Source organism: Vibrio sp. 10N.286.45.E10 (assembly GCF_002874195.2).
Taxonomy (GTDB): Bacteria; Pseudomonadota; Gammaproteobacteria; order Enterobacterales; family Vibrionaceae; genus Vibrio; species Vibrio crassostreae.
Genome location: NZ_MCWD02000003.1, coordinates 403,512 through 461,182, shown reverse-complemented (window position 1 = coordinate 461,182; position 57,671 = coordinate 403,512). Strand labels below are relative to the sequence as shown.

The window sequence follows — 57,671 nt, the reverse complement described above, 5'->3', positions numbered from 1 at the left end:
TGGACGGGATTGTGGGCTTCTGGCAAACCCTTTGTGGAACTCATTCGGCCGAAGGGCAAAACACTTTTCTTTAAATGTAAAAAAGCCCTGCTATTTCTAGCAGGGCTTTTCTAATAAGTGGCGGAGTGGACGGGACTCGAACCCGCGACCCCCGGCGTGACAGGCCGGTATTCTAACCAACTGAACTACCACTCCGCAGTGGTCAACTCACTAAGTGAGCGTCCATATCTCCAGGTTGGTCAACCTAAAGATTTAATTTAAAGCCTGGCGATGTCCTACTCTCACATGGGGAAGCCCCACACTACCATCGGCGCTATTGTGTTTCACTTCTGAGTTCGGCATGGAATCAGGTGGGTCCACAATGCTATGGTCGCCAAGCAAATTTTGCTTTTACTTTCAGTTTTTTAAAAACTGAAGGCAAAATAATCTGGAAAACTGTATTTAAAAGTCTCTTCAAACTCATTCAAGTGTTTGGTATTTCTTTGAGTCCACAAAACCCCTTGGGTGTTGTATGGTTAAGCCTCACGGGCAATTAGTACAGGTTAGCTCAATGCCTCGCAGCACTTACACACCCTGCCTATCAACGTCGTAGTCTACGACAACCCTTTAGGACGCTTATAGCGTCAGGGAAAACTCATCTCAAGGCTCGCTTCCCGCTTAGATGCTTTCAGCGGTTATCGATTCCGAACTTAGCTACCGGGCAATGCCATTGGCATGACAACCCGAACACCAGAGGTTCGTCCACTCCGGTCCTCTCGTACTAGGAGCAGCCCCTTTCAATTTTCCAACGCCCACGGCAGATAGGGACCGAACTGTCTCACGACGTTCTAAACCCAGCTCGCGTACCACTTTAAATGGCGAACAGCCATACCCTTGGGACCGACTTCAGCCCCAGGATGTGATGAGCCGACATCGAGGTGCCAAACACCGCCGTCGATATGAACTCTTGGGCGGTATCAGCCTGTTATCCCCGGAGTACCTTTTATCCGTTGAGCGATGGCCCTTCCATTCAGAACCACCGGATCACTATGACCTGCTTTCGCACCTGCTCGAATTGTCATTCTCGCAGTCAAGCGGGCTTATGCCATTGCACTAACCACACGATGTCCAACCGTGTTTAGCCCACCTTCGTGCTCCTCCGTTACTCTTTGGGAGGAGACCGCCCCAGTCAAACTACCCACCAGGCACTGTCCGTAACCCCGATTCAGGGGCCAACGTTAGAACATCAAAACTACAAGGGTGGTATTTCAAGGACGACTCCACCACATCTAGCGACGCGGTTTCAAAGTCTCCCACCTATCCTACACATGTAGGTTCAATGTTCAGTGCCAAGCTGTAGTAAAGGTTCACGGGGTCTTTCCGTCTAGCCGCGGGTACACTGCATCTTCACAGCGATTTCAATTTCACTGAGTCTCGGGTGGAGACAGCGTGGCCATCATTACGCCATTCGTGCAGGTCGGAACTTACCCGACAAGGAATTTCGCTACCTTAGGACCGTTATAGTTACGGCCGCCGTTTACCGGGGCTTCGATCAAGAGCTTCGACCGAAGTCTAACCCCATCAATTAACCTTCCGGCACCGGGCAGGCGTCACACCGTATACGTCATCTTACGATTTTGCACAGTGCTGTGTTTTTAATAAACAGTTGCAGCCACCTGGTATCTGCGACTCTCGTCTGCTCCATCCGCAAGGGACTTCACTGATAAGAGCGTACCTTCTCCCGAAGTTACGGTACCATTTTGCCTAGTTCCTTCACCCGAGTTCTCTCAAGCGCCTTGGTATTCTCTACCCGACCACCTGTGTCGGTTTGGGGTACGATTCCTTACAATCTGAAGCTTAGAGGCTTTTCCTGGAAGCATGGCATCAATGACTTCACTACCGTAGTAGCTCGACATCGTATCTCAGCGTTAATAGCGGTCCGGATTTACCTAAACCACCCGCCTACGTACTTGAACCTGGACAACCGTCGCCAGGCCCACCTAGCCTTCTCCGTCCCCCCATCGCAATTGTAAGAAGTACAGGAATATTAACCTGTTTCCCATCGACTACGCCTTTCGGCCTCGCCTTAGGAGTCGACTTACCCTGCCCCGATTAACGTTGGACAGGAACCCTTGGTCTTCCGGCGAGGGAGTTTTTCACTCCCTTTATCGTTACTCATGTCAGCATTCGCACTTCTGATACCTCCAGCAGCCCTTACAGACCACCTTCAACGGCTTACAGAACGCTCCCCTACCCCACATACCCTAAGGTACGTAGCCGCAGCTTCGGTGTATAGCTTAGCCCCGTTACATCTTCCGCGCAGGCCGACTCGACCAGTGAGCTATTACGCTTTCTTTAAATGATGGCTGCTTCTAAGCCAACATCCTGGCTGTCTGAGCCTTCCCACATCGTTTCCCACTTAGCTATACTTTGGGACCTTAGCTGGCGGTCTGGGTTGTTTCCCTCTCCACGACGGACGTTAGCACCCGCCGTGTGTCTCCCGGATAGTACTTACTGGTATTCGGAGTTTGCAAAGGGTTGGTAAGTCGGGATGACCCCCTAGCCTTAACAGTGCTCTACCCCCAGTAGTATTCGTCCGAGGCGCTACCTAAATAGCTTTCGGGGAGAACCAGCTATCTCCAGGTTTGATTGGCCTTTCACCCCTAGCCACAAGTCATCCGCTAATTTTTCAACATTAGTCGGTTCGGTCCTCCAGTTGATGTTACTCAACCTTCAACCTGCCCATGGCTAGATCACCTGGTTTCGGGTCTAATCCTAGCAACTGTACGCCCAGTTAAGACTCGGTTTCCCTACGGCTCCCCTAAACGGTTAACCTTGCTACTAAAATTAAGTCGCTGACCCATTATACAAAAGGTACGCAGTCACACCACGAAGGTGCTCCTACTGCTTGTACGTACACGGTTTCAGGTTCTATTTCACTCCCCTCACAGGGGTTCTTTTCGCCTTTCCCTCACGGTACTGGTTCACTATCGGTCAGTCAGTAGTATTTAGCCTTGGAGGATGGTCCCCCCATATTCAGACAGGATATCACGTGTCCCGCCCTACTCGTTTTCACTGATTATGATGTGTCGGTTACGGGGCTATCACCCTTTACTGCGAGACTTTCCAGACTCTTCACCTGCATCATTAAAAGCTTAAGGGCTAATCCAATTTCGCTCGCCGCTACTTTCGGAATCTCGGTTGATTTCTCTTCCTCGGGGTACTTAGATGTTTCAGTTCCCCCGGTTTGCCTCCTGCTGCTATGTATTCACAACAGGATACTTACTTATGTAAGTGGGTTTCCCCATTCAGGAATCCCAGACTCAAAAGGTTATTACTACCTAATCTGGGCTTATCGCAAGTTATTACGCCTTTCATCGCCTCTGACTGCCAAGGCATCCACCGTGTACGCTTAGTCACTTAACCATACAACCCGAAAGGGTCTCTAGCTTTACTTTCACTTTTGAAAAGTGAAAACAAACTAGTATGGCAACTAACCAAGGTTTTTGGTTGTCATTAAGAAGGGTTAATTCTCAATGACTGTTTGCCGGACTCAATGTGATTCAAACAAGTTTGAATCGAATACAAGACACTTGAATGTGTTTGTTGTGTTTATCTAATGAAAGATAAACATTGAGAACTTTTAAATTTGATTGGATTACTCGTAAGTAATCAATCAGTCAGCTTTCCAAATTGTTAAAGAGCTTGATTTCTTTCGAAACCATTTTTAAAGATTCTTAGGAGAAAAACCCTTAAAGATGGTGGAGCTATGCGGGATCGAACCGCAGACCTCCTGCGTGCAAGGCAGGCGCTCTCCCAGCTGAGCTATAGCCCCATCTAGGTCGATATTGGTGGGTCTGAGTGGACTTGAACCACCGACCTCCCGCTTATCAGGCGAGCGCTCTAACCAGCTGAGCTACAGACCCAATATCGTCTCTTAACTTTTCTAAACCTAATCAATCTGTGTGGACACTTATCGTGAGTATCTTCGTATAAGGAGGTGATCCAGCCCCAGGTTCCCCTAGGGCTACCTTGTTACGACTTCACCCCAGTCATGAACCACAAAGTGGTGAGCGTCCTCCCCGAAAGGTTAAACTACCCACTTCTTTTGCAGCCCACTCCCATGGTGTGACGGGCGGTGTGTACAAGGCCCGGGAACGTATTCACCGTAGCATTCTGATCTACGATTACTAGCGATTCCGACTTCATGGAGTCGAGTTGCAGACTCCAATCCGGACTACGACGCACTTTTTGGGATTCGCTCACTATCGCTAGCTTGCTGCCCTCTGTATGCGCCATTGTAGCACGTGTGTAGCCCTACTCGTAAGGGCCATGATGACTTGACGTCGTCCCCACCTTCCTCCGGTTTATCACCGGCAGTCTCCCTGGAGTTCCCGACATTACTCGCTGGCAAACAAGGATAAGGGTTGCGCTCGTTGCGGGACTTAACCCAACATTTCACAACACGAGCTGACGACAGCCATGCAGCACCTGTCTCAGAGCTCCCGAAGGCACACCTGCGTCTCCGCTGGCTTCTCTGGATGTCAAGAGTAGGTAAGGTTCTTCGCGTTGCATCGAATTAAACCACATGCTCCACCGCTTGTGCGGGCCCCCGTCAATTCATTTGAGTTTTAATCTTGCGACCGTACTCCCCAGGCGGTCTACTTAACGCGTTAGCTCCGAAAGCCACGGCTCAAGGCCACAACCTCCAAGTAGACATCGTTTACGGCGTGGACTACCAGGGTATCTAATCCTGTTTGCTCCCCACGCTTTCGCATCTGAGTGTCAGTATCTGTCCAGGGGGCCGCCTTCGCCACTGGTATTCCTTCAGATCTCTACGCATTTCACCGCTACACCTGAAATTCTACCCCCCTCTACAGTACTCTAGTTCACCAGTTTCAAATGCAGTTCCGAGGTTGAGCCCCGGGCTTTCACATCTGACTTAATGAACCACCTGCATGCGCTTTACGCCCAGTAATTCCGATTAACGCTCGCACCCTCCGTATTACCGCGGCTGCTGGCACGGAGTTAGCCGGTGCTTCTTCTGTTGCTAACGTCAAGAGATGCAGCTATTAACTACACCCCCTTCCTCACAACTGAAAGTACTTTACAACCCGAAGGCCTTCTTCATACACGCGGCATGGCTGCATCAGGCTTTCGCCCATTGTGCAATATTCCCCACTGCTGCCTCCCGTAGGAGTCTGGACCGTGTCTCAGTTCCAGTGTGGCTGATCATCCTCTCAGACCAGCTAGGGATCGTCGCCTTGGTGAGCCATTACCTCACCAACTAGCTAATCCCACCTAGGCATATCTTGACGCGAGAGGCCCGAAGGTCCCCCTCTTTGGCCCGTAGGCATTATGCGGTATTAGCCATCGTTTCCAATGGTTATCCCCCACATCAAGGCAATTTCCTAGGCATTACTCACCCGTCCGCCGCTCGACGCCCATTAACGCACCCGAAGGATTGTTAGTGTCGTTTCCGCTCGACTTGCATGTGTTAGGCCTGCCGCCAGCGTTCAATCTGAGCCATGATCAAACTCTTCAATTTAAGATTTTGTGACTCAACGAATACTGACTTCAAAACTAATATTTATTCGCTCTTTTCGAAAAAGGAACGTGAACATGTAATTTTAAAGCTATTACCATTCCAACAGAATGATAATGAATTGACTGTGCCGAATAACTACAAGTAGTTAAACGTATTGGTCACTCAGTTCATTGAAATCAATTTTGTTACCGAAGTAACTGCTATTACCTAAGTAATAACGTTTTGATATTCATCAACGAGTGCCCACACAGATTGATAGGTTTAAATTGTTAAAGAGCTTTGCTTTCAGTGCCTTAGCACTTAAGCAGGACGCGTATAATACGCTTTCTACTTTGAAAGTCAACATAAAATACTAAGAAAACTTAGAACTCTATGGTGACTTGTCTACTTTGTAGACAAAGTCGAATTTAAAGCCTGGCGATGTCCTACTCTCACATGGGGAAGCCCCACACTACCATCGGCGCTATTGTGTTTCACTTCTGAGTTCGGCATGGAATCAGGTGGGTCCACAATGCTATGGTCGCCAAGCAAATTTTGCTTTTACTTTCAGTTTTTTAAAAACTGAAGGCAAAATAATCTGGAAAACTGATTTAAAAGTCTCTTCAAACTCATTCAAGTGTTTGGTATTTCTTTGAGTCCACAAAACCCCTTGGGTGTTGTATGGTTAAGCCTCACGGGCAATTAGTACAGGTTAGCTCAATGCCTCGCAGCACTTACACACCCTGCCTATCAACGTCGTAGTCTACGACAACCCTTTAGGACGCTTATAGCGTCAGGGAAAACTCATCTCAAGGCTCGCTTCCCGCTTAGATGCTTTCAGCGGTTATCGATTCCGAACTTAGCTACCGGGCAATGCCATTGGCATGACAACCCGAACACCAGAGGTTCGTCCACTCCGGTCCTCTCGTACTAGGAGCAGCCCCTTTCAATTTTCCAACGCCCACGGCAGATAGGGACCGAACTGTCTCACGACGTTCTAAACCCAGCTCGCGTACCACTTTAAATGGCGAACAGCCATACCCTTGGGACCGACTTCAGCCCCAGGATGTGATGAGCCGACATCGAGGTGCCAAACACCGCCGTCGATATGAACTCTTGGGCGGTATCAGCCTGTTATCCCCGGAGTACCTTTTATCCGTTGAGCGATGGCCCTTCCATTCAGAACCACCGGATCACTATGACCTGCTTTCGCACCTGCTCGAATTGTCATTCTCGCAGTCAAGCGGGCTTATGCCATTGCACTAACCACACGATGTCCAACCGTGTTTAGCCCACCTTCGTGCTCCTCCGTTACTCTTTGGGAGGAGACCGCCCCAGTCAAACTACCCACCAGGCACTGTCCGTAATCCCGATTCAGGGACCAACGTTAGAACATCAAAACTACAAGGGTGGTATTTCAAGGACGACTCCACCACATCTAGCGACGCGGTTTCAAAGTCTCCCACCTATCCTACACATGTAGGTTCAATGTTCAGTGCCAAGCTGTAGTAAAGGTTCACGGGGTCTTTCCGTCTAGCCGCGGGTACACTGCATCTTCACAGCGATTTCAATTTCACTGAGTCTCGGGTGGAGACAGCGTGGCCATCATTACGCCATTCGTGCAGGTCGGAACTTACCCGACAAGGAATTTCGCTACCTTAGGACCGTTATAGTTACGGCCGCCGTTTACCGGGGCTTCGATCAAGAGCTTCGACCGAAGTCTAACCCCATCAATTAACCTTCCGGCACCGGGCAGGCGTCACACCGTATACGTCATCTTACGATTTTGCACAGTGCTGTGTTTTTAATAAACAGTTGCAGCCACCTGGTATCTGCGACTCTCGTCTGCTCCATCCGCAAGGGACTTCACTGATAAGAGCGTACCTTCTCCCGAAGTTACGGTACCATTTTGCCTAGTTCCTTCACCCGAGTTCTCTCAAGCGCCTTGGTATTCTCTACCCGACCACCTGTGTCGGTTTGGGGTACGATTCCTTACAATCTGAAGCTTAGAGGCTTTTCCTGGAAGCATGGCATCAATGACTTCACTACCGTAGTAGCTCGACATCGTATCTCAGCGTTAGTAGCGGTCCGGATTTACCTAAACCACCCGCCTACGTACTTGAACCTGGACAACCGTCGCCAGGCCCACCTAGCCTTCTCCGTCCCCCCATCGCAATTGTAAGAAGTACAGGAATATTAACCTGTTTCCCATCGACTACGCCTTTCGGCCTCGCCTTAGGAGTCGACTTACCCTGCCCCGATTAACGTTGGACAGGAACCCTTGGTCTTCCGGCGAGGGAGTTTTTCACTCCCTTTATCGTTACTCATGTCAGCATTCGCACTTCTGATACCTCCAGCAGCCCTTACAGACCACCTTCAACGGCTTACAGAACGCTCCCCTACCCCACATACCCTAAGGTACGTAGCCGCAGCTTCGGTGTATAGCTTAGCCCCGTTACATCTTCCGCGCAGGCCGACTCGACCAGTGAGCTATTACGCTTTCTTTAAATGATGGCTGCTTCTAAGCCAACATCCTGGTTGTCTGAGCCTTCCCACATCGTTTCCCACTTAGCTATACTTTGGGACCTTAGCTGGCGGTCTGGGTTGTTTCCCTCTCCACGACGGACGTTAGCACCCGCCGTGTGTCTCCCGGATAGTACTTACTGGTATTCGGAGTTTGCAAAGGGTTGGTAAGTCGGGATGACCCCCTAGCCTTAACAGTGCTCTACCCCCAGTAGTATTCGTCCGAGGCGCTACCTAAATAGCTTTCGGGGAGAACCAGCTATCTCCAGGTTTGATTGGCCTTTCACCCCTAGCCACAAGTCATCCGCTAATTTTTCAACATTAGTCGGTTCGGTCCTCCAGTTGATGTTACTCAACCTTCAACCTGCCCATGGCTAGATCACCTGGTTTCGGGTCTAATCCTAGCAACTGTACGCCCAGTTAAGACTCGGTTTCCCTACGGCTCCCCTAAACGGTTAACCTTGCTACTAAAATTAAGTCGCTGACCCATTATACAAAAGGTACGCAGTCACACCACGAAGGTGCTCCTACTGCTTGTACGTACACGGTTTCAGGTTCTATTTCACTCCCCTCACAGGGGTTCTTTTCGCCTTTCCCTCACGGTACTGGTTCACTATCGGTCAGTCAGTAGTATTTAGCCTTGGAGGATGGTCCCCCCATATTCAGACAGGATATCACGTGTCCCGCCCTACTCGTTTTCACTGATTATGATGTGTCGGTTACGGGGCTATCACCCTTTATTGCGAGACTTTCCAGACTCTTCACCTGCATCATTAAAAGCTTAAGGGCTAATCCAATTTCGCTCGCCGCTACTTTCGGAATCTCGGTTGATTTCTCTTCCTCGGGGTACTTAGATGTTTCAGTTCCCCCGGTTTGCCTCCTGTTGCTATGTATTCACAACAGGATACTTACTTATGTAAGTGGGTTTCCCCATTCAGGAATCCCAGACTCAAAAGGTTATTACTACCTAATCTGGGCTTATCGCAAGTTATTACGCCTTTCATCGCCTCTGACTGCCAAGGCATCCACCGTGTACGCTTAGTCACTTAACCATACAACCCGAAAGGGTTTCTATTTGCTTTCACTTTAAAAAGTGAAGACAAATAAGCGTATGGCAACTAACCAAGGTTTTTGGTTGTCATTAAGAAGGGTTAATTCTCAATGACTGTTTGCCGGACTCAATGTGATTCAAACAAGTTTGAATCGAATACAAGACACTTGAATGTGTTTGTTGTGTTTACCATAAAGGTAAACATTGAGAACTTTTAAATTTGATTGGATTACTCGTAAGTAATCAATCAGTCAGCTTTCCAAATTGTTAAAGAGCATAAAGCAAAAAGCTTTAATCAATAACTTACGTTATTAATTAAAGCTCTGGCTTTAACTAAATCTAAACCATCAATCTGTGTGGACACTTATCGTGAATATCTTCGTATAAGGAGGTGATCCAGCCCCAGGTTCCCCTAGGGCTACCTTGTTACGACTTCACCCCAGTCATGAACCACAAAGTGGTGAGCGTCCTCCCCGAAAGGTTAAACTACCCACTTCTTTTGCAGCCCACTCCCATGGTGTGACGGGCGGTGTGTACAAGGCCCGGGAACGTATTCACCGTAGCATTCTGATCTACGATTACTAGCGATTCCGACTTCATGGAGTCGAGTTGCAGACTCCAATCCGGACTACGACGCACTTTTTGGGATTCGCTCACTATCGCTAGCTTGCTGCCCTCTGTATGCGCCATTGTAGCACGTGTGTAGCCCTACTCGTAAGGGCCATGATGACTTGACGTCGTCCCCACCTTCCTCCGGTTTATCACCGGCAGTCTCCCTGGAGTTCCCGACATTACTCGCTGGCAAACAAGGATAAGGGTTGCGCTCGTTGCGGGACTTAACCCAACATTTCACAACACGAGCTGACGACAGCCATGCAGCACCTGTCTCAGAGCTCCCGAAGGCACACCTGCGTCTCCGCTGGCTTCTCTGGATGTCAAGAGTAGGTAAGGTTCTTCGCGTTGCATCGAATTAAACCACATGCTCCACCGCTTGTGCGGGCCCCCGTCAATTCATTTGAGTTTTAATCTTGCGACCGTACTCCCCAGGCGGTCTACTTAACGCGTTAGCTCCGAAAGCCACGGCTCAAGGCCACAACCTCCAAGTAGACATCGTTTACGGCGTGGACTACCAGGGTATCTAATCCTGTTTGCTCCCCACGCTTTCGCATCTGAGTGTCAGTATCTGTCCAGGGGGCCGCCTTCGCCACTGATATTCCTTCAGATCTCTACGCATTTCACCGCTACACCTGAAATTCTACCCCCCTCTACAGTACTCTAGTTCACCAGTTTCAAATGCAGTTCCGAGGTTGAGCCCCGGGCTTTCACATCTGACTTAATGAACCACCTGCATGCGCTTTACGCCCAGTAATTCCGATTAACGCTCGCACCCTCCGTATTACCGCGGCTGCTGGCACGGAGTTAGCCGGTGCTTCTTCTGTTGCTAACGTCAAGAGATGCAGCTATTAACTACACCCCCTTCCTCACAACTGAAAGTACTTTACAACCCGAAGGCCTTCTTCATACACGCGGCATGGCTGCATCAGGCTTTCGCCCATTGTGCAATATTCCCCACTGCTGCCTCCCGTAGGAGTCTGGACCGTGTCTCAGTTCCAGTGTGGCTGATCATCCTCTCAGACCAGCTAGGGATCGTCGCCTTGGTGAGCCATTACCTCACCAACTAGCTAATCCCACCTAGGCATATCTTGACGCGAGAGGCCCGAAGGTCCCCCTCTTTGGCCCGTAGGCATTATGCGGTATTAGCCATCGTTTCCAATGGTTATCCCCCACATCAAGGCAATTTCCTAGGCATTACTCACCCGTCCGCCGCTCGACGCCCATTAACGCACCCGAAGGATTGTTAGTGTCGTTTCCGCTCGACTTGCATGTGTTAGGCCTGCCGCCAGCGTTCAATCTGAGCCATGATCAAACTCTTCAATTTAAGATTTTGTGACTCAACGAATACTGACTTCAAAACTACTATGTAATTTTAAAGCTATTACCATTCCAACAGGATGATAATGAATTGACTGTGCCAAATAACCGAGGTTATTTGTATTGGTCACTCAGTTCATTGAAATCAATGTTGTTACCGAAGTAACTGTTACTACCTAAGTAATAACGTTTTGATATTCATCAACGAGTGCCCACACAGATTGATAGGTTTAAATTGTTAAAGAGCTTAACTTCTTAAGCGTTCCTTTTAAGTAAGGAGCCTCTCGAAGTGGACGGCCATTCTAGCGAATTAACATTCAGTGTCAAACACTTTTTGAAAATTAATTTTTTGTCGCTTTCCGTCTTACTGATTCTTGCTGAAGCCTTGTGGCGTCTGCCGTCTCAGTGGTGTCGCATTATAGGGAACCCTCTCAGCTTAGCAACTACTTTTTCATAAAAAATGAATAAATAGGGGTTAACTGCCTAATAGTTCACCTAAACGTAAAAAAGAGAGCATTTCTGCTCTCTTTTTACTCAAAATCTAAAGGTATTGTTAGATAAATGCGTAAGCATCAGCGTACATATGAGCACGCTTTGCTTCTTTATTCTGAGTAAATAGGTCTCTTGCAGCACCCGCCATTTCAAAACGACCTGCAATATAGATATCAAAATCAGCTAATGATTCGAAACTTTGCGTGATAGCCTCAAGCACATTACCTGTTTGACCGTGCCACACTTCCGGTGCTTCTTCTACTACTGGTACAAAATGTACGTTGCTATGCTTTTCTGCAATGCCAACCAGCTCTTCTTTCGCATATAACTGGCACTCATCTTTCGCGCCCCAATATAGGTAGATCTCTTTCGAGCTATTTTGCGCGATGCAATGATCCAGAATAGAACGCACGTAACTGAAACCAGTACCACCAGCAATCAATAATAGAGGGCGATCGCTTTCTTCTTTAATCCAAGCATCTCCGTGTGGAGCATCAATAGCAATATCGCCATTTTCAGCTTGTGCCTTCTTCATCGCTTCAACCACTTCTAGTGCGTAAGCATTGTGCTCAGCAGCGCCTATGTGTAGTTCAAGTTCACCTTCGTGACGGCAAGGGCTACTTGCGATAGAGAATGGGCGCTTATCTTTCTCGCCCATTTCAACCATCAGATACTGACCCGCTTTAAAAGCGACGGGTGTTTCTGGGTGAAGTAGGATTTGGTAAGTATTACAAGCCAAAGGCTCGATAGACTTCACTTTACATTTAATAGTCATGTTCTTCCTCTTACTAACCCTTAATCGGCAAAGGTTAGAACTAAATTACTTTCTGCAAATGCTTGGCAAGCAAAAATCCAGCCTTGTTGCTGCTCTTTCTCTGTGAGCATGGGTTCAAGGTGGTAACTCACTTGCCCTTCTAATTTTTTGCACATACACATTGCGCATGCGCCAACTTGGCAACGGTTTGGGAAATAGATATCGCTGTTGAGCGCAGCATCCAAGACCGTTTGCCCTTTTTCTACGGTGAAACTGATGTTTTCTGGGTATAAGACTACTTGGTAGCTCATGAAATTCCTAGCTGTTCCCAGATGCTATCAATCTTTTTGACGACATCAGGATCTTTTGTGATTGGTACACCCCACTCACGAAGGCATTCACCTTCCCACTTATTGGTCGCATCGAGACCCATTTTGGAGTGTCCATTTTCATTCTGTAGGAATAACGTATCTCTCTCCGGATCCATTCTTGTCGTTACCGCCCAAATAATGTCATTCCAATCACTCACGTTGACATCGCCGTCACACACGATAACAAACTTGTTTTCATCAAATTGAGACCAAACTGCTTCCATGATTTTCTTACCATTACCTGTAGCTTGCTTATCAATAGACACCACAACCATACTGGCGTTGTCGTTCTGTAGGTGAATATCAATAATTTCAGGGTGAGCCTTAGTTAACTCAGCCAAGCTACCCTCTATATGTTCACTATTTGTAGGTGCTGATTGAATATCTGGATATAGCGCTAACTCTGCATCCCACTTCTTAGTGATATCTAGGCCCATCTTAGAACCTAACCCAACCACGGGCGATGCGAAATCCAATGAATCGATCGGCGTGTTCTCTATCATCAAGCTATCGCGTGACGGATCCATATGTTCGCACATCGCTGCGGTTACTTGAGACCAATCGCGTGCATTGACATCTTCATCGCACACCAATACAAATTTGGTGTACATGAATTGGCGTAAGAAAGACCATACACCCATCATCACTCGCTTGGCGTGACCTGGGTATTGCTTCTTCATGGTCACGACTGCCATTCGGTACGAACAACCTTCAGGCGGTAGATAAAAATCTTCAATCTCTGGGAACTGCTTTTGAAGAATAGGCACAAACACTTCATTTAGTGCAACACCCAATACCGCAGGCTCATCAGGTGGACGGCCAGTATAGGTGCTGTGATAGATAGGGTTTTCGCGCATAGTTACATGAGTAATAGTAAACACATGGTGCTTTTCTTTCTCGTTGTAGTAACCAGTATGGTCTCCGTAAGGCCCTTCATCCGCAAATTCATTCGGGTCGATGTAACCTTCCATCACGATTTCCGCACTTGCAGGAACCTCTAAGTCGTTGCTGATTGATTTAACGACCTCAGTTTTACTACCACGTAGTAAGCCTGCAAACGCGTACTCAGATAAAGTATCCGGCACTGGCGTAACCGCACCAAGAATGGTGGCAGGGTCGGCACCAAATGCTACCGATACCGGAAATGGTTTACCTGGGTTGGTTTCTATCCAATCGCGTAGATCCAGCGCGCCACCACGGTGGGCTAACCAACGCATGATGATTTTGTTCTTACCGATCTTCTGCTGACGATAGATACCTAAGTTTTGGCGTTTCTTGTTCGGACCACGAGTAACCGTTAATCCCCACGTTAGCAATGGCGCGACATCGTCAGCCCAACAGCTCATCACGGGGATTTTATCTAAGTCGACGTCATCGCGTTGCCATACCACTTGTTGGCAAGCCGCTTTGCGAAGGCGTTTAGCTGGCATGTTTAAGACTTGCTTAAACACAGGCAGTTTATCAAGAGCGTCTTTAAAGCCTTTTGGTGGCTCTGGTTCTTTTAGGTAAGCAAGCAACTTACCCACTTCGCGCAGTTCTTTGACTTCCTGACGCCCCATACCAATAGCAACCCGATTAGGTGTACCAAATAGATTAGTCAAAACAGGCATGTCATAGCCTACTGGATTTTCAAACAAAAGAGCCGGGCCACCAGCACGTAGAGTACGGTCGCTAATCTCGGTCATTTCATAGTCTGGATCGACTGGGTGAGAAATGCGTTTCAACTGACCAATACTTTCAAGATGGTCGATAAAATCACGTAAATCTTTAAAACTCATAGGACTTCTACATGCTGATTATTCTGCGCTCAGTATATCAAAAAGGGTGACACTGAGATCCCCCTTTTTAGTGTGGTTATTGAGAGGCAAAATCCACTTTACGGTAATGCTTGCTCGATCAAAGAGCTCTTCACCTGAGGGTTATCATTGACGAGATCTTGCAACCATCGCGTATGACCTTGTTTGGCGAGTTCACGCGCGACTAATGGGGCTTCATCGGCAATCGCCATCCTAGAGACAAGAAACTGCTTCACCTCTTCTGATAACGGGTTAACCTTAGTGAGCAAGGTAATCGCTTCATCTTTCAAACGCGGATTTTTAGTCGCAGCCATTACTTGTTCTAACGCGAACGCTTGTTTGGTGTCAGCAAGGCGAACTAGCTCAGCTTGGCTATGATAATCGGCCTTCATTCGCCATAAAATCTTATAGGCCTCTGGATCTTCGCTCACTTGCGCTAATCGAACCACCACCTCAGTGGAAGGTAACCAGCTAACAATAGAAGATGCGGTGAGTTGCTTAGTTAGATAACCAACCGCTTCAGGAGACAAACTATCTAGCTCTCTAATGAGCAGCGCTTCTCGCGTTTGAACTTGATGTTCAGATCCAGATAACCACTCTTTTAAGTCGAGGTCCTGCTTCTCTGCATCTAGCACAAACACCAGTGTCTTCTGATCTTGACGCCACTGCTTGATGAGACGATTAGCAATTGAAGGATAATTAAAGGCAGGTACCGTAAACTCGTAACCATCTCCACGCTCTAATACTTGATAAGTGGGCGTGATAGCGAGTTGCTGCTCGATGAAGATAGACATCTTGGGTGTGAGTACGATTTTTTGCTGTTCAAGCTTCTTCAAGAGTTGGTAACGAGCCACCTCTTGCTGGGGAAATGTCAGGCGCTCAAGCGCAAAGCGTAGTGAATTGACTTCGTCACGTACGACAAGCTCGATTAGTTCAGCAGTTTTCAGTTTTACTTGATCATTCTCAAGCCAAGACTCTACTGTAAGTGGAGACATCTCGGTGGCATAACTCATACCAACCGGTGAAAATAACAGTGAAGTAGACAAGAGTAATGATGACAACAGTCCATGTTGCATTTTAACTTCCTTGTAACACTTTTGCTCATTCTGCAAGCTACCGCTACAAAATGCAAATAAAAAGCGCCACCCGAGGGCAGCGCTTATTAAATAACGATCAGCTAATCAATATTACTGACGACGCATTGCGTCAAAGAACTCATCGTTCGTTTTGGTCATTGCTAGCTTGTCGATAAGGAATTCCATTGCATCGATTTCGCCCATTGGGTGAACAATCTTACGCAGGATCCACATCTTCTGTAGTTCATCGTTCTTGGTAAGAAGCTCTTCACGACGAGTACCAGAACGATTGAAGTCGATAGCTGGGAATACGCGCTTTTCAGCAATCTTACGGTTAAGGTGCAGTTCCATGTTACCTGTACCTTTGAATTCTTCGTAGATAACTTCATCCATCTTAGAACCAGTATCAACCAGTGCTGTTGCGATGATCGTTAAGCTACCGCCTTCTTCTACGTTACGTGCCGCACCGAAGAAACGCTTTGGACGATGTAGAGCATTCGCGTCAACACCACCAGTAAGAACTTTACCTGATGAAGGGATCACAGTGTTGTAAGCACGAGCTAGACGAGTAATAGAATCCAGTAGGATAACTACGTCTTTCTTGTGTTCAACAAGGCGTTTCGCTTTCTCGATAACCATTTCTGCAACTTGTACGTGGCGAGATGCTGGCTCATCGAATGTTGAAGCAACTACTTCGCCTTTAACTAGACGCTGCATTTCCGTTACTTCTTCTGGACGCTCATCGATAAGCAGAACCATTAGTTCACACTCAGGGTGGTTACGAGCAATGCTTTGAGCAATGTTTTGCAGAAGCATTGTCTTACCCGCTTTAGGCGGAGCAACAATCAGACCACGCTGACCTTTACCAATCGGAGATGCAAGGTCAAGAATACGAGCCGTAATATCTTCAGTTGCGCCATTACCCGCTTCCATCACCATACGTTCGTTGGCGTGAAGAGGAGTAAGGTTTTCGAAAAGAATCTTGTTACGAGCGTTGTCTGGCTTGTCGTAGTTAACCGTGTTTACTTTAAGCAGTGCAAAGTAACGTTCGCCATCTTTAGGTGGACGGATTTTACCGCCAATAGAGTCACCTGTGCGAAGGTTAAAACGACGAATTTGGCTTGGAGATACGTAGATATCATCTGGGCCAGCCAGGTATGAACTGTCGGCGCTACGTAGGAAACCAAAACCGTCTTGAAGAATTTCTAGAACACCATCACCAAAGATGTCTTCACCACTTTTTGCATGCGCTTTAAGGATGGAGAAGATAATGTCTTGTTTTCTTAGGCGAGCTTGATTTTCAAGACCTAAGCTTTCGCTAAGTTTAACAAGCTCAGACACAGGTCTGTTCTTCAGTTCAGTAAGATTCATAGTGGTGGAAGTTTGTTTAGTCAAAATAGGATCTGTTTTCTTAAGTTAAGAAGGATTTGGTCACAGGATCGACCAAGAAGAGAAATTCGTTCAATTAACGTGCGATAAATTAGCACTAAAACTAAGACTAGTCCATAGCTTAGAAAAAACAAAACCGCGCATTTGTTAACTGCACGGTTTCTTTTCAAATGCTGACCTGATTAAAGGTTAGCGTCTAAGAACTCTTTAAGTTGAGTTTTAGATAATGCACCAACTTTAGTCGCTGCTACGCCGCCATCTTTGAAAAGAAGTAGCGTTGGAATGCCGCGAATACCAAATTTTGGTGGAGTACCAGCATTTTGGTCGATATTTAATTTACCGATTGTGAGCTTGCCTTCGTACTCGTCTGCGATTTCGTCAAGAATCGGCGCAATCATTTTACATGGACCACACCATTCTGCCCAAAAATCAACAAGAACAGGGCCTGCAGCGTTGATTACATCGTTATCAAAACCGTCATCAGTTAGCTGCAAAATCTTATCACTCATCTTCCACTCCAATGTGTTTTTTAGAACTGGTTGGATGATAACCAGTAAATAGATGCCCTATTGGAATGTATTTACTTTCGTATTGCAAGCTTAAGCTGATATTCTATAGCAATGAAAAAGACGCATATCACAGAGCAAAAGTTCGCCGACTTGGATTTACTTCCGCAAGTCATTGAAGGATTGGAGAAAAAAGGGTTCGATTATTGTACCCCTATCCAAGCCTTGGCGCTCCCGGTACTGCTCACCGGCCAAGACATTGCAGGCCAGGCCCAAACGGGTACTGGTAAAACGCTTGCGTTTCTTACTGCTACTTTTAACCACCTGCTAAAAACACCTGAGCATGAAGGGCGTAAGCCTAACCAGCCACGTGCGATTATTATGGCACCAACGCGTGAACTCGCGATTCAGATCTACAACGATGCTGACTCTCTGGTTGAAAGCACAGGTATCAAGGCAGCACTTGCTTACGGTGGCGAAAGCTACGACAAGCAACTAGGTAAGATCGAAGAAGGCGCAGATATCTTAATTGGTACGACTGGCCGCATCATCGATTTCTACAAGCAAAAGGTATTTAACCTTAACCACATTCAAGCTGTTGTGCTTGACGAAGCCGATCGCATGTTCGATCTTGGTTTCATCAAAGACATCCGCTTCTTGTTCCGCCGTATGCCTGAGCCAAAAGATCGCCTGAACATGCTGTTCTCTGCGACATTGTCTTACCGCGTACAAGAACTAGCGTTCGAACACATGCACAACCCAGAGCATGTTGTTGTTGAGCCAGAGCGTAAAACAGGTCACCGTATTCAGGAAGAGCTATTCTACCCATCAAACGAACACAAAATGGCACTGCTACAGACGCTAGTTGAAGAAGAATGGCCAGAGCGCGCTATCATCTTCGCTAACACTAAACACAAGTGTGAGTCTGTTTGGGGTCACCTAGCTGCAGATGGTCACCGCGTTGGCCTGCTAACTGGCGATGTTCCTCAAAAGAAACGTGAAAAGATTCTTGAGCAATTCACTAAAGGTGATGTTGACCTGCTTGTCGCAACCGACGTTGCAGCACGTGGCCTACACATTCCTCAAGTAACACACGTATTCAACTTCGACCTACCAGACGACTGTGAAGATTACGTTCACCGTATCGGCCGTACAGGTCGTGCTGGCGCAAGTGGTCACTCGATCAGCTTTGCTTGTGAAGATTACGCAATCAACTTGCCACCAATCGAAGAATACATTGAGCACGCTATCCCTGTGTCTGACTACGACTCTTCTGCACTACTAGAAGATCTACCAGCACCATTGCGCTTACGCACACGTAACCCGCAACAGCGCCGTTCAAACAACAATGGCCCACGCAACGGTAACCGTAAGCCAAACCAAAACCGTCGCCCACGCCAACCGCGTCATAACAAGGAAGCTTAGTCGCTTATGAGTCAAACAGTGTCACCCCCGCTTTACGCTGCAATCGACCTCGGGTCGAACAGTTTTCATATGCTCGTTGTGCGTCATATCGATGGCAGCGTACAAACCATGGCTAAAATTAAGCGCAAAGTGCGTTTAGCTGCAGGCTTAGATGAAAATAATGCGCTTAGTACTGAAGCCATGCAGCGCGGTTGGGACTGTTTGAGTCTCTTTGCAGAGCGACTGCAAGATATTCCGAAAGAAAATATCCGCATTGTCGGTACAGCGACCCTACGTACCGCTATCAATGTGGATATCTTTCTAAAGAAAGCGAACCAGATCCTTGGTTACGACATCAATGTTATCTCTGGTGAAGAAGAAGCTGCGACTATCTATAAAGGCGTAGCGCACACTTCTGGTGGCAGCGGCCGCCGACTGGTTGTTGATATTGGTGGCGCAAGCACCGAGATGATCATTGGTGAAGGCTTCTCAGCGAAAGCACTAACCAGCCTAAAGATGGGCTGTGTTACTTGGCTTGAGCGCCACTTTAAAGATCGCCAATTAACCGCAACTAACTTTAACAACGCCATTGAAGCGGCGAAGTCGACGTTAGCTCCTATCCTCGATAGCTACACTGATATCGGATGGGATGTGTGTGTGGGTGCCAGTGGTACTGTTCAGGCACTGCAAGAAATCATGTTGGCTCAAGGCATGGATGAAGTAATTACTCATGCCAAACTTAAGCGCCTACAAAAACAAGCCATGATTACTGAGCGCTTGGAAGAGCTAGAAATCGAAGGACTGACTCTTGAACGCGCATTAGTGTTCCCGAGTGGCCTTTCTATTCTTATTGCTATTTTTGAGTTGCTTGAAATAGATTCAATGACACTCGCAGGCGGTGCACTCCGTGAAGGCCTAGCCTACGAGATGGTTGATGAGCTGCGCCAAGAAGACATCCGTGCACGTACCATCAAGAGTGTTCAATCGCGCTATCAAATGGACGTAAGCTACGGTGAACAAGTTGCTGTAGTTGCACAAACGCTGTTAGATCAAGCGGGCGCCGAAGCGTGGGTTTCAGAACCTCAAGCTGGTGTCCTACTGCAAACTGCAGCTAAGCTTCATGAGATTGGTTTAACCATCGATTTCAAAAAAGGCGGCGAGCACAGCGCTTACCTACTGCAGAACTTAGACCTACCAGGCTTTACTCGAGCGCAAAAGCACTACTTGGGTGAGTTAACTCGTCGCTACCGCGAGCAGTTAACCTCATTGCCAGAGCAGCACGCAATCTCAGGAACGAGTAGCAAACGTATCTTACGTATTCTGCGTTTGGCTATTTTGTTGACTCACCGTCGTAATCCAGCGCTAGAACCTGAGTTCAAGCTGACGACGGATGATAACAATCTAACTTTAACGCTTTCTAAGCAATGGTTAGCAGATAACCCGCTTACTGCTGCAGAACTAGATATCGAGTCGAATAGACAAACCGATATTGGCTGGCCACTGAATATTGAATGCCTCTGATATTAATATCTGACGCTAGACATTAAAAAAGCCCAAGTTAGTAGACTAACTTGGGCTTTTTCTTATCTTGGCATTAATGCGTTTCTAACCTGAATCCTTAAACGTTCACGCCTGTCGCTTTAAAGTCTGGGTTTACCGCCGTCAGCTTTTTAACGATGTAGTTCAAAAGCACGCCGTACATCGGAACGAATAAACCTAAGCTGATGATAAGTTTGAAGCCGTAATCAACCAGTGCAATCTCAGTCCAGTGTTCAGCCATGAATGGATCTGGGCTTTGGTAGAAAGCAATCGCAAAGAAAGCGATGGTATCAATCGCATTACCGAACAACGTTGAACACGTTGGGGCAACCCACCACTGTTTAAGCTGACGTAAGCGGTTGAAAACATGCACATCCAAAATCTGACCAAGCAGGTAAGCCATGAAGCTCGCCGCGGCGATACGTGCAACAAACAGGTTGAACTCGCCTAGTTGGTTAAACCCTTGGAATGAACCTTCAAAGAACACCACTGACAAAAAGTAAGAAACTGCCAGTGCAGGTAGCATCACTAAGAAAATGATTTTACGAGCAAGCTGCGCACCAAAAATGCGTACAGTCAGATCAGTCGCTAGGAAGATAAACGGGAAAGTGAAAGCACCCCAAGTGGTGTGCATACCGAAAACGGTAAAAGGTAGCTGAACCAGATAGTTGCTTGACGCAATGATGACTAAATGGAACAAAACTAATAGTGCTAGGGCTTTGCGCTGTTGCGCAGGGGTAAAGTTACTCATGCTGTACCTTTTTAGTTTGGTTTGGGGGTGAGGGAACCCAAATCGAGTCATTTCTTCGAATAAACTAAGAAAGCTCTTACCAATAATGTGAATTTAAAATGTTTCTAAAATTTGCTCTATCGAGCGGCGGGCGATTATACATTAATCAATATTGGCTGCAATGGTGAGAACAGACGCAAACGTTTATTCTCACTTTTATTGGTGAGCGAAGTTAAAAACCGCGTTTGAAAAGCGTCGCGAGATAATCAAACTCTTCTCTGCTTTCTTCAGCGTTTAGCGACTCAAACCAGATTGATTCACTGTAATGCTCAGACTTTAAGAACATCCGACAATCTTCAAAATCAATCAACCAAGAGTGCATGTCAGCGTCCCATTGTTTTTCAACCACAGAAGCAGATAACAATGCCACTAGCTTTTCACCTAATACTTCATAAGAATCAAAATCAAAACTTGGAGACGTAATCAATAAACGTCCTTCCTCGGCCAAATACTCTCTTAAGCCAAATTCTGTTGGTGTCGTCATGTCCCTATCAACCTTATTCTTGTTCTATGATCCAATCGTTTTTATAAACTATGACTTATCTGAAAACGATCCTGAAAATTAGCCGTGTGTCGTGATGTGTTCTTGAATCAAATCTAAGAATGGGTCTGCGTACTTATCGAGTTTACGCTGACCAACACCGTTAACCGCCAGCATCTCACCGTATGAGGTAGGCAGTACTTCAGCCATATCAATCAAGGTCGCATCACTGAATACCACATAAGGTGGCAAACCATCTTCATCAGCAATCGACTTACGCAGCTTACGCAGTTTGGCAAACAACTTCTTATCGTAATTCTTGCTGCTGAGTTTATCGGACTTAGCATTACGCACCGCCGTATCCAAACGAGGCACCGCCAATTCCAAAGACATCTCACCACGCAGTAGCGGACGCGCTTCTTCTGTTAACTGTAAAGTCGAATTACGGGTGATGTTCTGGAACAACAAACCTTTATGGATTAACTGACGGAAGATACTGATCCAGTAATCATGGCTGTGGTCGCGGCCAATGCCATAGGTAGAGAGCTTGTCATGACCATTATCGCGGACACGGATGTTCTGCATACCGCGCATCACTTCAACCACATAGCCCATACCGAACGACTGATTCACACGGTACACACAAGACAATGCCTTCTGCGCTTCTTGGGTCGCATCAAAATGCTTGGGTGGATCGAGGCAGATATCGCAGTTGCCACATTGCTTCTCACGATATTCACCAAAGTAGTTAAGCAGAACCTGACGACGACAGGTTTGTGCTTCAGCAAAGGCACTCATCGCGTTTAGCTTGTGCATCTCAACTTGTTTTTGTGGGCCTTCTTCCTTCTCATCCAGCATACGACGTAGCCAACCCATATCAGCCGGATCAAACAACATCATAGCTTCAGCAGGCAAGCCATCACGACCCGCACGGCCTGTCTCTTGATAGTAAGATTCAATGTTGCGCGGGATATCAAAGTGCACCACAAAGCGCACATTGGGTTTGTTGATACCCATACCGAAAGCTACAGTCGCGACAACGATCTGAATATCATCACGTTGGAAGGCTTCTTGAACGTAAGCACGCTCATCGGTGTCCATACCAGCGTGATAACCCGCGGCGCGAATACCGTTGTTGCACAGCTTCTCAGTCACCATCTCCACTTTCTTACGGCTACCACAATAGATAATGCCGCAATTGCCTTTCTGTGTTTCTAAGTAGCGAACCACCTGTGACACGGGCTTATGCTTCTCGACGAGGTTGTAGCGAATGTTAGGACGGTCGAAGCTGCCCAAGTAGGTATGTGGATCCACCAGCTGCAGACGCGAAATAATGTCTTTACGTGTTGCATCATCAGCGGTTGCCGTCAGCGCCATATAAGGCACATGCGGGAAATATTGCTTAAGTTGACCTAATGATGCGTATTCCGGGCGGAAGTCATGTCCCCATTGAGAGATACAGTGCGCCTCGTCTACCGCAATCATCGAAAGCGGTAAACCTTGCAGACGCTCGATAAAGTCACGCATCAACACACGCTCTGGTGATACGTAAACCATCTTCAATTGGCCTGAATTCATACGATTGAACACATTCAGCAACTGGTCACGGGGCATGGAAGAGTTAATACACTCAGCTGCAACACCATTGGCCTTCAGTTGGTCGACTTGGTCTTTCATCAGCGAGATCAGCGGTGAGATAACCAGAGTCAGACCTTCACGAACCAAGGCGGGGATTTGGTAACACAGTGATTTACCACCACCGGTTGGCATTATCACCAAGCTGTCTTTGCCTTCAACGGCCAGGTCAATGACCTCTTGCTGACCATCGCGAAAGCTTTGATAGCCAAACACATCTTGTAAGATGGTTTGCGCATCATTCGCGGGAGTTGGTATTTGCTCAGCAATCAGAGTGGCGGTCATTGTGGTTCCTAATCGAGGTATGAAATCAGCAAGCATCTTCGGCAAGCAAGTCGCACATTGTAGAGGGGAACGCTGGTGAATTAAACCGCAAATTGTTAGGTGAAAAGGGTTATCGCTCCTATACTGACCAACTCTCTTATAAATCTTATTAATAAGCACTCTGTGCTAGAGAAAGATGCATGACTCCAGAAGAACAACAACGTACGCGCCAAGGTATTTTGCTTGCTGTCGGTGCTTACACCATGTGGGGTATCGCCCCTATATATTTCAAATCTTTAAGTGACGTTTCCCCGTTAGAGATCCTTAGCCACCGTGTAGTATGGTCTTTTTTCCTACTCGCTTTTTTACTACACATTGGCCGCAGCTGGCGTAAAGTTCGCGACACCTTGACATCAAAACCAAAAATGCTCTATTTGGTGGCGACCTCTACTTTAGTGGGTGCCAACTGGCTGATCTTTATCTGGGCGGTCAACTCCAATCACATGCTTGATGCCAGTTTAGGGTATTACATCAACCCGCTGATTAACGTGTTGCTCGGTATGCTCTTCCTAGGCGAACGCTTGCGTAAACTACAATGGTTTGCGGTTGCTCTGGCTGCCATTGGTGTATTAGTCCAACTGATTGCATTTGGCTCAGTGCCGATCGTCGCCATTGCCCTAGCCTTCAGCTTTGGTTTTTATGGCTTGCTACGTAAGAAAGTCAGCTTAGAAGCGCAAACAGGATTGTTCATTGAAACTCTGGTGATGCTACCTCTCGCAGCTACCTACTTACTGTTTATTGCTGATAGCCCAACTTCAGACTTATCGATGAACCCGATGCAACTCAACCTATTACTGATTGCTGCAGGTGTTATTACAACCATTCCACTACTGTGTTTTACTGGCGCTGCAACTCGCTTGAAGCTATCAACACTCGGTTTCTTTCAGTACATAGGCCCAAGCTTGATGCTACTGCTGGCCGTGCTGATTTATGGAGAAGCATTCACCCAAGATAAAGTAGTCACCTTCGCCTTTATCTGGGGCGCGCTGCTTGTCTTTACCTTTGATGCGTATCGAGCGAATAAAAAGAGCAAAAAGCAACTCTAACCTCAAGCGTATAATCAACCTAAACATCAAATCAGAGCTTGGTAATCACACCAAGCTCGCCCCCCTTTAGCTATAAGCCCTGCTACAGCCCACTCACAACAAATGACTCAAAGTAACTCTAAGTGACATTCACCGAATTGATCTATCCAGTAAATTCATACACATAGATAGCATTCCACTTCAACATTTTAATATGAAACACCGAGCATTTCATTGGGGTTTTCACACAGGTTCACACTCTCGGGAAACCCTCAACTTCTGACTAGATTCACCTCCTTCTAGCAACTAATCCTTAATACACCAGAAATATAACTGGAAACCAGCTATTCATTTTCTGGGGATCACTATTTGGCTAGAGGAAATCATATGGATAACTTAACTCACCAACAGGCTTCTCGATTCTTAGACTTGGCAACCATGGGGGTTCGTCAATCGGAGTTAAATGCGTTTAAAGAACAAGACGATCGTTCTTATTGGATAGATCAACAAATTGCTAAACCATACATGCGCCATCTTGAGCGAACTTATCATCAAGCGAACCGAAGGAATCTCACCAACCCAAATCAGGAGTGTCGTGTAGGGGCATGGTTTGACACTGCGTTATGGGACGAAGCACAACTACGTCAACGGATCGCGTTCGCGCTAAGTCAAATATTTGTAGTCAGTGAAAAAGATGCCAACCTTGCTACCGATCCAGAAGCGTTAGCAAATTACTATGATTTGCTTGCCGACAATGCCTTTGAATCATTTGCTACGCTACTTAAGCACATCACTCTCTCTCCTGCTATGGGACAGTATCTCACCATGAATGGTAATAAACCGGAAAGCGTGACCGGACAAGCGCCCGATCAGAATTACGCCAGAGAAGTCATGCAACTCTTTACCATTGGGCTTTATGAGTTAAACCAAGATGGAACTCAAGCCACTTACCCAGATGGTAGCGTTATCGAGACGTATGATGATGTCGATGTAGAAGGTGCTGCAAGAGTCTTTACCGGTTGGGATATCACCAATAACAACACGCTTGAACCCATGACTGCAGACAACTCACTGCATGACATGGATGAAAAATGGGTACTTGGTCAGTATTACCCTCCCGGCCAAACTGCTGAAGAAGATCTTGACCAATTCATTGCCCAAATCACCACCCATACCAATGTCGCGCCTTTTATTTCAATAATGCTGATTAAACAGTTAACGACCTCCAACCCAACTCAAGCGTACGTTTCTCGCGTATCCGCTGAATTTATTAATTCAGGTGGAAATTTAGGCTCGGTGATCAAAGCAATTTTAACCGACTCAGAGTTACTCAAAACTAGTGATATCAATGTCACCAAAGTCAGAGAGCCTATCCTAGCGATGACCTATCTCTATAGAGCAATGGAAGCGTACGTAGGTGGCAGCGGAGATATTGTTTATGACCCAATGAACTATAAAGAAAGCTTTAATCAGTACCCACTTGGGTCTAATTCGGTATTTAATTTTTATCAGCCGAGTCACAGCCCACAAGGCGCGCTTGCAGATGCAGGCCTAACAGCACCCGAGTTAGAGATTATTGACTGGAATCAACTTATCGACATGAACAACATTTTTTACAGAACACTCAAAGACTTTGGGCAGAACCGTGGAAATAGCAACAACAATAAAGAGCTCTATATTGCTCCTTCTGATTTAGAAGATTTAGCGAGGGCAGAAAATGAAACTGAGCTTATTCAAGCGATTAATTTACGCATTCTCAATGGACAAGCATCCCAGGAAATTACTGACCTACTATCCACTATCTATCACGGTCATGGGAACAAATATTACGCAGTACCCAAGATGCTGTTCATGGCGTTCATTTCACCCGATTTCATGGTTCAGGAGTAGATTATGTCAATTACACGCAGAAGTTTTCTCAAAGGTGCCTCAGGTACAGCCGTATCTGGGATGGTCCCACTCTCTTTATCCATCCCAGTCAGCAGCGCCTTTGCTAATGAACAAGGTGGATATAAAGCGTTAATCTGTCTTTTCTTACATGGCGGAAATGACTCGTTCAATATGATCGTGCCTACCGACGCTAACAACCAAAGTAACTACCAAACCGCGAGACCAAACATCCAACTCGCCAGCTCTGAAATCTTAGCTATTCCAAGCACAGAATCTGGGCAAGCGCTTGGCATCAACGCCAGCATGTCTAACCTTGCCAGCATGATGAGTTCAGGCCAAGCCGCAGCCATAGTTAACGTAGGACCATTAGTAGAGCCAACCAACAAATCCAACCTTTACGATGTCAGGAAGCCATCGAATCTTGGGGCCCACAATAAACAACAAGCCGCTTGGCAGTCGAGTTGGGGAGGTAATGGTTACCATAGCTACGGTTGGGCAGGAATGATGATGGATGTCCTTCGCAGTGAAACAGCGATCATTTCCGACTCCATTTCATTTGCTGGAAATGAACTATTAACTGGCGCAAATTCTAAAGATATCTCAATGTCTTCTGGTGGTGTAAGAGCTATGGATGCTCTTGGGCATTCAAGTGCAATAAACAATAACTTCATCAAATTGGTTAATGCACCTTACGGTTCACCGTTCAAACAAGAGTATACAAAACGGCTGAAAGGCATATTAGATTTCCAGCAGGAGATCCAACTCGTGCTCGATTCATACCCAGAAGACGGCTCCATTCCAAGTAGCTCACTAGGCTCACAGCTAAAAATGGTCAGACGAATGATCCAAGCATCATCCGATCTCGGTCATAGCCGTCAGGTCTTTTTTGTTAATATTGGTGGATTTGATAATCACAGTAACCAACGTGGACGCCATGATGGGCTTCTTTCTACCATCGACCAAGCCGTTAGCGCTTTCCATGCCTCTCTTGCTGAACTTGGCTTGGAAGACAGTGTTGTGACATCGACCATGTCAGATTTTGGGCGAACCATAGAAAACAACAGTAAATCAGGCACCGACCATGGTTGGGGAAGTAATCAACTAGTGGTCGGTAATGCCGTCAATGGAGGTAACAGCTATGGGCGATACCCCGAATTTATCAAAGATGGTCAAGATGCTTGGGGCAATAAATTTATCCCGAGCCAATCCTCAGAACAACTTGCTGCGACCTTATGTCGTTGGATGGGGTTGAGTGAACAAGGTGTGGATGTCATTTTCCCTTCGCTTTCGCCAGCCAACAGCAATCCATTTGCTAGTCGATATCTTGGCGTTCTGGGAGACTATCATCAGGAAGGACAGGAAAACGAACTATCCATTGCCAACGTCAGTGCCACTGAAACTCGCGTCGACCATACACCGCAAATGGCCGTAGACGGAGACAGTACAACCAAGTGGACGGCGAAAGGGCAAGGTATTCAATATCTAATTGAACTTAGCACGGCAGCGAACGTCACTAAGCTTCTCTACTCTCAAGCTAAAGGGGATGTTCGACAATACCTATTTGATCTCGAAGTGAGTAGCGATGGCATCAACTTCGGTCTGGTAACCAACGTCTTGACGCCTGGAACCACAACCAATTTGGTGGAACAAGCCGTTAATAGAGCATCGGTTAAGTTTATTCGCCTCACTTGTAACGGTAATAATGGCGATGTTTCAAGCTTAGTTCTATGGAATAACTTCCAAGAACTCAAAGTGGTCGGTTATTAGTATCACGACACTTCAATAATCAGAAAAAGCTTTTATTCTCTTTCTCTTTAAAGGATCGACCCTATAAAAACTCTGTCAGAAACCACTAGTACTGATCGTTTTTTACAAGACAATCGCTGAATACGAAGATAAGCTTGGTTGAATTGATGATAATTTAACCAAGCTTTTTTATGCCATGGATAAAGTCCACTACTATTCGACACCTAGCCAAGATATCAGCCTGATCCAAGCTCAATACCAAGAGTTTGCCTTTCAGCGCCACTATCATTTGGACTTTCACATCGGTTTGATTACCCAAGGGCAGCAAAAATTCGCCTATAAAGGGACGAGCCACCATGTTGGTGCTGGCCAAGTGGTGATGATGCCACCTGATGAACTGCACGATGGCCATTCAAAGCTAGAATCTGGCTACCAAGTGAGTGTGTTTGCTGTCTCGCCGCAATGGTTGGGCGATCTTGCCGATCACAGCGGAAATGGTCACGCTTTAGGCTTTTCGGAGTTGATCCTCTCCGATCAAGCGACTTTTTTACAATTGTGCAACCTTCATGGGCTACTTATCAATCCAAACATCAGCCAACTCGCTCAAGATTGCCTACCGTTCGAAGGATTCTCGACAATAGTTGATCGTTACGCTCAGTTTGGATCGAAAACTCAGGTGCAACTTGGTACTCAGTCGGTTAACACGCTAAAAGACTATTTGATGGCAAACCTCGACCAACCGGTACGCCTAGAGCAGCTGTCTGAATTGTGCGATCTCACCACCACACAGTTTCAACGCCACTTTAAAAACAAGATGGGCATTACCCCTTATGCTTGGCTAAGCCGTTTACGTATGGAACAAGGCATGCGACTGATTAAGTCTGGTGTTGGCGGCACCGAGGTCGCTCATCAAGTCGGTTTTTACGATCAAGCCCATTTCTCAAAGGCATTTAAGACTGCATTTGGCGTTTCTCCGTCGAAAATTAACTAAGTGTTGATAATTTACAATTGAGAGATTCGAAATCACGGTAAGCTGCGCTCAACAACTCTCAACAGAACAACCCAGTTATTGGAACAGATATGAATGAAGTCACCATATTAGTCACCCTCGCCTCTATCCACTTCATCGCTTTGATGAGCCCCGGCCCAGACTTTGCGTTAGTCGTGCAAAATGCGACGCGTCACGGGCGCCAGACAGGCTTGTACATTGCGCTTGGTTTATCTTGCGGAATCTTGCTGCATTCGTTACTGAGCTTGACGGGAATCAGTTACCTAGTCCACCAGCAACCAACCATATTTGCCATTATCCAATTGGCTGGCGGTAGCTACTTGCTGTACTTAGGCTACGGTGCACTTAAAGCAACCTGGCAAATCATTCAGAACCACGACGACGATGACGACGATACGGTCAATTCGAAAGATCTAATTCTAACCAACAAGCGCCAAGCATTTTCGAAAGGCTTTGCGACCAATATTCTCAACCCAAAAGCATTAGTGTTCTTTATCAGCTTGATGTCGAGCCTAGTACCTGCCGACATGTCTCTATCCGGTAAAGGCTTTGCTCTGCTTATCCTATTCGGCCTTTCGCTATTCTGGTTCTCGCTACTGGCTTGGATGCTTTCAACTAAAGCACTGCAGAAAAAGCTGAGCGAAGCAACGGTATACATTGATGGCTTATGTGGCGTGGTATTCAGCCTGATTGGCCTGAGTATTCTTTGGCAGTCGTTGTCTGGTTTAATCGCTTAAATTCGAATCAAGATTACAATTCGTTAACAACATACTGGCTATCTTATCTTTCCACTGCCAATCTAGCTCTGCATATTAAAAGGAGAAGATCATGCAGTGGAAAACAAAACTAACAACCCTCGCCACTTCTACCCTACTTTTTGCCTCTCACGTCAGTTGGGCAAATCAAGCTGCCGATTCCGTCGCTCCCGAACAAAGTAGTGGTTTAGAAACCAAACAACTCGTTAAAGCCAACGACTGGATGGTCACTGCGGCTAACCCACTGGCGACCCAAGCGGGAGCCGATGTACTTGCTCGTGGTGGTAACGCGATTGACGCCATGGTTGCTGTGCAGCTTATGCTTGGCTTAGTGGAACCTCAGTCATCAGGTATTGGTGGTGGCGCGTTCCTTGTTTATTTTGATGGCAAGGACAAGCAACTCAAAACCTACGATGGCCGTGAAACCGCACCACTTGATGCAACACCACGTCTGTTCCAAGACGAAAACGGTCAACCACTTAAGTTTTATGATGCCGTAGTTGGTGGTCGTTCTGTTGCTACACCGGGTACAGTCCAACTATTGTGGGACACTCACCAGAAATACGGAAAATTAGAATGGTCATCCCTAATCAAACCTATCGCTCAACTGGCTGAGAAAGGTTTTACCATCAGTCCACGTTTAGCCACCTTGATTGAAAATGACCAAGAAAGACTAAGCCGCTTTGCCACAACCAAAGCCTACTTCTTTAATGCCGATGGCAGCCCGAAAACCGCAGGTACGCTACTTAAGAACCCAGAATACGCGGCAACGTTAAACGCTATCTCAAAAGATGGTGCTAAGGCTTTCTATCAAGGCGAAATTTCCGCTGACATCATCAATACAGTTCAAACCGCCAAAGGTAATCCTGGCGTATTGGCACAGAAAGACTTCGATGCGTATTCAATTAAGCAACGTGAACCGGTTTGTTCCGCGTATGAGAGTTACGATATATGCGGAATGGGACCACCGAGTTCAGGTGCATTAACGGTTGGGCAGATCTTAGCGATGACCGAACAGTTTGATCTTAAATCATGGGGGCCAAACGACGCGAGATCTTGGCAAGTGTTAGCGGACGCTTCTCGTCTAGCCTTTGCAGACCGTGGTATGTACATGGCAGACCAAGATTACGTTCCGATGCCAACCCAAGGGTTAGTGAATACTGACTATTTGCAGGAACGTGCCCAGTTAATTACTGCTGGAAAGGCACTAGACAGTGCACCATCAGGTACCCCACCGTGGGATCATGCCATGCTGCGCAGCAAAGATGTATCTATTGAATTGCCGTCCACCAGCCACTTCAATATTGTCGATAGCGATGGCAATGTCGTATCCATGACCACCACCATTGAGAATGCATTTGGCTCACGCCTGATGGTAAGAGGCTTCCTACTGAATAACGAACTGACCGACTTCTCATTCAAGACTCATAACGATGGCAAGCCTATCGCGAACCGATTAGAACCAGGCAAACGTCCACGCTCTTCGATGGCACCGACCATCATCATGCAAGACGATAAGCCTTACATGGCAATTGGTTCTCCGGGTGGCAGCCGTATCATAGGTTATGTGTCGCAAGCGATCATTGCCCATACCCAGTGGGACATGGATATCCAGCAAGCGATCAACCAACCGCACTTCCTAAACCGTTTCGGTACGCTAGATTTGGAAAAAGGAACATCAGCGGAAAACTTCAAACCTGAGCTAGAAAAGATGGGATTTGAGGTCAACGTTCGCGATCTTAACTCTGGTTTACACGCGATTCGCATCACAAAAGATGGTTTAGAAGGCGCTGCAGACCCTCGTCGTGAAGGTGCAGCCATTGGTCAGTAGGGAATAACCCTCCCTTTTTACTCGCTGCCTTGTGCGAGATCTCTCACAAGGCAGTGAGTAAATATCGATATTTGATGACGAAATTAGTCACCTAGATATCGTAACCAATTGAAATAAAAAGATACGTACATTTATCATTCAAATAATTATATAGAAATTCGCTTATGCACCATTGCTGATAAATAAGGAATCGGTAATATGAATGGTGTCGGAAGGATGCTGACACGGAACAGGAAACACCAAGGACTTGGTTATCTTCAGGATGAAGATTCGATTACTCAGGATGAATAATCGGCATGGATAGCGAAATGGACATTGAATGGACGCAATAGTAACTAGGATGGTTGCTACTAAGGAAAGACAATGGACACCTCCGGACGAGGAAAGGACTGAACATCAGGATGATGTAAAGGACACCGCTCAAGGAACAAGTGACGCGCGCTAACGAGGATTGTTGGCAGATCAGGATAAGATCAAGGACACCGCTAGGAAGGCGACGAAAGGAATACGCTGAAGGATAACAGCACACTATCATGGATTTGATGCATGGAGCACACTTAGTAGCCGGATTGCTGCGAGTAAGACTATAGACCCCGATGAGCGCAAGCTCTCGGGGTTTTTCTTTATCTGTCGTCTCACCTTTTCTTCATCTAAAACAAATAAATCAAAGACCTTTGATTACAATTCTGACATTTAAACCATTCACTTCTTAACCACTTCCGAGTAACGTAAGTCTTACTAGGCTCAACTAGTTTCATAACCATAATTAAATTAAGGACAAATTCATGTCACACGTTACCTTCAAAGGCGCTGCTGTACCGCTAACTGGCACATTCCCACAAACTGGCGAACAGGCACCAAGCTTTGCACTGACTGCAGGCGATCTTTCTGCACTGACTCTTGCTTCTCTTGCAGGCAAGAAAGTGGTTCTAAACATCTTCCCAAGCATCGACACTGCAACTTGTGCAACGAGCGTACGTACGTTCAACGCAAAAGCGGCAGAACTTGAGAACACGGTGGTTGTTTGTATTTCTGCTGACCTACCATTTGCTGCGGGTCGCTTCTGCGAACTAGAAGGCATTGAAGGCGTTCAACACGCTTCGACTTTCCGCTCTCCTACATTCGCATCAGACTACGGCGTAGCGATTGCTGAAGGCCCACTAGCAAGCCTAACAACGCGTGCAGTTGTCGTTGTGGATGAAAAAGGTGTGGTAACACACAGCGAGTTGGTTGCAGAGATCACTGAAGAACCAAACTACGAAGCGGCACTTGCAGCACTGTAAGATCCCCTCTAGTCAGTCATGTATTGTGATCGCTTAAGGCGGTACACAATAAAAAAGAGCAGCCATTGGCTGCTCTTTTTGTTTTCAATAATGAACGGTTATTAGATGCAGAAGTAATAGATTAAAGCTGCTCTAAACGCGCGTAAGCAGTTACTAACCACTTAATCCCTTCACCGTTAAACGCCACTTGAACTCGACTCTGTGGGCCACTTCCTTCGAAGTTGATGATAGTGCCTTCGCCAAACTTAGGGTGCTTCACGCGAGAACCCAAGCTAAAACCAGTTTCATTGAAGTTCTCTTTCACAGCGGTTTGACTAAAGCGACCACTGCTTGCAGGGCGACTGACTTGCGCTTTCATACGCACTTCATCCAGACAGGTTTCTGGTAGCTCACGAATAAAACGTGATGGTTTGTGGTACTTGTCCTGACCGTACAAACGACGCATTTCTGCGTAAGTGATGTAAAGCTTCTCCATCGCACGGGTCATGCCTACGTAACACAAGCGACGCTCTTCTTCTAAACGCCCCGCTTCTTCGGCCGACATCTGGCTTGGGAACATGCCTTCTTCGACACCCACCATGAATACCATTGGAAACTCTAGGCCTTTGGCACTGTGCAATGTCATTAACTGAACCGCATCGTCAAACTCATCGGCCTGACCTTCACCCGCTTCCAAAGCTGCGTGAGTTAAGAACGCCGTCAGCATGCTCATCTCATCCGCATCTTCCGGCTTTTCAAACTGGCGCGTTGCCGTTACCAATTCTTCCAAGTTCTCAATACGTGCCTTCGACTTCTCACCCTTCTCTTGCTCGTACATCGCAAACAGACCCGACGATTTGATCACGTGGTCAGTTTGTTCATGCAGACTCAGTTCTAAAGTGTCATCTTCAAGCGCATTAATCAGCTCGATAAAGCGGCTCAATGCACCCGCAGCACGACCGGGTAGCACTTGCTCTTCTATCAAAGCAACACTTGCTTCCCACATGGTTGCACCACGATCACGCGCTGCAAGACGAATCGTTTCTAACGTTTTATCACCCAAGCCACGCGTTGGCGTGTTTACCACACGCTCAAACGCCGCATCATTACCGCGATTGCTCATTAGGCGCATGTAGCTCAAGGCGTCTCTAATTTCTTGACGCTCGAAGAATCGCATGCCGCCGTAAATTCGATAAGGTAGACCAGCTTGGATCAAAGCTTCTTCAAGAACACGCGATTGTGCGTTGTTACGATATAGCATTGCCGTATCTTCTAACGCACCGCCTTTCTCCTGCCACTCTTTGATTTTGCTAACCGTGAAACGCGCTTCATCGAGCTCGTTGTATGCTGAGTACACAGAGATTGGCTCGCCATCGTTACCATCGGTCCACAACTCTTTACCCATACGTTCAGTGTTGTTCGAGATAAGCTCGTTCGACGCCTGCAGAATGGTTTTGGTTGAACGGTAGTTTTGCTCTAATCGAATGGTTGAAGCGCCCGGGAACTCGTCCAAGAACTTCTGAATATTCTCGATTTTTGCACCACGCCAGCCATAGATAGATTGGTCATCATCACCTACGATCATCACTCGACAATCAGGGCCCGCCATCATACGCAGCCAAGCATATTGGATGTTGTTGGTATCTTGAAATTCGTCGACCAGAATATGCTTAAAGCGCGCTTGGTAGTGCTCACGAATGTGTTTCTTATCGCGCAGTAGCTCGTGTGATCTCAGCAAAATCTCCGCGAAGTCCACCAATCCAGCACGGTCACACGCCTCTTGATAAGCCGAATAAATCTTTAACCATGTTTGAGTGACTGGATCATGGTAGGCATCAATGTGGCTCGGGCGCAGGCCTTCATCTTTCTTACCGTTGATCCACCACGAAGCTTGCTTAGCAGGCCACTGCTTTTCATCGAGGTTTTGCGCTTTGATTAAGCGGCGCAATAGACGAATCTGATCATCGGAATCAATGATCTGGAAATCCTCTGGCAACTTTGCATCTAGGTAGTGAGCACGCAGAATGCGGTGACAAATACCATGGAAGGTACCGTTCCACATGCCTGACGAGCTACCCATCATCAACTCTTCAATACGACCACGCATCTCTGCTGCCGCTTTGTTGGTGAAGGTAACCGACATAATAGAGAACGGTGATGCTTGCTCTACACTTTGCAACCAAGCGATACGATGCACCAACACTCGCGTTTTACCACTGCCAGCACCTGCCAGAATAAGTAGGTTTTCTAAAGGTGCCGCGACCGCCTCACGTTGTTTGTCGTTTAGGCCATCGAGTAAAAGCGAAGGATCTATCATTGGATATGCTCACTACTGGGTATTTATACATAAAAGTTGATTATAACCTAAACACTAGGCTGCGTTTAGAATATTAAGAAGAAAAAACCATCAAAAAATAACATCACTTAATCAAACACTTAACAGCTAAATCATCACTGATTTTGATAATACTTATAATACTGTGAAATTATTTTCGGGTTGTTCCTATCCTTTTTAGTAAGCAAGTTAACAACTCATTAACCTGCGATGTGTAAATACTATTAAGTCTAGAGGGAATGACTATGAAAAATTCTAATCTTGCTGTTACAGCTGCAATCACAAGTGTACTAGCGTTTGGCGGTGCCGTTCTTACATCAGCACCAGCGGAAGCAGCAGCGAAAGAAAAATGCTATGGCGTATCAAAAGCTGGCCAAAATGACTGTGCAACTAAAACAAGTTCATGTGCTGGTACAGCAAAAGAAGACAACCAATCCGATGCATTCGTGGTCGTTCCTAAAGGACTATGTGGCAAGTTAACTGGTGGTAGTACTCAATCATCATAATGCCTGAAGGCATAACTGAACCACTCAGTATGGTGAGCTGAATACCAGCTCACCTCCACTACCCATTAGGAGAATCGTTGTGACTCAAACTCTTCACCCCAATGCAGGGGTTGGCCTTAGAACACCGCACTTAGATTTCTTCAGCCAGAATTCTGATTTGGTAAGTTGGTTAGAGGTTCACAGCGAAAACTACTTCTTACCCCATTCTTCACAGCGCCAACAACTCCGAGAGATTCGTAATCATCACCACATAAGCTGTCATGGTGTAGGGTTGTCTCTTGGTTCTGTTGAACGAATCAACCAACAGCACTTACTGCAACTCAAAACACTTATTGATGATATCGAACCTTTCTTGGTTTCTGATCATTTGAGTTGGGGCCAAACTGGCGGTCACTACTTCAATGACCTGCTACCACTACCTTATACCGAAGAAGCGTTGGACGTCTTCTGCCGTAACGTCATCGAGGTTCAAGACAGTTTGCAACGTCCAATGTTAATTGAGAATCCATCAAGCTACCTCGCCTTCAAGCACTCAACGATTCCAGAATGGGAGTTTTTGGCTGAGGTACAAAAGCGCACCGAGTGTCGCCTACTGCTCGATTTCAATAATATTTTCGTCTCATCGTTTAATCATGGCTTCAGCTGTGAAGAGTACCTCAATGGCATACCAGAAAACCAAGTGGAAGAGATTCACTTGGCAGGTTTTACCAAAAAGAAGCTCGAGCAAGGTGAGATTTGGATAGACACACACAGCAGACCCGTCTGTGATGAAGTGTGGCAACTTTACACTCAGTGGATAGAGCAACATGGCTCTCGCCACACTCTGATTGAGTGGGATTTAGATATCCCAGAGCCACAAATCTTATTGGCAGAGGCTGCCAAAGCCAGTGAAAAGCTGTATCAACATGACAATCAAAGGAGTCGCGCCTCATGAGCTACTCCCTAGCGGATGTTCAATCCGAATTTGCTAATGCCCTGCGATATCAAAATGACGGCGAGCACTGCGACATCATGAGCGATCATTTTAGCGCTCAGCAACGCATCCAAATTTATCGCAATAACTTTGTGATTAGCTTAAGCGAAGTTCTCGCTGCAACTTACCCACTGACTGAGATGTTAGTTGGTGAGGAGTGCTTCCAACAAATGGCACGTCAACATGTTCTTAGTTACCCATCGACCTCTGGAGATGTCAGTGGTTATGGCGAGCACTTCGAACAAACCATACAAGCCTTTCCTTCTGTTGTAGAGGCAGCACCTTATCTTAGTGAAGTGGCACGCTATGAATGGCAAAAGGACAGTTTAGCGAGATGCGCGTGTGCAACTCCACCGAATCAACAGCCTCTCTCCTGTCTAGCTTCCGTGCCACAAGAGCGGCAAAGCGCCTTGGTTTTCCACCTCAAGGATTCGGTAACGCTATTCGATTCTTGCTATGCCGTATTAGCGCTTGAACACGCTATCTACCAACAACAACTCGAAGGATTAGACATCAATCGCGCAGAGTTTGGGATAGTAATCCGAGCAGAGAATTCACAGCTCGAAAGCCATCGCCTAACCAAGGAGTGCCACCAACTGCTGATTGAACTTCAATCTGGTAAAGCGCTTGGAGAAGTAACGCCTTCACTACTGCAACATCTGAATGCTGTCATGGCGCTCAACGTCATCTCAGGTTTTTCAATCAATGATGAATTGGAGACATAATATGGATAACAACACAGTCACAAACATGATGGCTCAATACGACAATTTGATTGAGAAATCTCAGGCACTTTTCGTCCCAGTGCTGCTTCTTTTCTGTCGCCTTTGGGTGGCGTGGGTATTCTTCAACTCTGGGCTGACCAAGATAGCCACCTGGGATAGCACTCTCTACTTGTTCGAATTAGAGTATCAGGTCCCGCTATTACCATGGGAATTAGCGGCCTACATGGGGACAGCTGCTGAATTGATTCTACCGGTATTCTTAGCGCTTGGTTTGTTAACACGCCCGATGGCCGCCGCGCTTTTTGTTTTCAACATTATTGCCGTCGTCTCTTACCCGGTATTATGGGACCAAGGCTTCTACGATCACCAACTTTGGGGATTGATGATTCTTATCGTCATCGTATGGGGTGCTGGACCGTTTTCATTAGATAGAGTTTTGAAGGCGCAATTTAGAGGCTAACTAAAAGATCGACCACCCCAATCGAGTAGGAGGAGGCCTCACGGCCTCCGTCCTCTCACACCACCGTACAAGCGTGGGTCGCATACGGCGGTTCCGAATATATTTTCAGTGACTCATACCCATCTCGCAATGAGTACAGGCCCAACTCCTCGAACCATTTTATTGGCATGGCGTGATTTATCTGCGGCGTTAAGGCCAAGTGCCACCACCCTTTATCTGACATCGCTACCTTCCACGCATTGCGCTCCGTTACACCTTGTTGTTGTAACCATGTCGCTATGCCGTATCTGCGTTTGCGTTGTTTTAAGCGGTAACATCGTAGCCGTCGCCGTATCCATTCGTCTAAGCGCTGCAAGCTGCTTTTCCCTATGGCGAGTTTGAAGTAGTGTTGCCAACCTCTTAGGTATTGAGTTAATTCCGCTATGACTGCTTGCAACTCTCGCCCTCGGTTTCGCTTCGTTATCTGCCGCACTCGCTTCTTCATTTGAGTTTGTGCTGCCTTCGATAGATGGATTGTTCCATCTATCCCGAAGCGGTGGCTTAAGTAAGTCCGCTCTGTCACTCTTGTCGCACCACTTTTCTCTCGATTTACCGTGAGCTTCAGCTTTTGCTCCAAGAACTCCGTTATCGACTCTTTAACTCGATAAGCGGCTTCTTCACTATGAACGTAGATTTGGCAGTCGTCTGCATATCGACAGAACTTATGCCCTCTGCGCTCTAACTCTTTATCCAGTTCATCTAATACGATATTGGATAGCAACGGGGATAATGGTCCACCCTGTGGTGTCCCTCTTTGTCTCTGTTCAACCATCCCGTTTCGCATTATGCCTGCCTGTAGATATAACCTGATGAGCTTCAACACTCGTTTATCACTGATGTCCTGTGACAGTCTGTACATCAGTCTATCGTGATTCACTGTGTCGAAGTATTTCGCTAGGTCGATATCTACAACATAACCTCGACCTTCTCGGATGTAATGACTGGCTGCCGTTAATGCATGGTGCGCACTGCGGTTTGGTCTAAATCCGTAACTGCTATTGGAGAACTTGGGGTCATAGATATCTGACAGTACTGAGGTCATTGCCTGTTGGACAACTCTATCAAGCACGGTTGGGATACCTAGTTGCCTTACGCCACCACTAGGTTTAGGGATTTCTACACCAAGTACCGGTTGAGGTTGGTAGCTTCCTTCCAGAAGACTCTGGCGAAGCGCTTGCCCATTTGAAGCCTGTCGAAGTGTTGAGATAGTCGCATCTATGTCGAGTTTGTCGACACCTGCACATCCTTTGTTCTTCTTCACTCTTCGTAGAGCTTGATTCAAGTTGGTTGAAGAGCAGATTTGCTCCATCAACGACGTTGAGATCACCAAGACTCGTCCTCCTGTTTACGCCAATCATGCTTGTCATTCTTCATCACCATGAGCTTTACTTGCTGTATCGCCCATTGGGACGTAGAGATGGTTTTCATCTTGCTATGACCCCACATGACTGAGTGTCTAGTGACTGCTTCTTGATATATTCAGTTCGGGCCTTCCCTTAAGTTGTACTTCCTTAAGGTACTATGCCTTCTGCTGACTTCTTATTGCTCGTCATACCGCATCGCTGCTGTATTAGTCTCTATCGAGACAAGTAATAAGATCTCCCGAGGTAAGACGTTGCTCTTTCCCTTGGCCGTGCCTGATTTATCACTACACACTTCCCGTCGAGGCATCGGGCTATTCTATCTATTGCTAGGTTGCCCAAGTTGTAATGACCTACTATCAGATTTCTGTTCGTCACAACCAAGTTTTGCCATTTGCTTCCTTCAGATTTCACCTCACGGTGAACACCCTTGCATAGGCTAACGGTTCTCGCTCGACTGAGCCCGTAGAGGACTTTCACCTCCTAGATCAACGCCATGCTCGGCGCACAACGCAAAAAACCACTCAATTGAGTGGTTTCTTTTTTAACTGGCGTAAGCTTACTTTTCTAGAAAAGCCTGAAGCTCTTCAGCCGAGATGCCTTGCTCAGCTAGCTCTTTTGCTAATAGCTGAACTTGTTCACCTTTACGAGACTCTACCACTCGCTGAAATTGGTAGATGATATCTCGTAAAGTATCGATTGGAACTTGTTTTGCCGCACTGCGAATACGCTCTTCACTTTGGTTGCCCAGCTCTTTAAGCAATTTACCAAACATAACCTTTTCAGGTGCATCTTCCATTTGTTCTAAGACACGCGCCATTTCGTAGGTTGTTAATGACATTACAGTATTTTTCCGTTGGAGACTTACGTTTCAATGAGTGACAAATATACCATGTTTTAACGTTTCGCAAACCGCCATTTGTCTATTTTGCCACCCTTATTGCTTATGCCTTGGCAAACGTTGCATGCCACGACTTACCAGACTTGCTCGCCAACACGAATAGCGCAGGAGCAATCAGGAACATTTGTAGCGCAATCATCTCTTGTGACGTTACATCAAGACGCTGCATGGTACCAACAAGTAGCCCAGAACCACTCATTTGGAATAAACCTAATAACGCTGCGGCAGTACCCGCACGGTCACCAAATGGTTCCAACGCTTTACCTGCAGCCGCACCGAGAATCCAAGCAAAGCCAACAGATGATAAGAAGATAGGAAGCATGAATGCGATTGGAGTCGCATGCTCTGCCAGCACCAACATGATCACGCCTGCTAAACCTAGCATTGAGATACCAACCACCAGAGCTTTATAGGTACCAAAGCGGTCCATAAATTTAGGTGCCGTAAAAGCTGCCGCGATGTTAATCACTGCATTCACTCCAAACCAGAAGGTAAATTCTTTCATGGTTAAGCCAAGGTTCTCCATCAACACAACCGGCGCTGAGGTTACATAAGCGAGGATCACTGCCATCGCCATCAAACACAGAGTTGCGTGAAATAGGAATGAAGGTGTTTTTAATACTGACCAGTAGCGCTCTAGTTTGAACACCGCTACCTTTTCCGTCACCGGGTTCGATTCTTTCATTCGGAAGAATAAGATAGTACCGACAACGACAGCGAAGCCTACCATAAAGCTAAAGTTGGAACGCCAGCCAAATTGATGAGTTAACCAAGCGCCAAGAATCGGTGCCAATGCAGGAATAAAGCAAATAGCGCCATTAAGGTAGCTGATCATTCGGCCACTCTTCTCTGGACCAAATAGATCGCGAACCGTTGCAAAGGCTGCCACAGAAGTCGCACAAGCTCCTAAGCCTTGTAGCAACCGAGCTATTAGCATCATATCAATCGATTGAGCTGCCCACGCCAAGCAAGCACTCAATGCATAGATACTAACACCTCCCAATGCAACGGTTCGACGTCCTAGCTTATCCGCCAAGGGGCCGGCAAATAGTTGGCCGACACCCATAGCAAACAAAAACCAAGTGATCGTATCTTGTGCTAATGCATGTTCCACGTGAAACGCTGTCGAAATCTGTGGCAGAGCTGGCAGGTAGATATCAATAGCCAAAGGGCTAAAAAGAACCAGCATTGCCAATAAAGCAACCTGCAGTTTACTAGGGGTTGGAAACGCGTTAGAAGGCACAAGATTCTCCGGATGAGTTAATTTAGGTGCATAATAACCAACTAAAGATATGAACAAAAATGGCATATAATCATTAGCATTATTCCAATAAGGAAACTCACATGAATATCGAGAAACTATCGCGCCTCGACCTCAATCTACTGGTTTGCTTGCAGGTGCTAATGGAAGAACTGAGCGTTACGCGCACTGCACATCGATTGTGCCTGAGCCAATCAGCCGTGAGTAAGTCATTGGCCAAACTTCGCGAACAATTTAATGACCCTCTTTTTACGCGAAGTGCACACGGCCTACGCCCGACACCAAAAGCAGTGTTCCTTAAGCCACGGTTGGAAACACTGATCAATCAACTTGATGTGCTTACCCAACCGGAGACATTCATTCCCAACAACAGTGACCACAGTTTTCACATTGCAGCGGTTGAAAGTGTCTACCCGTTGATTCTTCCTCACTTCTTACCTGCGATTTTTCGCCAAGCGCCAAAAGTAAATATAAACACCCACGCTTGGACAGAGCAAACCTTTAAGAAATTACAACTTGGTGAGTTAGATATCGGCCTCACAGGCAAAGACATCGACATCAACGACGCGCGTTTAACCATGCTGCCGCCAGATGATATCTGCGAACAAGAGATCTACCGCGACGCGCAGATGTGTGTATTGAGGCGCAACCACCCTGCTCTGAGTGGTCAATGGGATCTGGAAACCTATCTGGCACAACGTCATGTTCAAGTAAGGTGTGATGGTAATGATCGTTGGTTACTCGACTACAAACTTGCCGACCTTGGTCATCAACGTGATATCGCTATTTCTGTTCCCGACTTCAACAGTGCCGCAAGCCTGTGTACCTACACCGACTTTGTATTTACCGCACCAAGCCACTTCACTCATCTGGTTGCGAAGCAGCTCGACTTAGTGGTTGTGCCTCTGCCAATGGAATTTCCACCAATGGCTTACACTCTGTTTTGGCACCGTGATAGAGAAAACGACCCAGCCTTAACTTGGTTGCGAGATATCATCAAAGAAAAAACTCTGCACCTCAGATAAAAATGGCGTACAGCGTTTGCAGCAAACGAACAAAAGCGCTAGCTTATTGACCTAATAAGTCCCCTCACAGGTATATCGGCTGTGAGTGTTAACAAGGACCCTAACAATAAGGATAAACACAGATGCACAATATCACTGCGGAACGCGTTACTGCGGTTCGAGCTTGGCTTGAAGCAAACCACTTAGATGCTGTTATCATTCCACATGAAGACGAGTACCTAGGTGAATACGTTCCAGCTCACAACGAGCGACTTCACTGGCTAACCGGTTTCACTGGCTCTGCAGGTGCGGCTGTTATCACTCGCGAAAACGCGGCTATTTTTGTTGATGGTCGCTATACCGTCCAGGTTCGTAAACAAGTACCTGGTGAGCTATTTGAGTATCGCCACCTTATTGAAGAACCGGCTTTAGATTGGATCATCAATTCACTAGCGCAAGGCAGTAAAGTTGCATTCGACCCACGCATGCATACGGCGGCTTGGCTGAAAGGCGCTCAAGCTAAACTGGCAGAGAAAGTTGAACTAACAACACTATCTTCGAATCCAATTGATGAACTTTGGTCTGATCGTCCTGAGCCTGTAGTATCTGATGTTCGCCTAATGACAACCGACGCCGTAGGCCAATCAAGTGAAAGCAAACGCGCAGAAATTGCAAGCCTACTAAAAGCCAAAGGCGCTGATGCCGCTATCCTTACTGAGCTGGATTCAATCTGCTGGTTACTCAACATTCGTGGTTTAGACGTATCTCGTCTGCCGGTTGTGTTATCTAATGCAATCATTCACGCCGATGAAAGTGTCGATTTCTTCTTAGACCCAGTTCGTATCCCTGCAGGCTTTAAAGCGCACGTTGGTAATGGTATTCGTGTTTCTCACCCATCTGAGCTTGAATCCCGCCTTCAATCTTTAGAAGGTAAGAATGTGTCTGTTGATTCAGGCACAAGCAATGCTTGGTACACGCTTGTTCTCCAAAACGCCGGTGCTCATATCATTGAAGCAGCCGACCCATGCCTAATGCCAAAAGCCGCGAAGAACGAAACAGAAATTGCCGGCATGAAAGCGTGTCACATCCGTGATGGCGTGGCGATGGCAAAATTCCTATCTTGGATTGATGCAGAAGTGGCGCAAGGTAATCTGCACAACGAAGCGGTACTAGCAGACAAAGTACAGTCATTCCGTGAGCAAGATCCAACCCTAATGGACCTAAGTTTCGACACAATTTCAGCGGCAGGCGGAAACGCAGCCATGTGTCACTACAACCATGAGAACCAGCCTGAGCCGGGTCAGCTAGAGATGAACACTCTGTACCTAGTCGATTCAGGCGGTCAATACCTAGATGGCACAACCGACATCACACGTACTATCGCAATTGGCCAGCCAAGCGAAGAGATGATTCAACAGTTCACTCTTGCACTTAAGGGTCACATCGGAATTGCTCGCGCACGCTTCCCACAAGGTACTCGTGGTTTCCAACTGGATATCCTAGCGCGTCAGCACTTATGGGCAGAAGGCTTCGACTATGACCACGGTACTGGTCACGGTGTTGGCCACTTCCTGAGTGTTCATGAAGGTCCGCAAAGCATCTCTAAAAAGCTGATTGACGTTCCTCTTGTTGAAGGCATGGTGTTATCAAATGAGCCGGGTTACTACCGTGCCGATGAGTTTGGTATCCGCATCGAAAACTTAGAGCTGGTTGTTGAGCTTCCAACTCAAGGTGACTTCTCAGTGCTAACGTTTGAATCGCTAACACGTTGCCCTATCGATAAGCGCAACATCAACGTCGCTCTACTGACACGCCCGGAACTTGCATGGCTAAACGATTACCACCAAAAGGTGTGGAACGATGTTAGCCCACTAGTTGAAGGTGATACGTTAGAGTGGCTACGCCAAGCAACAGCGCCACTAGCTCACGCTTAGTGCCTAACTGGATAGATAACTTAGCCAAACCATTTTAGCTAAGTTAGATACGAAAACGGCTACCTAAAGGTAGCCGTTTTTATTTGTCGCTTTCACATCACTGATGTTTCACGTGGAACATCAGCCAAGCTGCAAGTTAGCCTGAGTAAGCGCTATGCCAATCTCGCCATACCGGGTCAAACCCACGTTGACGAATCATAGCCTCGACATCAGCTGCGCTTCTTTCATCACTTATCTCGAACTGCTCAAGCTCTTCCTCACCTGAAGCATAACCACCAGGTTGAGTTTTTGACGCGGCAGACATGCTAGTGATACCTAACGGCAACACGTTATCGCGGAACGTTGCTGACTCACGAGTCGAAAGAGACAACTCAACTTCAGGGTTTAATAAGCGATAGGCACAGATAAGTTGTACCAACTGCTTATCACTCATAATAGATTTAGGCTGCAAACCACCCTCACACGGACGAAGACGTGGGAATGAAATCGAGTAACGTGTTTGCCAATAAGTACGCTCAAGATAATCTAAGTGAGCGGCCACGAAGAAACAGTCGGTACGCCAATCTTCCAAACCAATCAAAGTACCAATACCTATCTTATCAATACCCGCCTTTGCCAGACGATCAGGCGTTTCGAGTCGGTATTCAAAATCCATTTTGTTGCCACGCAAGTGGTGCTCAGCATAAGTACTTGGGCTATAGGTTTCTTGGTAAACCATCACAGCATCTAAGCCAAGCGTTTTGAGCTCCGCGTAGTCGTCTTGATCAAGCGGCTGCACTTCCATCGCAAGGTAGTTAAATTGCGCTTTGATATTCGGCAGCACCTCGCGGAAGTATTTCATCCCAACCTTGGTTTCGTGCTCACCGGTCACCAACAATACACTATCGAATTTCATCTTTTTGATGGCCGCGCTCTCGGCATCAATTTCATCCAAAGTTAATGTGCGACGCTTGATGCGGTTCTCCATCGAGAAACCACAATAGGTACACGCATTCGCGCACAAGTTAGATAGGTACAAAGGAATATATAGCGACATCGTATTACCGAACCGTTTACGCGTTAGCGCCAACGATTGTTGTGCCATCTGCTCTAAGTAAGGTTCTGCCGCTGGAGAGATCAAAGCCTTAAAATCTTCTAAGTCACGTTTAGGTTTACTCAGAGCACGTTCAACATCCGCCGCCGTTTTACTGAAGATGGACATACCAATGTCATCCCAGTTGAGCTGTTTAAATCGATCAACAAACGTCATGGCAATACTACTCGTCTAGGAATGAGGTTAGCGGGCTGGAAGCAACCGCGTGAGATACCTGACCAGCGAGACCAGCAAGGTAAGCCATACGACCCGCTTCAACTGCCAACTTGAAAGCAATCGCCATTTCAACTGGCTGTTGAGAAGCAGCTATCGCCGTATTCACTAACACAGCGTCAGCACCCATTTCCATTGCACGCGCCGCGTGTGAAGGAGCACCAATGCCAGCATCAACAATCACAGGAACATTAGCTTGGTCGATAATGATCTCTAGGAAGTCGGCTGACGCGATTCCCTTATTAGAACCAATCGGTGCACCGAGTGGCATCACCGCAGCACAACCAACCTCTTCTAAGCGCTTACACAATACAGGGTCGGCATGGCAATAAGGCAACACAACGAAGCCATCTTTCACCAACTGCTCAGCAGCGTTAAGTGTCTCGATTGGGTCAGGCATCAAGTACTTTGGGTCCGGGTGAATCTCAAGTTTTAGCCAGTTAGTACCTAGTGCTTCACGAGCCAAGTGTGCGGCGAAAATCGCATCCTTCGCGTTCTTCGCACCAGAGGTATTTGGAAGTAGATTAACGCCAGCATCAATAATTGGCTGTAAAATATCATCTTGTTCAGAACGAATATCGACCCTCTTTAGTGCCATGGTTGCCAGTTGCGAACTTGAGGCTTCGATAGCACTCGTCATCAAATACTTGTTTGCGAACTTGCCTGTACCAGTGAACAGTCGTGATTGGAATGTTTTATCTGCGATGGTTAACATGGTTAGCCCCCTGCAATAGCTTGAAAAAGAGAGACAGAATCGCCTTCATTGACGATGGTTTGTTGCCACTGGCTACGCGGTACAACCGCATTATTGATAGCAAATACACATCCCAAATCAGGTAGCGATAGTGCTTGGATGATGTCTGAAAGAGACGACGATTGCGCGACCTGCTCTGGTTGCTCGTTTATAGAAATAGTTATCTGGCTCATTGTGTTTCTTCTTCTAGGTGTTGGATCGCATCTGTATTGCAAACCGGACATTCGCTATCTTGCGTGACCATTAGGCTTTGCCAGTTCATGGCCTGGCCATCGAACAGCTTTAGCTGATGCGTCGCGACTTTAAACTCGCCACTGCTAATGCGCTGAATAGCAGCGAGAGCCTGGAGGTTGCCTATAGTTCCAACCACTGGGCCAATGATGCCGCTATCACCGCAGCGCGTTGTTTGTGGATGGTGGTCGAACGGGAAAAGGCAGTGGTAACACCCTTCCTGGTTCTGATAATCAAAGACAATAAATTGACCTTTCCAGCCGATTGCAGAACCTGATATCAAAGGTGTATTAGCTTTGAAACAAGCTTGGTTAACTTGCTGGCGTGTGGCGAAGTTGTCGGTACAGTCCAACACAACATCAGCTAGCATCACTTCAAGCTTTAACTGGCTTTCGGCCATTCGCTTGTTGATGGTCCTAACTTGGCTTCTACCATTTAGCTCACTCAGTTGTAGTTTCAATGAATCGACTTTAGCTGTACCAAGATCGCTTTCTTTGAACGCGACCTGTCGTTGTAGATTGGATGAGTCGACACAATCATCATCAACCAACACGATTTTTCCGATGCCAGACGCTGCTAGATAAAGAGCCGCAGCATTCCCCAAACCACCACAACCAATCACCAACACATGACCGTTTAGTAGATTTCGTTGTCCTTGTTCACCAACCTCAGGCAATGCGATTTGGCGTTGATAACGAATGAATTCGAAATCACTCAGCATGACTTAGCTCCTGAGTTATCTCTTTAGCAGCACTTGTAGAACTGTCAGCCATTAATACTTCGAAGAACTCAATCACTTGTTTGGGGTCTTCGGCTAACGTAATCGCACGTACAACCGCTAAGCTCGATACACCACACTCCCAAACCTGCGCAGCTGTCGATTGGTCAATACCGCCAATAGCAACCGTCGGATAACCAGTAAGTTCTTCTGTGTATGGGATGGTATCAATTAGTTGTTGGTACAGAGATAAACGCACCAAGCCTTGAGGCTTTGATGGCATCTGTTTCGTCGTGGTCGGAAATATATGGCCTAGTGCAATGTAGCTTGGATTGATTTGGACGATACGTAGCAACTCATAATAACCATGAGTCGATAGACCGATCTTAATACCCGCTTGGCTCAGTTGGGACAGATTTGACTCTTCAATATCCTCTTGCCCCAGGTGTACACCAAAAGCGCCATGCTTGAGCGCAAGCTGCCAGTAATCGTTAATGAAAACCTGAGCGTTATGTTCTCGACCAAGTTCGATAGATCGCGCGACTTGTTGTTCTAAATCGGCTTGTTGAGGGTTCTTAATACGCAGCTGGACGGTATTAATCCCGAGCTTGAGCAACCTGTCTATCCACTCGACATCATCAACCACCGGGTATAAGCCGAGGCTATTCTTAGTCAACTCAGGGAAAGAAAGTGATGTCCCTTGGTTAGCCCAACCAACGCTTATATTCAGTCGTTCATCTTCAAGGACAGGGATAGGAAAACTTTGATAATGTGCTGGCCATGTTCCACGTGAAACATTCGATGCAGCGCGAGCCAAAACCAACGCATCTTCCAATGGAAACTCTAATGCTAATAACGTAAGTAACCAAGCAAAGTGGCCACGATTATCTAATTCTTGATGAGCTGTAGTTTCACTCTTGATAACACGATTAGCATCTAAGTGTGACCAGATATCTAACACAGCTGAATCATCGGAGACTCCGATATAGACGGTGTTCGAAGCTTGAGTCAAAGCAGCACAAACATCGGTTAACGCAACTGAATTACTGTAATCAACAACATGGTTCAGTTCCGCTAACTGACACTCCGCCAATGAATCAACATCATGAGCAAAGCCAATAGATAACGCCTGCTGAGTGTCAACGATAGAGAAGTATTGAGTTGGGCTTACACCCAACTCAACTGCATCGGTTGCCAAGCCTTGTCGCTTAGCAACCAATAGACAGTTCTGCACCTCTCCCGTTAACTCAATATTTTGAGATGGGATGAGTATCTTCACTGTCACTATTCCTCTAATTGAGCTTCTTTTGCACCTATTGCAGGGTGGTAAAGTTCAGACCCAGTATCACGGAACTCTTGTGATTTCTGACGCATCCCTTCCAACGGGTTATCTAGCATCCTAATCTCAATAGCCTGATCCGCGGCTACTTGTTCTGTATCTTTCGCATACTCTCGGACTTCCTGAGAGATCTTCATCGAGCAGAATTTAGGTCCACACATTGAGCAGAAGTGAGCAACCTTACCGGATTCTTGTGGCAGAGTTTCATCATGGAAAGAACGGGCTGTTTCCGGATCTAAAGCTAGATTAAATTGGTCTTCCCAACGGAATTCAAAACGTGCTTTAGATAATGCATTATCTCGGATTTGTGCGCCTGGATGTCCTTTTGCCAAATCCGCAGCATGTGCTGCCAGCTTGTAAGTAATTAAGCCGGTCTTCACATCTTCTTTGTTTGGTAAGCCTAAATGCTCTTTAGGCGTTACATAACAAAGCATCGCACAACCGTACCAACCAATCATCGCCGCGCCAATTCCAGAGGTAATGTGGTCATAACCCGGTGCGATATCTGTAGTCAGCGGGCCTAATGTATAGAAAGGCGCTTCATGGCAGTGCTCTAACTGCTCGTCCATATTCTCTTTAATCAGGTGCATTGGTACATGTCCAGGGCCTTCAATGATCACCTGAACGTCATATTCCCAAGCCACTTTAGTCAACTCACCTAGAGTACGTAACTCCGAGAATTGAGCCTCATCATTAGCATCTGCAATTGAGCCCGGGCGTAAACCGTCACCTAATGACAGAGCAACATCGTACTTCGCACAGATCTCACAGATCTCACGGAAGTGGGTATAAAGGAAACTTTCTTGGTGATGAGCAAGACACCATTTCGCGATGATGGAACCGCCACGAGAGACAATACCAGTCACACGCTTAGCGGTCATTGGTACGTAACGAAGCAGTAAACCTGCGTGGATAGTGAAGTAATCAACACCCTGCTCTGCTTGTTCAATCAAGGTATCACGCATTACTTCCCAGTTAAGGTCTTCCGCAACGCCATTCACTTTTTCAAGCGCCTGATACATAGGAACCGTACCAATTGGTACAGGGCTATTACGTAGGATCCATTCGCGAGTCTCGTGGATATTACGGCCGGTGGAAAGGTCCATCACGGTATCGCCACCCCAGCGAGTCGACCAGACTAGCTTCTCAACTTCTTCTTCAATCGAAGAGCTTACTGAAGAGTTACCGATATTAGCGTTCACCTTCACTAAGAAGTTTCGACCAATAATCATCGGTTCTGATTCTGGGTGGTTGATGTTTGAAGGGATAATAGCTCGACCTTCAGCAACCTCTTTACGCACGAACTCAGGAGTGATTTCTTTCGGCAGGTTTGCACCAAAGTTATGGCCAGGGTGTTGATGGTTAAGCTGCTCATCAGCGAACTTCTGACGTCCCATGTTCTCACGTATGGCAATGTACTCCATTTCAGGTGTGATAATACCCTGACGAGCATAGTGCAGCTGAGTAACACATTGGTCGCCAGTCGCGCGACGAATTCGAGGCAGGTTTCCGTAACGAAGGTCGTCTAGGGTTTCATCTTCTAAACGTTCTTTGGTGTAAACAGAGCTTACATCATCAAGCAATTCCGTATCACCACGCTCTTCAATCCATTGCTCTCGCAACTTAGGAAGGCCGCTATAAAGGTCTATTTCATGCGTAGGATCGGTATAAACACCGGAGGTGTCGTAGACATGAATAGGCTCATTAGGTTCGAATACAGGCTCTTTTTTGGTACCACCAACAAGGCTATCTGCGAGTGAAATTTCTCGTACAGGGACTTGAATGTCCTCTCGAGATCCTTGGATGTAAGCTTTTTTTGAATTTGGATAAGGTTGTACGGATAAAGAATCAATGAAATTCTTCGCTTCCAGTCTTGCTTGTTTACGACTCGACATAGCATTTTTCCTTGGCTTTTAGCCATTATTTATAGGGATAAAAATGCTTGACGGATAAGATGCTACAAGAGGGATCACGGTAAGAAATACAGTTGTGATCTGGAGATAGATCTCTAGAAGGATTCTAGTTAGATATCTACTCTTGTTCCCTTCGCAGGTATTAGCCTGATCAGGTTCAACGGATCCCGAGTTAACGGTCTCAGCCATATGGCACTCCGACAAGTACGATCGAGTATATAAAAACGGCTTGGATAAACCAAGCCGAGTTGTTAACAAATCGTAAGAAAGTTTTAAGACTTTATCAAAAGTTGGAAGCCGATCCATGCGGCTGAAATACTGAGAACCACATTGAGCAGTACATTGAGTCCCATCTTGAAGAACGCGCCCTGCTGCATAAGAAGCACGTTATCCATCGAAAACGTAGAAAATGTTGTCAGGGCTCCAAGGAAACCAAGACCAATAATTTGTCTCCATGGCTCCGTCGCGACCATCTCATTTTCAAACGCGGCGATGAGCAATCCCATAATCAAAGAGCCAATTACGTTAACAGTCAGCGTACCGTAAGGAAAACCACGCCCTAACATCACAACGCATAACTCTGAAATCAAGTAACGTGAACAAGCACCAAACGCGCCACCGATGGCAATAAAACCTAGAATAGATAACTGACCCATGAATCCTCCCAAACAATAATCCCTATATTCTAGCTTTAACGCCGATAAAAGCGAGGGTAGAAACTAAGAATGCATGCGCAAATATTAAACGTTACAGGTGTCACTTAACTTCAATATATCCCATCAAACCCGTTTTCATGTGTTCGATAACATGACAGTGATACATCCAGCGGCCAGGGTTGTCGGCAACAAATGCAGCTTTAGCACGGCCGTTTTTTCCAAGTAACACAGTATCGGTATGGAAGGGCTCTTCTATTTTTTTACCATCAAGTTCCAATACAGTGAATGTATGACCATGAATATGAATTGGGTGATGGTACTGAGTGACGTTCTTGAGGTCGAATATATAAGTTTTACCTAACTCCAAAGTCGCCAACGGGTCTGGAACACTGTCTTTACTCATTCCCTCCCACGCACGTTTATTCGTAAGCCAAAACTTAGGCATCGACTTCCCATCTTTAGATACCGGTGATACCGCCCCTTCCCACTCAAACACAAAATCGATTTCTTCTGCATTAGCGAGGTTTAAGTTAGGCACAGGATTGAGGGGCAATAAAGGAAGTGTTTGGCCTTCGATTAACGTTGAATCAACAGCCTCAAACTCACACAAGGAAAAAGGAAAACGCCCTTTCATTTGAAGGACACTCACTCGCTCCCCCGCCTTGGGAGCAATCAGCCCGAGATCGACACGCATACCTGGGCCAATCTTGTGTTGAGTCAGCTTATAAGGTGTCTTTACAGGGTTACCATCAATAGCAATGACCCATGCCTCAGCCCCCTCAATGGCTATAGGATAGGTAATCGTGTTATCAACATTAGCGATACGCAGCCTAGTCGTTGCATGCTGCTTCAATTGATAGATAGGTTCATGTACTCCATTAACGCTACTCCACTCTCCCGGCGTGCCCATACGAGCGCTGAGGCGAGGGATCATTAAGTCTTTCCACTGACCTTGTTTGTCGATATGCCAATGTTTAAGCATCAGAGCATGCTCTTCATCGAACTGAACTGCCGCACTCTCTTCGACAATAATAAGCCCGACCAAGCCCATACCAAGTTGCTTAACACTGTTCATGTGTGGGTGATACCAGAATGTACCCGCATCTGGTGGCGTGAACTCATAGACAAACGTTTCACCGGGCATAATCGGAGGCTGACTTAAGAAAGGAACCCCGTCCATTTCAATCGGAATTCTCAGGCCATGCCAATGAATTGTGGTCGGTTCTAATAGCTTGTTGGTAAATCGAATCGTTACCTTTTCGCCTTGTCGACAGCGAATAATCGGCGCTGGAGTCTGTCCATTAAAGGCTAAAACATTAGTACTAAATCCCTTCACCAACTCAGCGGTTGAAGGCTCAGCTGTTAAGTCATAAACGAACTTTCCTTGCTCATCAACAGACCGCTTCATTGAGCAAGCTGGTAGGACGGTTAGTGCAGATATAGCGAGAGATGATTGAATAAACTTACGACGGGAAATATCCATATTTGTTGCCTTTTAGTAATAACGACCAAAATGTAACAAAATATTGAGAATAATTCTCATAAAGAAGTATGGTTTGTGCTATCGATTGTTTATAAAAGAAGCTGAGATAAGTAAGCACTTACACTTTTCAGGCTAGGTTCTGTTAAAGATAGGAATTGTCGACAAAAAAAATCGAACAAACAGAAAGCAAAAAGGCTCCAGCATTTCTGATGGAGCTTTAAATATGGCAGGGGTGGACTGGGCCGGCACTCCGGAGATTTGACCGGGCTGGCGATTCTGCTCACAACATTGCTTCGTAGAAGCAACAGATATAAAAAAGCCCCAGCATTTCTGCTGAGGCTTTGATATGGCAGGGGTGGAGAGATTCGAACTCCCAACACGCGGATTTGGAATCCGCTGCTCTGCCAATTGGAGCTACACCCCTAAAACTTTTTACTACTTCAGATTCGAAAAAACCTCGCACTAGGCGAGGTTATCGAATAAGTGGCGGAGTGGACGGGACTCGAACCCGCGACCCCCGGCGTGACAGGCCGGTATTCTAACCAACTGAACTACCACTCCGCAGTGGTCAACTCACTAAGTGAGCGTCCATATCTCCAGGTTGGTCAACCTAAAGATTTAATTTAAAGCCTGGCGATGTCCTACTCTCACATGGGGAAGCCCCACACTACCATCGGCGCTATTGTGTTTCACTTCTGAGTTCGGCATGGAATCAGGTGGGTCCACAATGCTATGGTCGCCAAGCAAATTTTAAAATTCGGAAAGCTGCTTCTCTATTTAATAGAGCTTTAAAAGTTTCTCTTCAAACTCATTCAAGCGTTTGGTATTTCTTTGAGTCCACAAAACCCCTTGGGTGTTGTATGGTTAAGCCTCACGGGCAATTAGTACAGGTTAGCTCAATGCCTCGCAGCACTTACACACCCTGCCTATCAACGTCGTAGTCTACGACAACCCTTTAGGACGCTTATAGCGCCAGGGAAAACTCATCTCAAGGCTCGCTTCCCGCTTAGATGCTTTCAGCGGTTATCGATTCCGAACTTAGCTACCGGGCAATGCCATTGGCATGACAACCCGAACACCAGAGGTTCGTCCACTCCGGTCCTCTCGTACTAGGAGCAGCCCCTTTCAATTTTCCAACGCCCACGGCAGATAGGGACCGAACTGTCTCACGACGTTCTAAACCCAGCTCGCGTACCACTTTAAATGGCGAACAGCCATACCCTTGGGACCGACTTCAGCCCCAGGATGTGATGAGCCGACATCGAGGTGCCAAACACCGCCGTCGATATGAACTCTTGGGCGGTATCAGCCTGTTATCCCCGGAGTACCTTTTATCCGTTGAGCGATGGCCCTTCCATTCAGAACCACCGGATCACTATGACCTGCTTTCGCACCTGCTCGAATTGTCATTCTCGCAGTCAAGCGGGCTTATGCCATTGCACTAACCACACGATGTCCAACCGTGTTTAGCCCACCTTCGTGCTCCTCCGTTACTCTTTGGGAGGAGACCGCCCCAGTCAAACTACCCACCAGGCACTGTCCGTAATCCCGATTCAGGGACCAACGTTAGAACATCAAAACTACAAGGGTGGTATTTCAAGGACGACTCCACCACATCTAGCGACGCGGTTTCAAAGTCTCCCACCTATCCTACACATGTAGGTTCAATGTTCAGTGCCAAGCTGTAGTAAAGGTTCACGGGGTCTTTCCGTCTAGCCGCGGGTACACTGCATCTTCACAGCGATTTCAATTTCACTGAGTCTCGGGTGGAGACAGCGTGGCCATCATTACGCCATTCGTGCAGGTCGGAACTTACCCGACAAGGAATTTCGCTACCTTAGGACCGTTATAGTTACGGCCGCCGTTTACCGGGGCTTCGATCAAGAGCTTCGACCGAAGTCTAACCCCATCAATTAACCTTCCGGCACCGGGCAGGCGTCACACCGTATACGTCATCTTACGATTTTGCACAGTGCTGTGTTTTTAATAAACAGTTGCAGCCACCTGGTATCTGCGACTCTCGTCTGCTCCATCCGCAAGGGACTTCACTGATAAGAGCGTACCTTCTCCCGAAGTTACGGTACCATTTTGCCTAGTTCCTTCACCCGAGTTCTCTCAAGCGCCTTGGTATTCTCTACCCGACCACCTGTGTCGGTTTGGGGTACGATTCCTTACAATCTGAAGCTTAGAGGCTTTTCCTGGAAGCATGGCATCAATGACTTCACTACCGTAGTAGCTCGACATCGTATCTCAGCGTTAGTAGCGGTCCGGATTTACCTAAACCACCCGCCTACGTACTTGAACCTGGACAACCGTCGCCAGGCCCACCTAGCCTTCTCCGTCCCCCCATCGCAATTGTAAGAAGTACAGGAATATTAACCTGTTTCCCATCGACTACGCCTTTCGGCCTCGCCTTAGGAGTCGACTTACCCTGCCCCGATTAACGTTGGACAGGAACCCTTGGTCTTCCGGCGAGGGAGTTTTTCACTCCCTTTATCGTTACTCATGTCAGCATTCGCACTTCTGATACCTCCAGCAGCCCTTACAGACCACCTTCAACGGCTTACAGAACGCTCCCCTACCCCACATACCCTAAGGTACGTAGCCGCAGCTTCGGTGTATAGCTTAGCCCCGTTACATCTTCCGCGCAGGCCGACTCGACCAGTGAGCTATTACGCTTTCTTTAAATGATGGCTGCTTCTAAGCCAACATCCTGGCTGTCTGAGCCTTCCCACATCGTTTCCCACTTAGCTATACTTTGGGACCTTAGCTGGCGGTCTGGGTTGTTTCCCTCTCCACGACGGACGTTAGCACCCGCCGTGTGTCTCCCGGATAGTACTTACTGGTATTCGGAGTTTGCAAAGGGTTGGTAAGTCGGGATGACCCCCTAGCCTTAACAGTGCTCTACCCCCAGTAGTATTCGTCCGAGGCGCTACCTAAATAGCTTTCGGGGAGAACCAGCTATCTCCAGGTTTGATTGGCCTTTCACCCCTAGCCACAAGTCATCCGCTAATTTTTCAACATTAGTCGGTTCGGTCCTCCAGTTGATGTTACTCAACCTTCAACCTGCCCATGGCTAGATCACCTGGTTTCGGGTCTAATCCTAGCAACTGTACGCCCAGTTAAGACTCGGTTTCCCTACGGCTCCCCTAAACGGTTAACCTTGCTACTAAAATTAAGTCGCTGACCCATTATACAAAAGGTACGCAGTCACACCACGAAGGTGCTCCTACTGCTTGTACGTACACGGTTTCAGGTTCTATTTCACTCCCCTCACAGGGGTTCTTTTCGCCTTTCCCTCACGGTACTGGTTCACTATCGGTCAGTCAGTAGTATTTAGCCTTGGAGGATGGTCCCCCCATATTCAGACAGGATATCACGTGTCCCGCCCTACTCGTTTTCACTGATTATGATGTGTCGGTTACGGGGCTATCACCCTTTATTGCGAGACTTTCCAGACTCTTCACCTGCATCATTAAAAGCTTAAGGGCTAATCCAATTTCGCTCGCCGCTACTTTCGGAATCTCGGTTGATTTCTCTTCCTCGGGGTACTTAGATGTTTCAGTTCCCCCGGTTTGCCTCCTGTTGCTATGTATTCACAACAGGATACTTACTTATGTAAGTGGGTTTCCCCATTCAGGAATCCCAGACTCAAAAGGTTATTACTACCTAATCTGGGCTTATCGCAAGTTATTACGCCTTTCATCGCCTCTGACTGCCAAGGCATCCACCGTGTACGCTTAGTCACTTAACCATACAACCCGAAAGGGTTTCTATTTGCTTTCACTTTAAAAAGTGAAGACGAATAAGCGTATGTCAACTAACCAAGGTTTTTGGTTGTCATTAAGAAGGGTTAATTCTCAATGACTGTTTGCCGGACTCAATTGTGAATCAAACTAAGTTTGATTCGAATACAAGACACTTGAATGTGTTTGTTGTGTTTATCTAATGAAAGATAAACATTGAGAACTTTTAAATTTGATTGAATTACTCGTAAGTAAATCAATCAGTCAGCTTTCCAAATTGTTAAAGAGCATGAGACTTTAAGAACCAGTGTTCTAAAATTCACATTTTCTAAAGACTCTCACAGTCGAAAAATCCAACCAGCGACATAAGAAGTGGTTTGGAGATTTAACTTCCAAGAATATTTAGAGAATGGTGGGCGATACCGGGCTCGAACCAGTGACCCCCTGCTTGTAAGGCAGGTGCTCTCCCAACTGAGCTAATCGCCCACTAAAAGTTTTAATTCCTTCGTGGAGAAAGAATGGTGGGTCGTGCAGGATTCGAACCTGCGACCAATTGATTAAAAGTCAACTGCTCTACCAACTGAGCTAACGACCCAATGGTATCCCGTAGGGGAGTCGAACCCCTGTTACCGCCGTGAAAGGGCGGTGTCCTAGGCCTCTAGACGAACGGGACACTGGATTGAAGAACTTGGGAGTTCTTCGTCTCTTTTACTTTCTAAACCTAATCAATCTGTGTGGACACTTATCGTGAATATCTTCGTATAAGGAGGTGATCCAGCCCCAGGTTCCCCTAGGGCTACCTTGTTACGACTTCACCCCAGTCATGAACCACAAAGTGGTGAGCGTCCTCCTCGAAAGGTTAAACTACCCACTTCTTTTGCAGCCCACTCCCATGGTGTGACGGGCGGTGTGTACAAGGCCCGGGAACGTATTCACCGT

The 57,671-nt window shown here is 46.7% G+C and carries 36 protein-coding genes, 8 tRNA genes, 9 rRNA genes and 1 riboswitch (1 of these 54 only partly in view); of the genes, 15 read left to right on the top strand and 38 right to left on the bottom strand.

Annotated features, from left to right (window positions below; genetic code table 11):
• Positions 1-118 precede the first annotated feature (118 nt).
• The 15 genes from BCU34_RS23365 to trxA all read right to left on the bottom strand — a co-directional run bounded on the left by BCU34_RS23365 (position 119) and on the right by trxA (position 17,399).
• Positions 119-195 (bottom strand) — tRNA-Asp (locus BCU34_RS23365).
• A gap of 67 nt (positions 196-262) precedes the next feature.
• A 5S ribosomal RNA gene (gene rrf, locus BCU34_RS23360) occupies positions 263-378 on the bottom strand.
• Between the two features lie 133 nt (positions 379-511).
• Positions 512-3,405 (bottom strand): 23S ribosomal RNA (locus BCU34_RS23355).
• Between the two features lie 333 nt (positions 3,406-3,738).
• Positions 3,739-3,814: transfer RNA gene (locus BCU34_RS23350), tRNA-Ala, on the bottom strand.
• A gap of 14 nt (positions 3,815-3,828) precedes the next feature.
• Positions 3,829-3,905 (bottom strand) — tRNA-Ile (locus tag BCU34_RS23345).
• Between the two features lie 67 nt (positions 3,906-3,972).
• A 16S ribosomal RNA gene (locus BCU34_RS23340) occupies positions 3,973-5,527 on the bottom strand.
• A gap of 412 nt (positions 5,528-5,939) precedes the next feature.
• A 5S ribosomal RNA gene (gene rrf / locus BCU34_RS23335) occupies positions 5,940-6,055 on the bottom strand.
• Positions 6,056-6,187: 132 nt separating this feature from the next.
• Positions 6,188-9,081, bottom strand: a 23S ribosomal RNA gene (locus tag BCU34_RS23330).
• A 383-nt stretch (positions 9,082-9,464) separates the two neighbouring features.
• Positions 9,465-11,019: ribosomal RNA gene (locus tag BCU34_RS23325) — 16S ribosomal RNA — on the bottom strand.
• The 16S, 23S and 5S rRNA genes sit together here with 3 tRNA genes alongside, the layout of an rRNA operon.
• A 546-nt stretch (positions 11,020-11,565) precedes the next feature.
• Positions 11,566-12,279, bottom strand: a complete 714-nt coding sequence (gene fre / locus BCU34_RS23320; RefSeq protein WP_048661170.1) for an NAD(P)H-flavin reductase — start codon at positions 12,277-12,279, stop codon at positions 11,566-11,568.
• Between the two features lie 20 nt (positions 12,280-12,299).
• Positions 12,300-12,569: a 2Fe-2S iron-sulfur cluster-binding protein gene (locus BCU34_RS23315; RefSeq protein WP_008224727.1), complete on the bottom strand. Its 270-nt coding sequence runs from the start codon at positions 12,567-12,569 to the stop codon at positions 12,300-12,302.
• Positions 12,566-14,407, bottom strand: coding sequence for a 4-hydroxy-3-polyprenylbenzoate decarboxylase (ubiD, locus tag BCU34_RS23310; RefSeq protein ID WP_102480837.1), 1,842 nt, complete (start codon positions 14,405-14,407; stop codon positions 12,566-12,568). Before ubiD ends, BCU34_RS23315 begins: the two co-directional genes overlap by 4 nt.
• A 98-nt stretch (positions 14,408-14,505) precedes the next feature.
• Positions 14,506-15,501 carry a hypothetical protein gene (locus BCU34_RS23305; protein ID WP_102433036.1) on the bottom strand — a complete coding sequence of 332 codons (996 nt, stop codon included), beginning with the start codon at positions 15,499-15,501 and terminating at the stop codon, positions 14,506-14,508.
• A gap of 111 nt (positions 15,502-15,612) precedes the next feature.
• A complete protein-coding gene (gene rho, locus BCU34_RS23300) occupies positions 15,613-16,872 on the bottom strand; it encodes a transcription termination factor Rho (protein ID WP_017062978.1) in 1,260 nt (419 codons plus the stop codon).
• A 200-nt stretch (positions 16,873-17,072) separates the two neighbouring features.
• Complete coding sequence (gene trxA, locus BCU34_RS23295; RefSeq protein WP_010440700.1) at positions 17,073-17,399, bottom strand: thioredoxin TrxA; 327 nt, start codon at positions 17,397-17,399, stop codon at positions 17,073-17,075.
• A 111-nt stretch (positions 17,400-17,510) separates the two neighbouring features.
• Between trxA and rhlB the strand changes: the two genes are divergently transcribed.
• Entirely contained in the window at positions 17,511-18,821 is a 1,311-nt protein-coding gene (rhlB, locus tag BCU34_RS23290) for an ATP-dependent RNA helicase RhlB (protein WP_019820068.1), read from the top strand.
• 6 nt (positions 18,822-18,827) lie between these two features.
• The gene (gppA, locus tag BCU34_RS23285) at positions 18,828-20,321 is read left to right on the top strand and encodes a guanosine-5'-triphosphate,3'-diphosphate diphosphatase (RefSeq protein WP_102433035.1); all 1,494 of its coding nucleotides are present in this window, start codon (positions 18,828-18,830) and stop codon (positions 20,319-20,321) included.
• 97 nt (positions 20,322-20,418) lie between these two features.
• On the opposite strand, the gene BCU34_RS23280 is transcribed toward gppA, so the two are convergent.
• The 3 genes from BCU34_RS23280 to recQ form a co-directional block, all read right to left on the bottom strand.
• Positions 20,419-21,090 carry a 7-cyano-7-deazaguanine/7-aminomethyl-7-deazaguanine transporter gene (locus tag BCU34_RS23280; protein WP_055319880.1) on the bottom strand — a complete coding sequence of 224 codons (672 nt, stop codon included), beginning with the start codon at positions 21,088-21,090 and terminating at the stop codon, positions 20,419-20,421.
• A gap of 211 nt (positions 21,091-21,301) precedes the next feature.
• Positions 21,302-21,613 carry a DUF3630 family protein gene (locus tag BCU34_RS23275; protein WP_009848192.1) on the bottom strand — a complete coding sequence of 104 codons (312 nt, stop codon included), beginning with the start codon at positions 21,611-21,613 and terminating at the stop codon, positions 21,302-21,304.
• 78 nt (positions 21,614-21,691) lie between these two features.
• The gene (recQ, locus tag BCU34_RS23270) at positions 21,692-23,530 is read right to left on the bottom strand and encodes an ATP-dependent DNA helicase RecQ (protein WP_055319881.1); all 1,839 of its coding nucleotides are present in this window, start codon (positions 23,528-23,530) and stop codon (positions 21,692-21,694) included.
• Positions 23,531-23,709: 179 nt separating this feature from the next.
• Here recQ and rarD point away from each other — a divergent pair, with 179 nt between their 5' ends.
• The 7 genes from rarD (at position 23,710) to tpx (ending at position 33,108) form a co-directional block, all read left to right on the top strand.
• On the top strand, positions 23,710-24,615 hold the full coding sequence (gene rarD / locus BCU34_RS23265; protein ID WP_102480838.1) for an EamA family transporter RarD: 906 nt from the start codon (positions 23,710-23,712) through the stop codon (positions 24,613-24,615).
• A gap of 366 nt (positions 24,616-24,981) precedes the next feature.
• Complete coding sequence (locus BCU34_RS23260; protein WP_102480839.1) at positions 24,982-26,484, top strand: DUF1800 family protein; 1,503 nt, start codon at positions 24,982-24,984, stop codon at positions 26,482-26,484.
• Positions 26,485-26,487: 3 nt separating this feature from the next.
• Positions 26,488-28,251 (top strand): DUF1501 domain-containing protein, encoded by a 1,764-nt coding sequence (locus BCU34_RS23255; protein WP_102480840.1) that lies wholly within the window; start codon positions 26,488-26,490, stop codon positions 28,249-28,251.
• A gap of 175 nt (positions 28,252-28,426) precedes the next feature.
• Positions 28,427-29,221 (top strand): helix-turn-helix transcriptional regulator, encoded by a 795-nt coding sequence (locus BCU34_RS23250; RefSeq protein ID WP_102480841.1) that lies wholly within the window; start codon positions 28,427-28,429, stop codon positions 29,219-29,221.
• A gap of 89 nt (positions 29,222-29,310) precedes the next feature.
• Positions 29,311-29,976 carry a LysE family translocator gene (locus BCU34_RS23245; RefSeq protein WP_102480842.1) on the top strand — a complete coding sequence of 222 codons (666 nt, stop codon included), beginning with the start codon at positions 29,311-29,313 and terminating at the stop codon, positions 29,974-29,976.
• A 91-nt stretch (positions 29,977-30,067) separates the two neighbouring features.
• A complete protein-coding gene (gene ggt / locus BCU34_RS23240) occupies positions 30,068-31,825 on the top strand; it encodes a gamma-glutamyltransferase (protein WP_102433030.1) in 1,758 nt (585 codons plus the stop codon).
• Between the two features lie 785 nt (positions 31,826-32,610).
• Positions 32,611-33,108: a thiol peroxidase gene (gene tpx, locus BCU34_RS23235; protein WP_017069608.1), complete on the top strand. Its 498-nt coding sequence runs from the start codon at positions 32,611-32,613 to the stop codon at positions 33,106-33,108.
• Between the two features lie 121 nt (positions 33,109-33,229).
• On the opposite strand, the gene uvrD is transcribed toward tpx, so the two are convergent.
• Positions 33,230-35,404 (bottom strand): DNA helicase II, encoded by a 2,175-nt coding sequence (uvrD, locus tag BCU34_RS23230; RefSeq protein WP_102479743.1) that lies wholly within the window; start codon positions 35,402-35,404, stop codon positions 33,230-33,232.
• Between the two features lie 263 nt (positions 35,405-35,667).
• Here uvrD and BCU34_RS23225 point away from each other — a divergent pair, with 263 nt between their 5' ends.
• The 4 genes from BCU34_RS23225 (at position 35,668) to BCU34_RS23210 (ending at position 38,086) form a co-directional block, all read left to right on the top strand.
• Positions 35,668-35,928 carry a DUF2282 domain-containing protein gene (locus BCU34_RS23225; protein ID WP_004741206.1) on the top strand — a complete coding sequence of 87 codons (261 nt, stop codon included), beginning with the start codon at positions 35,668-35,670 and terminating at the stop codon, positions 35,926-35,928.
• Between the two features lie 79 nt (positions 35,929-36,007).
• Positions 36,008-36,862: a DUF692 domain-containing protein gene (locus BCU34_RS23220; protein WP_102479742.1), complete on the top strand. Its 855-nt coding sequence runs from the start codon at positions 36,008-36,010 to the stop codon at positions 36,860-36,862.
• Positions 36,859-37,626, top strand: coding sequence for a DNA-binding domain-containing protein (locus BCU34_RS23215; RefSeq protein WP_102479741.1), 768 nt, complete (start codon positions 36,859-36,861; stop codon positions 37,624-37,626). The genes BCU34_RS23220 and BCU34_RS23215 overlap by 4 nt, the downstream gene beginning before the upstream one ends.
• A 1-nt stretch (position 37,627) precedes the next feature.
• Positions 37,628-38,086: a DoxX family protein gene (locus BCU34_RS23210; RefSeq protein ID WP_008221525.1), complete on the top strand. Its 459-nt coding sequence runs from the start codon at positions 37,628-37,630 to the stop codon at positions 38,084-38,086.
• A gap of 55 nt (positions 38,087-38,141) precedes the next feature.
• Here BCU34_RS23210 and ltrA read toward each other — a convergent pair whose 3' ends face one another.
• The 3 genes from ltrA to BCU34_RS23195 all read right to left on the bottom strand — a co-directional run bounded on the left by ltrA (position 38,142) and on the right by BCU34_RS23195 (position 41,630).
• Positions 38,142-39,434 (bottom strand): group II intron reverse transcriptase/maturase, encoded by a 1,293-nt coding sequence (gene ltrA, locus BCU34_RS23205; protein WP_170961338.1) that lies wholly within the window; start codon positions 39,432-39,434, stop codon positions 38,142-38,144.
• Positions 39,435-40,045: 611 nt separating this feature from the next.
• Positions 40,046-40,327 (bottom strand): hypothetical protein, encoded by a 282-nt coding sequence (locus tag BCU34_RS23200; RefSeq protein WP_004741210.1) that lies wholly within the window; start codon positions 40,325-40,327, stop codon positions 40,046-40,048.
• Between the two features lie 103 nt (positions 40,328-40,430).
• Positions 40,431-41,630: a multidrug effflux MFS transporter gene (locus BCU34_RS23195; protein ID WP_198592496.1), complete on the bottom strand. Its 1,200-nt coding sequence runs from the start codon at positions 41,628-41,630 to the stop codon at positions 40,431-40,433.
• A 101-nt stretch (positions 41,631-41,731) separates the two neighbouring features.
• Here BCU34_RS23195 and BCU34_RS23190 point away from each other — a divergent pair, with 101 nt between their 5' ends.
• The gene (locus BCU34_RS23190) at positions 41,732-42,673 is read left to right on the top strand and encodes a LysR substrate-binding domain-containing protein (protein ID WP_008221529.1); all 942 of its coding nucleotides are present in this window, start codon (positions 41,732-41,734) and stop codon (positions 42,671-42,673) included.
• Between the two features lie 122 nt (positions 42,674-42,795).
• On the top strand, positions 42,796-44,586 hold the full coding sequence (locus BCU34_RS23185) for an aminopeptidase P family protein (RefSeq protein WP_102478840.1): 1,791 nt from the start codon (positions 42,796-42,798) through the stop codon (positions 44,584-44,586).
• Between the two features lie 136 nt (positions 44,587-44,722).
• Here BCU34_RS23185 and thiH read toward each other — a convergent pair whose 3' ends face one another.
• The 16 genes from thiH to BCU34_RS23105 form a co-directional block, all read right to left on the bottom strand.
• Positions 44,723-45,835, bottom strand: coding sequence for a 2-iminoacetate synthase ThiH (thiH, locus tag BCU34_RS23180; RefSeq protein ID WP_102478839.1), 1,113 nt, complete (start codon positions 45,833-45,835; stop codon positions 44,723-44,725).
• A 7-nt stretch (positions 45,836-45,842) separates the two neighbouring features.
• A complete protein-coding gene (locus tag BCU34_RS23175) occupies positions 45,843-46,607 on the bottom strand; it encodes a thiazole synthase (RefSeq protein WP_102478838.1) in 765 nt (254 codons plus the stop codon).
• 2 nt (positions 46,608-46,609) lie between these two features.
• Positions 46,610-46,819 carry a sulfur carrier protein ThiS gene (gene thiS / locus BCU34_RS23170; protein WP_102433022.1) on the bottom strand — a complete coding sequence of 70 codons (210 nt, stop codon included), beginning with the start codon at positions 46,817-46,819 and terminating at the stop codon, positions 46,610-46,612.
• Entirely contained in the window at positions 46,816-47,598 is a 783-nt protein-coding gene (locus tag BCU34_RS23165) for a HesA/MoeB/ThiF family protein (protein WP_102433021.1), read from the bottom strand. Before BCU34_RS23165 ends, thiS begins: the two co-directional genes overlap by 4 nt.
• Positions 47,588-48,880: a thiamine phosphate synthase gene (locus tag BCU34_RS23160; protein WP_102478837.1), complete on the bottom strand. Its 1,293-nt coding sequence runs from the start codon at positions 48,878-48,880 to the stop codon at positions 47,588-47,590. Before BCU34_RS23160 ends, BCU34_RS23165 begins: the two co-directional genes overlap by 11 nt.
• Complete coding sequence (thiC, locus tag BCU34_RS23155; RefSeq protein ID WP_102433019.1) at positions 48,880-50,829, bottom strand: phosphomethylpyrimidine synthase ThiC; 1,950 nt, start codon at positions 50,827-50,829, stop codon at positions 48,880-48,882. The genes BCU34_RS23160 and thiC overlap by 1 nt, the downstream gene beginning before the upstream one ends.
• Positions 50,830-50,958: 129 nt before the next feature.
• A riboswitch (TPP riboswitch) is annotated at positions 50,959-51,057 on the bottom strand.
• 62 nt (positions 51,058-51,119) lie between these two features.
• Complete coding sequence (gene crcB, locus BCU34_RS23150; RefSeq protein ID WP_004736665.1) at positions 51,120-51,503, bottom strand: fluoride efflux transporter CrcB; 384 nt, start codon at positions 51,501-51,503, stop codon at positions 51,120-51,122.
• 100 nt (positions 51,504-51,603) lie between these two features.
• Entirely contained in the window at positions 51,604-52,986 is a 1,383-nt protein-coding gene (locus BCU34_RS23145) for a multicopper oxidase family protein (RefSeq protein WP_102433018.1), read from the bottom strand.
• A gap of 347 nt (positions 52,987-53,333) precedes the next feature.
• Positions 53,334-53,410: transfer RNA gene (locus BCU34_RS23140), tRNA-Trp, on the bottom strand.
• 60 nt (positions 53,411-53,470) lie between these two features.
• Positions 53,471-53,547, bottom strand: a tRNA-Asp gene (locus BCU34_RS23135).
• A gap of 67 nt (positions 53,548-53,614) precedes the next feature.
• Positions 53,615-53,730, bottom strand: a 5S ribosomal RNA gene (gene rrf / locus BCU34_RS23130).
• A 116-nt stretch (positions 53,731-53,846) separates the two neighbouring features.
• Positions 53,847-56,740: ribosomal RNA gene (locus BCU34_RS23125) — 23S ribosomal RNA — on the bottom strand.
• A gap of 402 nt (positions 56,741-57,142) precedes the next feature.
• Positions 57,143-57,218: transfer RNA gene (locus BCU34_RS23120), tRNA-Val, on the bottom strand.
• Between the two features lie 33 nt (positions 57,219-57,251).
• A tRNA-Lys gene (locus BCU34_RS23115) sits at positions 57,252-57,327 on the bottom strand.
• Positions 57,328-57,329: 2 nt separating this feature from the next.
• A tRNA-Glu gene (locus BCU34_RS23110) sits at positions 57,330-57,405 on the bottom strand.
• Positions 57,406-57,494: 89 nt separating this feature from the next.
• A 16S ribosomal RNA gene (locus BCU34_RS23105) occupies positions 57,495-57,671 on the bottom strand; it runs 1,378 nt beyond the window's last position.

What these genes read in the sequence shown, in the direction of transcription:
- BCU34_RS23175 (WP_102478838.1), bottom strand. Translation starts at nt 46,607, where the DNA reads ATGTTAACCATCGCAGATAAAACATTCCAATCACGACTGTTCACTGGT.
- ggt (WP_102433030.1), top strand. Translation starts at nt 30,068, where the DNA reads ATGCAGTGGAAAACAAAACTAACAACCCTCGCCACTTCTACCCTACTT.
- gppA (WP_102433035.1), top strand. Translation starts at nt 18,828, where the DNA reads ATGAGTCAAACAGTGTCACCCCCGCTTTACGCTGCAATCGACCTCGGG.
- uvrD (WP_102479743.1), bottom strand. Translation starts at nt 35,404, where the DNA reads ATGATAGATCCTTCGCTTTTACTCGATGGCCTAAACGACAAACAACGT.
- BCU34_RS23315 (WP_008224727.1), bottom strand. Translation starts at nt 12,569, where the DNA reads ATGAGCTACCAAGTAGTCTTATACCCAGAAAACATCAGTTTCACCGTA.
- BCU34_RS23185 (WP_102478840.1), top strand. Translation starts at nt 42,796, where the DNA reads ATGCACAATATCACTGCGGAACGCGTTACTGCGGTTCGAGCTTGGCTT.
- BCU34_RS23250 (WP_102480841.1), top strand. Translation starts at nt 28,427, where the DNA reads ATGGATAAAGTCCACTACTATTCGACACCTAGCCAAGATATCAGCCTG.
- BCU34_RS23210 (WP_008221525.1), top strand. Translation starts at nt 37,628, where the DNA reads ATGGATAACAACACAGTCACAAACATGATGGCTCAATACGACAATTTG.
- BCU34_RS23305 (WP_102433036.1), bottom strand. Translation starts at nt 15,501, where the DNA reads ATGCAACATGGACTGTTGTCATCATTACTCTTGTCTACTTCACTGTTA.
- BCU34_RS23260 (WP_102480839.1), top strand. Translation starts at nt 24,982, where the DNA reads ATGGATAACTTAACTCACCAACAGGCTTCTCGATTCTTAGACTTGGCA.
- rarD (WP_102480838.1), top strand. Translation starts at nt 23,710, where the DNA reads ATGACTCCAGAAGAACAACAACGTACGCGCCAAGGTATTTTGCTTGCT.
- BCU34_RS23275 (WP_009848192.1), bottom strand. Translation starts at nt 21,613, where the DNA reads ATGACGACACCAACAGAATTTGGCTTAAGAGAGTATTTGGCCGAGGAA.
- ubiD (WP_102480837.1), bottom strand. Translation starts at nt 14,407, where the DNA reads ATGAGTTTTAAAGATTTACGTGATTTTATCGACCATCTTGAAAGTATT.
- BCU34_RS23280 (WP_055319880.1), bottom strand. Translation starts at nt 21,090, where the DNA reads ATGAGTAACTTTACCCCTGCGCAACAGCGCAAAGCCCTAGCACTATTA.
- rhlB (WP_019820068.1), top strand. Translation starts at nt 17,511, where the DNA reads ATGAAAAAGACGCATATCACAGAGCAAAAGTTCGCCGACTTGGATTTA.
- rho (WP_017062978.1), bottom strand. Translation starts at nt 16,872, where the DNA reads ATGAATCTTACTGAACTGAAGAACAGACCTGTGTCTGAGCTTGTTAAA.
- BCU34_RS23225 (WP_004741206.1), top strand. Translation starts at nt 35,668, where the DNA reads ATGAAAAATTCTAATCTTGCTGTTACAGCTGCAATCACAAGTGTACTA.
- BCU34_RS23255 (WP_102480840.1), top strand. Translation starts at nt 26,488, where the DNA reads ATGTCAATTACACGCAGAAGTTTTCTCAAAGGTGCCTCAGGTACAGCC.
- BCU34_RS23145 (WP_102433018.1), bottom strand. Translation starts at nt 52,986, where the DNA reads ATGGATATTTCCCGTCGTAAGTTTATTCAATCATCTCTCGCTATATCT.
- BCU34_RS23245 (WP_102480842.1), top strand. Translation starts at nt 29,311, where the DNA reads ATGAATGAAGTCACCATATTAGTCACCCTCGCCTCTATCCACTTCATC.
- thiH (WP_102478839.1), bottom strand. Translation starts at nt 45,835, where the DNA reads ATGACGTTTGTTGATCGATTTAAACAGCTCAACTGGGATGACATTGGT.
- BCU34_RS23215 (WP_102479741.1), top strand. Translation starts at nt 36,859, where the DNA reads ATGAGCTACTCCCTAGCGGATGTTCAATCCGAATTTGCTAATGCCCTG.
- ltrA (WP_170961338.1), bottom strand. Translation starts at nt 39,434, where the DNA reads ATGGAGCAAATCTGCTCTTCAACCAACTTGAATCAAGCTCTACGAAGA.
- tpx (WP_017069608.1), top strand. Translation starts at nt 32,611, where the DNA reads ATGTCACACGTTACCTTCAAAGGCGCTGCTGTACCGCTAACTGGCACA.
- thiC (WP_102433019.1), bottom strand. Translation starts at nt 50,829, where the DNA reads ATGTCGAGTCGTAAACAAGCAAGACTGGAAGCGAAGAATTTCATTGAT.
- BCU34_RS23165 (WP_102433021.1), bottom strand. Translation starts at nt 47,598, where the DNA reads ATGCTGAGTGATTTCGAATTCATTCGTTATCAACGCCAAATCGCATTG.
- thiS (WP_102433022.1), bottom strand. Translation starts at nt 46,819, where the DNA reads ATGAGCCAGATAACTATTTCTATAAACGAGCAACCAGAGCAGGTCGCG.
- trxA (WP_010440700.1), bottom strand. Translation starts at nt 17,399, where the DNA reads ATGAGTGATAAGATTTTGCAGCTAACTGATGACGGTTTTGATAACGAT.
- BCU34_RS23190 (WP_008221529.1), top strand. Translation starts at nt 41,732, where the DNA reads ATGAATATCGAGAAACTATCGCGCCTCGACCTCAATCTACTGGTTTGC.
- recQ (WP_055319881.1), bottom strand. Translation starts at nt 23,530, where the DNA reads ATGACCGCCACTCTGATTGCTGAGCAAATACCAACTCCCGCGAATGAT.
- BCU34_RS23200 (WP_004741210.1), bottom strand. Translation starts at nt 40,327, where the DNA reads ATGTCATTAACAACCTACGAAATGGCGCGTGTCTTAGAACAAATGGAA.
- fre (WP_048661170.1), bottom strand. Translation starts at nt 12,279, where the DNA reads ATGACTATTAAATGTAAAGTGAAGTCTATCGAGCCTTTGGCTTGTAAT.
- crcB (WP_004736665.1), bottom strand. Translation starts at nt 51,503, where the DNA reads ATGGGTCAGTTATCTATTCTAGGTTTTATTGCCATCGGTGGCGCGTTT.